Origin of the sequence: Nucisporomicrobium flavum, assembly GCF_016464385.1 — a bacterium.
In the GTDB taxonomy this organism is placed as follows: domain Bacteria; phylum Actinomycetota; class Actinomycetes; order Mycobacteriales; family Micromonosporaceae; genus Actinoplanes; species Actinoplanes flavus_A.
In genome coordinates this window covers 56,128-113,135 of the sequence record NZ_JADMLH010000018.1, presented here as the reverse complement: position 1 = coordinate 113,135, position 57,008 = coordinate 56,128, and the positions used below count along the sequence as shown (strand labels likewise).

Here is a 57,008-nt window from a genome sequence, read left to right as displayed (position 1 = left end):
CGTAGGCGGCGACCTCACGGGCTCGACGGGTCCGCTCGGCGTGTCCGGCTGTGCCGAGGGACGTGGTCGCGTGCCACAGCATCGCTGCGGCGAGGCCGTTGCGGGACCCGCTGATGGTGGTGTCGTGGGTGTTGAGGGGCGGCACGGTGGGGCTGAGCTGGTCGGGCTGGCGGCGGGTGAGGACGATCCCGCAGACCACCGGGGTTCCGAAGAACGTGTGGCCGGACAGGCTGATGCTGTCGGCGCCGTCGGCCAAGTCGAAAGCGGGCCGGTTGGCGTGGTCGCGAGCGGGATGCCGGCGAGGGCGGCGTCGCTGTGCACGTGGCGGTGACGGATACCGGCGCTGTCCAGGGCGTTGTGGACGTGGGTGACGTCGTCGACGGCCTCGGTCATGGTGGTGCCGATGGTGGCCACGACGATCGCCGGTCGGCTGCGGTGCCGCGCGGCTTGGCGGGTCAGGTCGGTGTAGTCGATCTGGCCGGTGGCCGTCGTGGTGACTTCGACGGCGGGTAGGCCGAGCAGGTGGCAGGCCTTGGGCACGCTGTGGTGCGCGGCGCTGGAGTAGTAGGCGACGGCGTTCGGGAGTTTCGCGCGGCCGAGCCACAGACCATGCAGGTTGCCTTCGGTGCTGCCGCTGGTGAGGTGACCGCTCCAGCCGGGCGGAGCGCGGAACAACTCGGCAGTGAAGTAGAGAGCTTCGCGTTCCAGATCGTGCACATGGTCCGGGTACCGCGGGCCGATGTTGGGGGCGCCGAGGTTGTTGAGCAGATGACCCAGTAGGGGCGCCAGCGGCCGGTAGTCGATGTCCCGGGCGGCGGGAAACCCGAGGTTCGTGGAGACGTTAGCGGCCAGCCGCGCCTCAATAGCGTGCAGGTGCGCGCTCATCGCCTTTGCGGCGCCCCGGGGGCGGATGACGGAGCCGGCCGGGCGGGTGTCGCTCATGCCGTGCCCGGTCATGGCCGCGGCGCCGCGGAGGTGCCGTGCGCGACGGGGCACCGAACGGCCGGGTGCTGCTGAACGGGCAAGCTGGTGAGCTGCCGCAGGGCCGCGCTGGCCTTGAACTGCTGCCGGAACCCGGCGGCCAAGCCGAGATCCGGCAGCCGGCGGGCCAAGGCGCGCAGCGCGGTGGTGAGTTCGAGACGGGCCAGGGCGGCGCCGATGCAGTAGTGCGGGCCGGCGCCGAAGGCGAGGTGCTGCCCGCCGCGGCTGCGGCGGGGATCGAAGACTTCCGGTTCGGAGTACACCGAGGGGTCGTGGTTCGCCGCGCCGATCAGAACCAGGCAGCGGCTGCCGGCGGGGATGGTGACCCCGTCGAGGGTGACGTCGGTGGTGGTCAGTCGCAGCCAGCCGTCGATGGCGGGGCTGTGCCTCAGGGTTTCCTCGACGTGCAGGTTGAGGTAGTGCTCGTCGTCGGCCAGCAGCGCCCACCGGCTGGGATCGGCCAGGGCCTGGGCGAGGGCGTTGCCGAGGGCGCCAGCGGTGGTGGTCCAGCCTGCGCCGACGATGTTGAGGGCGAGGGCGGCGACCTCGGCGATGGTGAGGTTGGTGTCGTCGTTGTTACGGTAGCGCAGGAGCTCACCGATCAGACCGGGACCGTTGTGGCCGCTGTCGGCGCGGCTGGCGACGATGTCGGCGCAGTGCCTCCACAGCGCGACGCTGGAGTATGCGTGCGCGATCTGAGCGTCGGCGGTGGGCTTGCCCCAGACGAGGTCGGCGAAGTCGCCGGTCCAGGCGCGGACCTGCTGCGCGGCCGTGGTCGGCAGGCCGAGGACATCGTGGATGACCATCAGCGGCAGCTGCACCGCGAAGTGCATGAGGTCGGTCGGCTCGCCTGCCTTCATGCCGGTGATGAGTTCGTCGGTACGGGCCGCGACGAGCGGCCCCCACTGCTGTTCGGCGCGGACCGCGGTGGTGGGCATCAACGCCCGCAGGATCGCGCGGGTGCGCAGGTGGTGCGGGCGATCGGCGGTAACGGCCACGGCCGGGGCGTCGAGACCGGCCAGGATGTCGCCGGCGTCGGCGGTGAGTGCGGTGATCGGCAGCATGGTGGCGGCGTTACTGAAGCGGGTGGTGTCGGACAGCACGGCGTGTACGTTGTCGTGTCCGGCGATCAGCCACATCTCGAGGTCGTCGTCGTAACTGATGGACGTGGGGGTGGCGTTGATGCGCCGCCAGGTGATGGCGGGGTCGCGGCTGTAGGGACCGCTGAACGGGTCGAGTCTCATCGCATGCTCCTACAAGTCGAATTCGGAGGGGTCGGGGTTTGGTCATGTGAGTGAGATGTGGTGGCGCTGCAACCAGGCGTTGACGTCGACGAGGTAGGCGATGGTGGCCGCATGGCGGTCGCTGATCGGACCGGCAGCTCGGGCGAGCAGCTCGGCGACGCGGTCCCGGTCCAGCAGCGGGCGCAGCGGTGCATCAGGGTCGTCAAGCAGGTCGTGCAGCTGCGCCGTGCGGCTCTGCTGCCATCCGTCGAGCAGGTCGGCGCTGGGGAACTGGCGTGGCCGAAGCCACGTGGTCTCGGCCGGCAGGTAGTCGGTGACGGCGTGGCGGAGCAGTCCGTTCGGGATGCCGAGCAGGTGCCGCAGGCCCGTCGGGGTGTTGAACAGGTAGGCCGCGAGCAGCCAGTCGGCGAATGGGATGCGCAGGGTGACTCCCGCGGCGTCGGCGAGCTGGCCCAGGCGGGTCAGCAGGTGCGGTAGATACCGGGTGAGGGTCAGATACGCCATCGTGCGTCGGCGTCGACCGAGTGCGTCGGCGCCGGTCAGATGCGGCACGCCGAGGGTGGCTTCCTCGTAGCGGTGCCGGCGATGCACCTCGGGCATGAGATGGCGGCGCGCGTCCGCGTTCAGCATGTCTGCGGGGTCGCCGGCGCCGGGCCAGGGGAAGTCGTCGGTGTCCAGGGTGAGCGGGTCGTGCAGCCACCGATAGCCACCGAACACTACGTTGGCGGCGTCACCGGTCACGACGCTGGTGCTACCCGCGGCCGCGATCCGCCGAAGGCCCGCGAGCAGTACGGCATCCACGCCGGCCTCACCAGGAAAGTCGAGGGCCTCGTGCGCGGCGTACGCGGTTTCGAGGAGCGTGTCCGTGCCGAAGGTGAGCACGCTGTGCCGCAGGCGTAGGTGCTCCGCGGTGCGCGCGGCCAGGTCCAGATCGGCGCCGACATCGGATGGCGGGTTCTGCGGGTCGGTCAGGGCGAGGGTCCAGGCAGCGGGCCGGTGACCGCGGGTTCCGGCGGCGTAGACGGCCGCGGCGGCCGACGCGACGCCCCCGGACAGCAGCACCGCGCTCGCCGGGTGCGTGCGGGTCGCTGCGGTGGTCTCGGCCAGCGCACGACGGACGACCTGCACGGCGGTGGCGGCGTCGTGGCGGGGGTCGTCGGCCTCGAGGTACCAGTAACGGCGCCGTCGCAGCCCGCTCGGATCCGCCTGGACGAGTTCGGCGGGCAGGACCTCGGCCACCCCGTTTACAACGCCGTGGCCCGGGGTTCGGACTGGACCCAGGGTGAGCAGTTCGTTGAGGCCGTCGGCGTCGACGAGGGGTTTGACCGCCGGATGGGCCAGCAGCGCGGTGGCCCGCGTTGCGAACACGGTCCCGCCGTCGACCTGCGTGAAGAACAGGGTTTTCGCGCCGAGCGGGTCACGGATGAGCAGCAGCTGCCGGGCGAGGTTGTCCCAGATGGCGATGGCGTAAGCGCCGTCGATCCGGTCGACCAGGCCGGCTCCCCACGCCCGGTAGGCGTGCAGGATCACTTCGGCGTCACCCGACAACGGCCGCGGCCGGCCGTACAGCTGTTCGTCGAGATGACCGCGGTTGGTCAGCTGCCCGTCGATGGCCACGGCCAGGTCCGGGTCGGGGCGTTCGGGATGCCGCCAGTCGGCGTAGCCGCCAGTCAACCCGAGGTGAGCGAACGCGGCGCGCCGGGCCAGCCGGACGACATCGCGGCGCAACGCCCCGGCCGTGAGCGCGATGGCCATCGTGTTGACGACGGACCGCTCGTCGCGCAGATCCCGTGTGGGATGGATCCACCCGGTGATCGCCATGCTGTGTCCCCCATGAAGTAGTGATCGGATGCAGAAGTAGGTGCGAGAAGGTGGTGGCTCAGCGCGCCTCGAGGTGCACGAGGCATCCCGGTGGCACCACGTGCAGAGCGGCCATCGCCTCGTCGGGAACGCCGATACCGCCGCTCGCAGCCGCTGCACCTGCGGGGCTGGATCGGGGGTGGATGGTGAGCAGGCCGGCGTCGCGGTCGTGCAGGTGCACGGCCAGACGTAGCAGCATCGGTGGTGTTGCCGGCCCGCGACGCACGCTCGCCAGGACGAAGGTCCGCCCGGCAGCGACGGTGTCGTGCTTGGCGTGCTGGTTGGCCGGCCAGGCGCCGACGCGTTGCTCGCCGCGCAGCAGGCTGAGCGTGCCGCCGCTCAGCGACAGTTGGATGCGGTAGCGGGTGCGGGCGGTGGTGACTCGGCTGGCGTCGAGCCAGCCGGTCGCGCCGTTCGGCCGCGTCGGGAGCAGCACTCGCACCCAGCCTGGTTGCCAGTCAATGACCGGTAGCCATGCTTCGGTGCCGGCCCAGACCGGTCGGATGCGCGCGATGGGGCTTCCCCCGGCGGCGTCGAAGACCGCGAGTGGGGCCCGGGGAACAACGATGTGACCGGTGCCGGGTTGATCCTGGCTATCGTCGCGGGGCGCGCCGGTCAGCTCGGTCTGCGCCGTGATTTCGACGAGCTCCTGCATCGTCGCCGCCGAAAGACGCGGGATCGGCACGCGGAGGTGACGCAGGCGCATGGTCGGGAACCTTTCGTGGGCCGAACTAGGAAGGGCTGAGCGCGAAGCCCAATCGGATGAGTCAGCGCGCGATGAGTTGGGCTTCGGCTTCCGCGCGTCGGCAGGCCAGGATGAGCAGGCGGCGCAGGAGGACGCCGCGGTGCCGACGCGGAACGCGGGCCAACAGCGAACCGGCGGGCTGCGACGCGGTCCGCCTCGCCTCGAGTGCGTGAACGAATGCACCCGTGACGGGGGGTGCCCCCCATCTGTGCGGGTGCGCGTCTACAGTCGGACCAACGTTTGCCACGAGTTCGACCCTGGGCGACATCGTGCGTTCGGGGTAGCTAACTGGGGCTGTCCGGGGCTGTCCTTCTGGCTGCACATTCGGTCTTCTTGACACGGTGCCGCGCAGCTGGACCAGCACCGTGCAATAGCTGGTAGGTCTGCTGTGGACGCGCACTCGCAGGTCCTGAGAGAGGGGAGACAGCTACAGATGGTGCTGGCAACGCACCAGCTGTTGCAGCCCGAGATGGGCTTACGGCTGCCGATGGACGTGCGTATGTCGCTGCTGGAGATGGGTACGGCCTGCAACCATGCCGCCGTTCACCTGCACCAGGCGCTGACCTTCGCCCTGCAGGTCGAGTCCGCGTTGGAGACGCAGCGGGCTGATTGTCGGGTCGGCGCCCCACTCCAACAGGTCACCGCGGATCTCCAGCGCCTCGCCGATCAGAACTTCGAGCAGGCGATCATCGTCTTGGCCAGGGCCAGTACGGTCTATGCCGTGTACGCGTCGCAAGTGGCGGTCGCGGTCGCGGCTGGGGGCCCGCCGCCGCTTCCGGGGTCGGAGCGTATTGCGCCGTCGGATCTCATAACTGCGGCTGGGATGTATTTGCCAGACGTGCGTTTCACCGAGGGTGACGTCGAGTCGCGAGTTGTCGCGGAGCAGAACGCGGTGATCACTCACGCTCGGCGGCATCTACTCGACCTGATCACGAACCAGATGCAGGGCGCCTCGTCCGAGGCATATGACGACATCGCCACCGTCGCTGTGGGCAACGACGGTGGCGAGAGCCGGCTCGCGGAGTTTCCGGACGCGTTACATACATATGCAAGCGTGCTGGTCTGGGCGTTAGGTGTCTTCAGCGGTGTCAAGCAGGACGGCTAGCACGACAACCTGTCGACAGGTGCTGCCTGCTGGCGAACACCCGATGCCAATGGCCGCGCCTTGTGCGGGTCTGCGCGCAGCTAGAAGACGAAGTCGCGATCGACGGGCAGACCAAGGCTGGTGACGTCGATCTCGAGCGCGGCAGCGATCAGGTGCAGGCTGTACTGGTTGGGGTGCTTGCGATCGTTTTCCCACTTACTGATCATGATCAGCAGAGAGTGCAGCGTCGCGGCGCCGCGATGTTGGCCGCCGATCGCGCGCATGCGATGCGCCAGTTGCAGCTGAGACCACTGCTTGGCCAGCCGCGCCCGCCGCAGCCGTCGACCGTAGGTAAAATCGTCCTCTGATTCGTTGTCGGCCGCTCTGGCCGGGACCATTCCTGCTTCGTCCCCTTCCCTTTCTGACGTCAGAGCGCAACCGATTGACCTCGATGCCGCGTGCTCGGCCTGTGTCGCCGCCGGTTCGTCGCAGGTGCTCAGCACATCGTCCCCCATGGTGGTGTCGGTCTTTCCGTGATGTGGCCGATCGCCAGTGGACGATTCAGTGGCCCATGCCGGCTCCTCCATCGACAGGGATGATGGCCCCGGAGACGTAGCCGGCTCTGTCGCTGGCCACGTAGGACACTGCTGCGGCGATCTCCTCTGGCTGAGCGGCTCGGCCGAGCGGGACCTGCGAACGCATATGCTCGCGCTGATCTTCGGTCAACGACGCGGTCATGTCCGTTTCGGTATAGCCAGGAGCGACCACGTTGGCGGTGATGTTGCGACTGCCGAGCTCACGCGTCAGCGACCGAGCGAATCCGATGAGGCCCGCTTTGGAGGCCGCATAGTTGGCCTGGCCGGCTTCTCCTCGAAGCGCAACTGCCGACGAGATGAAGATCAACCTTCCCCACCGAGCGCGCACCATCGCCCGACTGGCGCGTTTGGCCACACGGAACGCCCCGGTCAGATTGGTGTCGAGAACATCGGCGAAGTCTTCGTCGTTCATGCGCATCAGCAGCTTGTCACGCGTAACCCCGGCCGCCACCACGACGATCTCCACGGCACTCAGTTCCCGTTCAACGCGGGCGAAGGCTTCATCGACCGATGCAGTGTCGGCTACGTCACATCGAACGGCGAAGATGTCTGGAGGCGGCGCCGAGTCACGGTAAGTGACAGCAACGCGGTGTCCGTCCTTGACCAGCTCGTGCGCCGTCGCGAGCCCGATGCCTCGCGCGCCACCGACAACTAGAGCGGTTCGACCCATGATTCCCCTTCCGCCATGCGTGGCGGCCGAACCTTGGATCCGCTGGTCACAGTGCCTTTGACCATCGAGGACGCCCGCAACGCCGTGATGAAGCCAATATCGTGCACCGTGCGGCGGCGTTTGCCCACACACTGTGAAATCCACAGTGACACTGCCGAAATTAGGAATGACGGCTTGTCACGCAGTGGAGCGGGCGTAACACCGTCCATGCCAACCTGCAGTGATCATTTTCGGAAAGGGCTCCTTACCGATAGATCAACGCTGCTAGGTTCGATCTTTCCATGAAGGACATTCACACTTTGGCATCCATGCGACCACGCCCGAGGAAGCGCGATGACCGCTCAGCCACCGACCGACACAACAACCTCCCGCCAGACTCCTCCGGAACTCAGTGATGACCTCGCACGCCACGTCAACGCCTGGAGGATGCGTCTCAACCCTGACGAGATTCCCGGCCTGCACGCGGCGCTACCTCGCTCGCGCCGTCACCGGCGAGTAAGCAAAGAGACCGTCGCGGCGCTGACCGGCTACAGCGTCGGCTGGTACAGCGCCCTCGAGCGGGGGGTGCTGCAGAACTACTCCGACGACTTCCTCACCCGCGTGGCCTACACACTCCGCCTAGACGAGGCAGAGAAGAGCATGCTGTTCTTCCTCGCCACCGGACACGCGTTGACCATCACGATCCATCAATCGAGGATGCGATCCACCCCGACGATCCAACGCCTCGTCGACGCACAACCCTGGCCGGCCTACGTCAACGACGAAGCCTGGGACCTCGTCGCCTACAACAAGCACATGAGCCGCTGGTTCCCCTGGGTCGAAGGCCACGAGAACAACATCATGCGCTGGGTATTCACCTACCCCGAAGCCCGTACGCAGTGTCACAGGTGGGACACCGACTGGGGGCCGCAGATGTTCGCCCAGATGCAGTTCGCTCAGGCCCGGCAACCGGAGAACAAGCGGCTCGCCGCAGTAATCGAAGAGATCCTGGACGTCAACCCCGACGCCCGGCGCTTCCAGCAGAACCCGATCACCTACCCGCACCCCGACGGCGACCACCGCTACCTGCACCTGCCCCTGCACAACGGACTGCAGCCGATCGAGCTAATCGCCTTCGCGCCGATGCGTGCACAAGCGAGCCGGCTGATGATGCTCGTGCCGATCGAGCCGGACGAGGCCGAGCGGGCCCAGTGACTATGCCGGTTCGGCGGCAGCGACCTTCGCGAGCACATCCAGCAACTCGTGCGGAGCGTCACCCAGCTCCCGGTAGGCGGCAGCCATGGTGATAACCAGCCGTTCCGGGTTACCCCACCTCGCATACGCAGCGGGCACCCTCTCCGGGGCGCCAGCCTCCCAGTACGGCATGCCCGCCGCGTAAGCCTCCTGCGCCCAGCCGGCGACCCACTCAAGGTAACCGCGGAACACGGAAACTCCAGCCTGATCGGTGATAGGCCCGTGCCCCGGAACGATCAGGTCCGCGCCGGTCTCAGCGATCCGATCACAGGCAATGATCCAGTTCCTGATAGGCCCGGTCCACATAATCGGGTGCCCGCCGATGAACAAGATGTCCCCGGCGAATACGACACCCACGTCCGGCACGTGCACGATCACATCGCCGTCGGTGTGCGCAGGCCCGACTTCTATGACCTCGACCCGCCGGTTTCCCAAGGTCAGGTCTAGTTGACCACTGAACGTGCGCGTCGGGGGTGTCACCGTGATGCCCTCGAAGTCGAAGGCGCCGAAGTGCCTGCGCATGTAATCGCCGAGCGGTGTAGCCGGCGACCCGGGGCCGCTCAGCGCTGCCAACTCTGCCGGCTGCACCTCGTGCGCCATTCCGTGGCCGCAAGCCGACGAGCCGATAACCTCCGCCCGCGGAAGAAGCTCGTTGCCCCAGCAGTGATCGCCGTTCGCGTGGGTCGTAACCACCGTGCCTATCTCCACCCCTGGCGCCACCTCGGCGACGGCTGCCAGAAGTTCACGCGTTAACGGCAAATCGAACTGCGTATCCACCAGCAGCGCATCTGCGCCAGCGACGAGCAGACCGCAGTTACTCCACCCCCACGTACCTGGCGGCCTGAGGTAGGCCCACGTCCCGAGGCCGAGCGGATGCATTCCTCGCCGGTATTCCAGACCCCCCATGCCGAACATCCTGGTGCAAGATCCTCCTGAGGCACAACCCGGCGTATCGGCAACGATGACTCAGTGAGACGTCCACTTTCGGCCAAGCCCGTAACAGGTGACAGGTGACAGGTCTGCCCGACATTGCAAGCTGACCGGCATCGTGCGCGCACCACCTGTCCGCGCGCCCGCGCGCGATAGCCGTCAACCGGGAAAGTGCGGAACATCTGTCACCTGTCACCCCGACGCGGCAACGATCAGCACGGCGGATCATGAGTCCACGGCCAGAACGGTCTGGAGATCGTCGACGTCCAGGAGCGCGATGCCGGTGTAAAAGCGTTGCCCCTTGCCGCCCCGCGCATCGGCAACACCGAACCGGCTCTGCAGCTCCTGGGTAAGACGCTTCGCCGACACAGGACGCTCGCCCAGCTGCTCGCACCACTGCTCATACGCATCACGCAGTACGCTCACGGCCGTTCGTACCCCCGCCGACCCTGGCTGGCGGTGGCACTGCTCGTCGACGAATCGACCGACCGTGTCCTGATCCCTGGCGTACGCCTCAGTTGCCGACGACACCGACGCAGGCTCACGAAGTCCGCCCTGGTGATATGCCGTGGCCCCAGCGATGATCCACGCCAAGATCGCGGGCGCATCCTGCGCCAGACGCTCACCGAGCTTCTTGTCCTGCCTCTGGGGCGGCACCACCCGGTTGAACGGCAGCACCCGGATCCGCCGCCAAAACGCCGGCCCGCCGGCCCGTGCTGCCGGCAGGTGATTGCCAAGCAGCCACAAGGTGTGGCTCGGCTCGAACGTGAACCAATCCCGCCGCATGAACCGTGCCGACAACGAATCGCGGCCGGTCAACTGCTTGACCCGCGCCTCGGCGAAACGCTGCCCCTCGTCGAGCTCCGCACAGACCACCAATCGTGCGCCAGACAGCTGAGCCAGCTCCGCCGGATGCTCCGCATGCTTACGCACCATCAACATCTCCGACGACCCTGCCCGCGCATAGCCGTCATCGCCACGACCCAACGCGTGCATCGCCGCTTCCAACAGCGTCGACTTACCATTCGCTCCAGGACCCACCGCGAACGGAAGCAGCTGCTCAAGCACACTGCCGATGGCCGAAACGCCGATCAACCGCTGCACGTACCCCGCCAGCTCGTCATCCTCGCCGAAGGTGTCATGCAGAAAGGCGTCGAAAACCTCCGATCGCTGCTCGAAGTCCGGCGCGACCGCTGTTGACCGAGTGTGCAGAAGCTTCGGATCCGCGGCACCCACCTCACCGGTCCGAAGACTCACCACACCTGCCGGAGTGTTCAGCTCATAAGGACGGGCGTCCAACGTGGCCAACGACACGGTCACCGCAGGGTCCGAACGCGCCAGGCGCACCACGCCAGACACTCCGCCGGCAGACAACGCCTGAGACCGGAAACGACGCCAGGCGCCAGCGCCGGGCAACTGCCGAGCCAACTCCCTCACGTACTCCCGGTGCCGTTCCGCGTCGTCCCAGACCCACCGATGCCCCAACCACAACAGCCAAGCTCCTCGCTGAGGGCAATACCTCAGCTCGTGACCGTGGTGCGCCACCAAGGCGCGAGCCAGTCCGTCTTCCGTTGGTCCCCATGCCGCCGGCGGCGACACCGCTTCGTGTGCGACACGGGCGCGAGCCGGCGCTGCGGCCTGCGGCTGGACCCCCGGGCTGGTAGCTGAGTCATCTGGCACCGGTTGCACATCGAGGCGTCGACCGTATCCGTCATGGCGCAGTGCCCGAGCAGCAGCGCGATGGTCCCCGCCATGGTGCAGCACCGCAAAGACATGAAACTTCGTCAGCGGCGTTTCCGTCTCAAACACCGTGCTGCTGCTGAACACAAAAAGCCGATCGCGGTCATCAGCGCGACCCGTCGTTGCCGAAACTCCCGCGCTCTTGCCTGGGCGTCGCCAATACCGCGTACGTCCCACCGTGTGTACAAGCGTCCACCCAGCCGGCACCAACAAGTCGCTCCAGTCCATGCGCCGCTCGAAGTCATCACCTGGGGTGACGTCGAGTCCAGTTGACGGCGCAGGCGGACGATGCGGGGCGACAGACAGCGGGGGCGGCATTTCGTCAAGCGCTCTCACCGCATCCAACAACGCTGCCCGTTCAGTCGCGCTGATGGCGGGAATGCGCGCTGGCGTTGATCCGCTCAGGGCCACCCACGGGCGGCGTGTTTCATGCACGGTTCCGTGGGACGGAGCGACGATGGTGTAGCCACCTTCGCCTCGGGTTTCGGCAAGAGTCTTGACTTTGTCGGTCGCATCAATCGAAAGCTCGTACTCGGTCGCGGGTCGCCGCGCCAGCTTGAGATTCCTGTCGACTGCGGCATCGGTAATCCTATAGAGGATATGAACTCCTCCGGTCGGCGACCTCTCCCAATAACCGTTGGACGTTAGTTGCTTCCATAGATCGGCCAGGCCAGCTTCAGCAAGAAGCTCAATCAGCGCCTGCCCCAAGCCCTCGTCGACTGCACGGCCTTCGAGCTCAAGCATCTCAAGTCCCAAAGAGGCACTGCCGCACACTATCGCGATTCCAGGCGGGTTGCCCGTAAACCATTTATCGACTTGTCTTCGATCTGGCGGCGTGCGCATATAGCTTCGCCACGGGACGAGAGGAGCCTTGCTCCCATCTGCGCGGATGGGAATTACAGTGCAGCCGACATCGAACCATGCCATTGCTGCCGAGAGGGTATCTGGTGTGCTATTCACTTAGTCCCCATTGAGTTGCTTGCGCGCAACGACGATTCCGAGCTGTCGGGCCGCTGGCGGCGTAGTCGCCGCTGAGATAGGCTCCTTGGGAGCCAGGCCGCAGTTTTATTGCGGCCTGGGAGGGGCGACCCCCACAGAAATTCTTGTGGGAGTCAGGCGCTTCCCGATGCCAATCACTCGCGTATTAGGAGTTCTAGCGGCGCTGTCGCGCGCGTTCCCGACGCACGCGTTGCACCGCCCGCTCATGACCGCGTTCTTGCTCTCGAACCTCCGCAGGCTTGACCGTGTGGCTGTCGAGGAGCTTCCGAACCTGCGCAGGAGTGAACTTGCGCTTCCTTGCGAGGTGCACGTGCTCGACTCGGCCGTCACGGCACTGATCAGCGAGCCATCGTGCTGAGACCTTCAACTGGGCGGCCACCTGCTCTACGGAGAAGTAGAGCTCCTCGTCGGCGTCCCGGCGCTGCGGTTGCTGGGCATCCTGCTCTGGCATTCGTTCCTCCCGTCGTATGAACGCCCCGTGGTGTAGCCGTAGGCCGGCCGTAGGGCTGCGGGCCGTTACGAAGGTTTCTGCGGTTGCCAGTCGGAGCCTCGAGGAAGGTCGCTGCTGGCTCTTCCAAGCCTTGCCGACGCGAGAGGCCGGAGACAGCCACGGAGGCCCTGACTGCCGCTGTCCGAGGCTGTCTCGTTGAGGATGAGCGGCCGCCCCCTGGGCGGCTCCGCGACAGCCGGCGGGAGGCCCTTGAGGTCGAAGTTCCCGTAAGAGCTAAATGTGATTTGGGACACTGCCGCCCAAGATTCAGACAGCCCCACCTGGAGGCTCAAACGACGGCCAAGAATCCTGATTATGGGACGTTTCCGCAGCTCAGGGTCGGTTTAGGCAGTACATTCCGGCTCTGCGGCGGCAAGGCACGTACCGCACCTCAAGATCATTAGGTGTGCACATGTGTGCGCAAAAAAAATCAGCACCGTCCAACTTGGAGAGTTGGACGGTGCGTTTTTCCTGCTCAAATGGGGTGGAGCTGAGGGGACTCGAACCCCTGACCCCCACACTGCCAGTGTGGTGCGCTACCAGCTGCGCCACAGCCCCTTGCCATGTCCGGTCGCCCGGGCACGAAGGAAATAGTACACACCCCGCCGCCGCCCACCCGCAGGGACCCCGACCTTCAGTTCAGCGACACGTCGGGCGGGAAGTGGGCCACCGCGGCCAGGATGTCCCCCTGCCTGCGGAGCACCATCGCCCAGAGGTCGTCCGGACGGCTCACGAACGGATCCCCCGGCAGCGCGTCGAAGACGAACCAGGAGCCCGACGCGATCTCGTCCTCGAGCTGCCCCGGCGACCATCCCGAATATCCGGCGAACACCCTGATCCCCGCCACGCTCTCGCGCAGCCGGTCCGGGTCGGCCGACAGGTCGACCGTGCCGAGGGAGCCTGCGACCTGGTGAAAGCCGGTGACGCGCTTCTTGACCTCGGGGCGGGTACGGGCCAGGCAGATGGCGGACTCCGGCTGGACCGGTCCGCCCTCGAAGAGCACGGCCGGGTCGCCGGCGAGCGCTCCCCAGTCGCCGAGGACCTCCGCGACCGGCACCTCGGTGGCGCGGTTGAGCACCACGCCCAGCGCTCCCCCGGTTTCGTGGGCGACGAGCAGCACGACCGTACGGTCGAAGTTGGGATCTTTGAGGGTCGGTGTCGCGACCAGCAGTTGACCGGTCATCGACTCCACCGATCGACCTCCGATGCGCTGCTCTTCACTGAACACAACCGCCTCGCCTTCGCGCCATGCTTGGACATTAGCTTGCGGTTCCCGCCACCGATAAGGTCTGCGCATGAACGAGCGACCCCTTGAGGCGGAGATCGGCGTCATCGGCGGATCCGGGCTGTACGCGCTTCTCGACGGCGCGACGGAGCGCGAGGTGTCCACGCCGTACGGTGCTCCCTCGGACCGGATCACCCTCGCCGAGGTGGGCGGGCGGCGGGTGGCTTTCCTGCCGCGGCACGGCCGCGACCATCGTTTCCCGCCGCACCGGATCCCCTACCGGGCCAACCTGTGGGCGTTGCGCTCCCTGGGCGTACGCCAGATCATCGCGCCCTGCGCGGTCGGTGGCCTGCGGCCTGAGCTGGGGCCTGGCACGTTCGTCGTGCCGGACCAGCTGATCGACCGGACGAGCGGCCGCGAGCAGACGTTCTACGACACCGGCGCGGTGCACGTGTCGTTCGCGGACCCGTACTGCCCGGACGGGCGGCGGGCGGTGCTGGCGGCCGGTGAGCCGGTGGGCCCGGTGGACGGCGGCACGATGGTGGTGGTCGAAGGGCCGCGGTTCTCGACGCGGGCGGAGTCGCGCTGGTTCACGTCGATCGGCGGGACAATCGTCAACATGACGGGTCACCCGGAAGCGGTACTCGCCCGCGAGCTGGCCCTCTGCTACACGGCCATCGCGCTCGTGACGGACCTGGACGCGGGCGTCGAGGGCGACCACGGGGTGACCCACGAAGAGGTGTTCAAGGTCTTCGCGGACAACACGGCGAGGCTCCGCGAGGTGCTGCTGGACGCGGTGACCAGGCTGCCCCGGGAGCGCTCCTGCCCGTGCAGGAGCGCCCTCGACGGCATCAAGCTCCCGCTGGAGCTTCCCTAACTGCGGGCGGTCGGCCCGAGCAGGTCCTCGTAGCCCACGGCCCGGTAGAACTCGCGCCGGATCCGGTCGCCGACGCGGAAGACCTCCTCGGCGCCGTCCTGGGCCGGGTCGATGTACACCCGGAACGGCCGCCTGCCCCTCGGCAGGTCGACCACGCGGACGATCTGCCGGGCGACCTCGGCCGGGTCGGCGTCCGGTGGGGTCAGCGCCGCCTGCCGCTTCAGCAGGTCGTCCATGACGCCGGCGTAGAGCTCGTCGTATTCGCGGACGACGGCGGTGTCCTCGGGGTGCCCGGCGTGCGCGTAGTGGTTCGTACCGGTGGTGAACGAGCCCGGCACGATGATCGAGGTGTCGATGCCGAAGCGGGCCACCTCGGCGGCGATGCTCACGGCCAGCGAGTCCTCGGCGGCCTTCGCCGCGAAATACGGCCCGAGGTACGGCGGGGTGCCGCCGCGGGCGCTGCTCGAGCCCACCCAGACCAGCAGCCCGTCCCGCTGCCGGCGCAGGTGCGGCAACGCCGCCCGGTTCACGCGCTGGGTGGAGAGTACGTTGGTGTCGTAGATGCTCGCGATCTGCTCGACGGTGAACGCCTCGACGGGACCGAGCGTCATGTGCCCGGCGTTGTGCACCACGACGTCGAGGCGTCCCGCCTCGGAGACGATCCGGTCGACGGCCGCGTCTACCGAGGCCTGGTCGGCCACGTCCATCTCCAGAGCCTTCATTCGTACGCCCTCAGCACCCGCCTGTTCCTCCAGGTCGGCCGCGGCCTGAGCGTTGCGGCCGGCGATGTCCCGGATGCCGGCGTACACGGTGTGCCCGGCCCCGGCCAGCGCGCGGGCGGTCATGGCGCCGAACCCGCTGGACGCCCCGGTGACGACAACGATCTTGCTCATGGGTCTTCCCCTCTCAGATGACGCCGCCGTTGGCGTAGATGGTCTGCCCGTTGACCCAGCGCGCCGGGCCGGCGAGGAACGCGACGGTCTCCGCGATGTCCCCGGGGGTGCCGAGCCGTTCCAGCGGGGCGAGCCCGGCCAGGTGGTCGACGGTCTGCTGGTCCTTGCCGTCGAGGAACAGCGGCGTGGCGGTGGGCCCGGGAGCGACGGCGTTGACCGTGATGTCCCGGCCGCGCAGCTCCTTGGCGAGGATGGGGGTCAGCGCGTCCACGGCGGCCTTGGTGGCGGCGTACGCGGTGTACGCCGGCAACGCGAGCTTGACCACGCTCGACGAGAAGTTGATGAGCGCCCCGCCGCTCCGCAACCGCTTCGCCGCCTCCCGGCTGACCACGAACGTGCCGCGGATGTTGGTGCGGTGCATCCGGTCCAGGTCGGCGAGGTCCAGCTCGGCGAGCGGGGACAGCAGCATGATCCCCGCGGTGTTGACGACCACGTCGACGCCGCCGAACTGTTCCTCCGTACCGTCGAAAAGCGCCTGCACCTGGTCGGGCTCGGCGACGTCGGCCCGGGCGGCGGTGGCGGAGCCGCCCCGCCCGGCGATCGCCTTGACCACCTCGTCGGCGCGGTCGGCGTTGCCCGCGTAGTGCACGACGACGCTCATGCCGTCGGCCGCGAGCCGTTCCGCGACGGCGCGCCCGATCCCCCCGGATCCACCGGTGACGACCGCGACGCGCGGTGTTGGGCTGGTCATGCGTACCTCCTTGGATGTGATGCCTCCAAGGTGCCCGCGGACCGGGCCGGCGGAGCTCCCGTCGTTGCGGGATCCGCGCCGGGTATTGCGAAGATCAGCGCCGGAAGAGGTGCGGCGGCACGCCGTACTCGGCCCGGAACGCCCGCGCGAACTGCCCGCTGCTGCGATACCCGCACAGCAGGGCGATCCGCGCCACGGGATCGGCCGTACGCCGCAACATCCCGGCGGCCACCTCCAGCCGCAACCGCCGCAGATACCGGTACGGCGTAACCCCCGTCGCCGCGGCGAAGGCGCGCAGGAAGTGGAACTTGCTGACCCGGGCCACCCCGGCCAGCGCATCGAGGCTGACGTCGTCACCGAGGTGGGCCCGCATGTACTCGACGACCCGCCCCACCTCCCGATCGCTGAGGGCTGCCGGCGCCGGCTGCCGTACGGGCTTCCCGAACCGGTGCGCGAGGTGAACGGTCAGCCCCTGAGCCACCGAGTCGGCGTACAGGGCGGGCGCCTGGACGCTCAGCGCCTCCGACAACACCCGCGCCGACGCCACCACGTACGCGTCATGCAGCGTGAGCGCGTCGGGGAAGGCCGCCCCACCCGCAGCGCCGGGATCGAGGTGGAGGTGCAGTGACTCCATCGGCTCGGACGACGCCGCACGCCACCGCAGCACGCTGGCGTTGCCGGGAGCGGTGATCCCGACCGACCCGGGCCGGTACGAGGCGGCCCGCCACGAGACCCCGCGCCGGCTCTCGATCCGGTAGCGCCCGCTGGTCACGAGAACGAGCAGCAGCTTGTCGGACCGCGTGAGGAAGGGCTCGGTCTCGGCCGGGTCGGCGTACCGGGCGGCGCGGACGTGCCGCCAGCCCAGCGAGTCGCTCGCCGCCAGCAGCCGTGAGGGCAGTCGCCCGGGAACGTCCACCCCGCCAGCATGACCCACTCCGCACGGAAAGTGCGGCGGCCGACACCACCCTGCGTCACATAGAGCGAAGGCGCTGCTCCGATTCTATCCCGTTTCCGGCTTGGTGGCCCGATTTATACGACCTATACCGGCGAACCGGACCAACCGTATAGCCATATCGATTACGGAGCGCTTCCCCGCCGGACATTTCACTACTTACTGTGATGGCGTCCCGGTTCGAAGGTCCCGTCACCCGGACGTACGCACCCCCCTCCGCCCCGAGGAAGGCCCCCATGAACCCCTCGAAGAAGCGCATCGGCATCGCCGCCCTCTCGGTGTCGGCGCTGGTCCTCGGATCCGCCGCGGCAGCAGCCGCAGCCGGCACCTTCGACGCGACGCCGTCGAACACCATCTACGCCTGCGCCAACAAGAAGACCGGCGCGGTACGCGTCATCGACTACACCGCCGGCCGCCGCTGCACGTCGGCCGAAACCCTCATCACCTGGAACCGAGTGGGCCCCCAGGGCCAGACCGGAGCGACGGGCCCCCGAGGCCTCCAGGGCGTACCCGGCATCCAGGGCCTCCCCGGCGCCACCGGCGCACGGGGCGCGACCGGCGCGACTGGCGCGACCGGCGCGACTGGCGCGACCGGCGCGACCGGCGCGACCGGGGCCACTGGCGCAACCGGGGCGACTGGGGCCACTGGCGCAACCGGGGCGACCGGCGCCACCGGCGCCACCGGCATGGATGGCCTTTCCGCCTTCGAGCTGTGGCTGCAGAACGGCAACAGCGGCACGGTCGGTGACTTCCTGGCATCGCTGGTGGGCGAACGCGGGGCGGACGGCCTCTCGGCCTACCAGCTCTGGCTGGCCAACGGCCACGCCGGCACGGTCGACGACTTCCTGGCGTCCCTCGTCGGAGCCCAGGGCGAAACCGGTGCCACGGGCGCACAGGGCTTCGACGGCAAGTCCGCATACGAACTCTGGAGCCAGTCCCACACCGGCACCCTCGACGACTTCCTCCTGTCCCTGGTAGGCGCCACCGGCGCCCAGGGTGACAAGGGCGCAACCGGCGCAACCGGCGCCCAGGGCGCGAGGGGCGAGACCGGGGCCACCGGCGCCCAGGGCGAGAAGGGCGACACCGGCGCGACCGGCGCCACCGGGGCGACCGGGGCGACCGGAGCGACCGGGGTCCAGGGCGAGAAGGGCGACACCGGCGCAACCGGCGCGTCGGCCTTCGAGGTGTGGCGCTCCCTCGACGGCAACGCCGACGGCACCGTGACCGAGTTCCTGGCCGGCCTCGTCGGCGCGCAGGGTGCCGTGGGCCCGCAGGGTCCGATGGGCCCGCAAGGCCAGCAGGGTCTGCCCGGCGACAAGGGCGACACGGGAGCCCAGGGCGAGAAGGGCGCCACCGGCGCCCAGGGTGAGACCGGCCCGATGGGCCCGCAGGGCAACCCCGGCGCGATGGGCCCGCAGGGTGAGACCGGCGCCACCGGTCCCCAGGGCGAAATCGGCCCGATGGGCCCCCAGGGCGAGACCGGCCCCCTGGGTCCGCAGGGCGAGAAGGGCGACACCGGCGCCGCGGGCCCGCAAGGCGACAAGGGTGACACCGGCCCGAAGGGCGACACCGGCCCGAAGGGCGACACTGGCGCGAAGGGTGACACCGGCCCGGCCGGTCCGAAGGGCGACAACGGCTCCAAGGGCGACAACGGCACCGATGGCGTCAGTGGCTGGCAGCTCGTGACGGCCTCGGCCGGCAACAGCTCCTCCACGGCCACCTGCCCGAGCGGCAAGAAGGTGATCGGCGGCGGCGTGAACAGCTCCAACAGCGCCACGATCGGCGCCAGCTACCCCTCGTCGCCGTCCGCTTGGACCGTCACCAACCGCGCCGGTTCGGGTTCCGTGACCGCGTACGCCATCTGCGCCACGGTCAGCTGACCCTCCGAACACGACTGGCGATGCGGTACCGGCTCACTAGCCGGTACCGCATCGCCTGTTGCTACGCCGACGGGCAGACCGTTCCGGCGGCCGGCAGCGCACCGGTCATCAGGTACCGGTCCAGCAGGCCGGTCGCGCAGGCGTTGGTCCCGTACGCGACATGCCCGGTACCCCGTACGGTCAAAAGCCGCCCCGCCATCAGCGACCGCGCCGCCGAGACCGCCCATTCGTAAGGCGTGGCGGTGTCATGGGTGGTACCGACGACCAGGATGGGCGACGATCCGCGGGCGGTGATCCGGTGCGGGTGGTAGGCCGTCGGGACCGGCCACTCGGTGCACACGACGCTGCCGGCCATCATCCGGCCGAAGAGCGGGTACCGGGTAGCGGCCCGCCGCGCCTCCGCCATGATCTGCGCCGGGGCGCGGTGATCGGGCAGGTCGAGGCAGTTCACCGCGTGGGTGGCCACCTCGCTGCCGTCCGCTCCCCCGCCGGGCTGATACTCACCGGCACGGAGCTCGCCGAGCAGCTCGTCGAGCGACGGCCAGGTGGCGGGCTGGCGCAGGATGTTCGGCAGCAGACCGTTCAGCTCGGCATCCTGCCGCAACAGCGGCGCGAGCCACGCGCGCGCCTGGTTCACGGTCATGTCGCTCAGTGGGCAGCCGGCACGGCTCGAGCAGCTCGCCTGGTAGTCCGTGAACGCCTGCTCGGCGGCGCGTGCCTGCCCGGCGACGAAGTCCGCCTCGTCGCTGGTGGGATCCACCACCGAATCAAGGACCATGCGCCCGACGCGGCCCGTGAACAGGTCGGCGTAGAAAAGGCCGATGCGGCTCCCGTAAGAGAAGCCGGCGTAGTTCAGCTTCGGCTCGCCCAGCAGCTCCCGCAGGCGGTCCAGGTCCCGCGCGTCGGTGAGCGTGTCGACGTGGTCGAACAGCGGCCCCGATTGCGCGCGGCAATCCCGGGCCCAGCGCGCCGTCACGTGCTCGTACCGCACCCGCTCAGCGACCGAGTCCGGGACCCCGAGCCGGGCGAACTCGGCGTCGGCCGCGGGTGGACAGCTCAGCGGTGCCGAGTCGCCGACCCCGCGCGGATCCCAGGAGACGATGTCGTACGACTCGCGCACCTCGGCCCCGAACTTGCGGGCCATGGCGGGCAGCGACCGTACGCCGGACTTCCCCGGCCCGCCGGGGTTGGCGAACACGGCGCCCATCCGCTTTCCCGTGGCCGGCAACCGCGCGACCTTGAGAGCGACGGTGGGCCCGCCGGGCTGCCGCCAGTCCATCGGCACAGCCACAGACGCGCATTCGAGCGGCGCGCCGCCGTCCGGGCACGGCTCCCACCACAAGCTGTCGGATTGCGCGTACGCGATGCCGGTGACCGCCGCAAGTGAGACGGCGACCGCGGCCACCGCGATCAGCTTTCCTTGACGGATCATGATGCTCCTGCCGCTGGCGAAGAAGGGACCGCACCAGCATCGGGAACCGGCAACCGCGGATAAATCCGGCGAGCCACCCTGTCCAAGGTCATGCCAGCCCTACCTCGGGGCAGCGCCGTCAGCGTCCAACAGGTCGGTCGCTTCCTCGACAATGGCCAGGAATCTCTCCGGCGGGAGGCGGGCGGCGAAGACCTCGCCCAGGTCCTCCGGGACGGGGTGGTCATCGCGCCCGAACTCGAAGAGGACCACCAGGTCTTCGTCCAGGTAGGCGTAGATCGACACGTTGTCGACGATCTCGGTCCACCGCGCCTCGGGGCTTCGGGGCCCTCGGCCCCCGGCGCAGACATGACGAGGGGCCGCGGTCCGCGCTTTCCGTGGACACACGGCCCTGCCGCTCGTGGTGCTCTAGTCGAACCCGGAGGATTGGATACGACAGCTGCGAGCCCGCTCGCCGAACAACGCTCTACCTGGGACCCAGGTCGGAACAGGTTCAGCCTGCGACGGGCTTCGCCGCGGCGACTGCCTCACGTACGACCTGCGCGCTCGCCGGCGTGCCGGGAAGCTCGCCGAAAGCACCGTAGGGAGTCACGTACACCGGAGTGTCTCTCTGGGTGCGCCAGTTCTCGGCGAGCGGGCCGACGTCCACGGTGTCGAAGCCGAGGCTGTCGAGGAGGTCGGAGACCGCCTTCTTGGCCGCAGCGTCGTCCCCCGCGATCGGCAGCGCGGACCGGTCCGCGCTGCCCGCCGGTCGCGCCAGGGACTGCAGGTGCCCGAACCAGATGTTATTGAATCCCTTCACCACGTGGGCTTCCGGGAGATGTTCCTGCAGCAGCTCACCGGTGGTGCTGGAGCCGTCCTCCAGCTCGGCGAAGACGCCGTCGCGCTCCGGGTAGTAGTTATTGGTGTCGATGACAACCTTGCCCGCGAGGGGAGCCACCGGAACCTCCCGGTACGCCCGCAGCGGCACGGTCACCACCACGACGTCGCCGGACGCGGCCGCCTCCGCAGCGGTTGCGGCGCGCGCCTTCGGCCCCAGCTCGGACACCAGGTCCTGCAGGCTCTCGGGGCCCCGCGAATTGCTCAGCACCACGTCATGACCGGCGGCGACCGCCAGCCTCGCCACCGTGCTGCCGATGTTGCCACTGCCGATGAGTCCGATCGTCGTCATGCCAGCGAGAACTTCTGCACTCCCCGGCCGATTCCGATCGACAGCACACCGTGACCGGCGGCACACCACCTCAGGGCGAGCGCGACCGACGCACGCAGCGCAACCACCGCACCGCGGGGCGTCCGGGGGCTCGGCCCCGGAGCGGAATACGGAACGGCCCCCGGTTCGCGCAGTCCGCGAACAAGGGGCCGTCAGCCGTGGAGGTGCCGGGAATCGAACCCGGGTCCTTCGTTGCTTCGTCAGGGCTTCTCCGAGCGCAGCTCACTGTGCCTCTACTCGGCCCCACCAATCACGTGAGCGAGTTGGTGTGACGGGCCCAGTCGCTGATTGATCTCGCCGTGCGGTCCCCGCGACCGGGACCGGTTGGCCAACCTCCTAGCTGATGCCGGAGATCTGAGCCGGAGGTGTGCTCAGTCCGACAGACTTGCTACTTACCTCAGGCGGCAAGAGCGAAGTCAGCGCGGGAGTTATCCTTGGCGCTTATTGGTTTCCGACGACCGATTCTCGAGACGACGTCGGCTTCCTCGGCTCGCTTCCCCTGTCTCCACGTACGAAGTCGAAACCAGTCACCCCCTCGTAGGGCTGCCGCGTGTGCGCCAGCCGTACAAGACTAACGCGTCCGCGCCGGGAGTTCATTCCGGTATCAGCCGCCGGTGCACGGCGTGCCGCCGATCGAGCAGGAAGCAGGGCGGGCGGTGCCGCGGGTCTGCTTGGTGGCCTGGAAGCCGAAGCTCGCGCTCGCGCCTGGGGCGAGCGGGCCGCCGGTGAAGGTCCAGGTGTCGCCGCCGCCGCTGACCTGGGCGTTCCAGGCGTTGGTGACGCGGACGCCGGCGCGGGAGGGGTAGCTGATCGTCACGCGCCAGGTGCCGGCCGCTCGGCCCGTGTTGGTGATCTGGACGCCGGCGATCAGGCCGCGGTCCCAGGAGGCGCCGGTCTGGTAGCGAGCCGTGAACGACGCAGCCACCGGCGGGGGCGTGGTGGTGCGTACGGGCGCCGGCTTGGTGGTGACCCTGGCGGACGGCTTGGCGGACGTACGGGACGGGCTCGGCGTCGGGCTTGCTGAGGGCGTACGCGAAGGGGAAGGGCTCGCCGATGCCGAAGGCGAGGTGGGGGTCGTGGCCGGCAGCACCGCTCCGGCCTCGACCACCGGGGTCGACGGGGGCACGACCAGCACCGGCGCCTTCTGCTCCTGGCTGGGGCCGGCAGCCCGGACGGCCACCCAGGCGACCAGGATCACGAGCAGGGTCGCGGCCGCCGCGATGAAGGAGTAGCGGGGCAGGCCGAGTTGTCCTGTGGAGTGCTTGCCGGGCAACGGCGGGTCCTTCGCGCGAGACAGCAGGGGGCCCGGCGAGGCTACAGGTCAGTCCATGCCTTTGCTGCGGCGGCCCATCGCCCGCTGGATTTCCTTGCTGGCGTCGCGGGCGGCGAGGTCCTGGCGCTTGTCGTACGCCTTCTTGCCCTTGGCCAGCCCGATCTCGACCTTGGCGTACCCGTTGTGGAAGTAGACCTGCAGTGGCACCAGGGTGACGCCGTCGTCGCGCAGCTTGCCCATCAGCTTGTGGATCTCCTCGCGGCGGAGGAGGAGCTTGCGGACCCGGCGCGGCTCGTGGTTGGTCCACGTGCCCTGGGTGTACTCGGGGATGTGCATGCCGTGCAGGAAGATCTCGCCGTGGTTCTCGTGGCCGAACGCGTCGACCAGCGAGGCCCGCCCGGCGCGCAGCGACTTGACCTCGGTGCCGGTCAGCTGCATGCCCGCCTCGTAGGTGTCGAGGATGGCGTAGTCGTGCCGCGCCTTACGGTTCGAGGCCACCACTTTGCGCCCCTGTTCGCGCGGCATCTGCACTCCTCCCGGGAAAAAGACCATCCTACCGCCGGGGTCAGCAGAGGCAGCCGGGGAGATAGTTCAGCGGATTCTTCGGTACGCCGTCGAAGCGCGTCTCGAAATGCAGGTGGAATCCGGTGGAGGCACCCGTCGAGCCCACCTTGCCGATGACCTCGCCACGGCGGACGTACTCGCCCTCGTGGACCAGGATCTTGGACTGGTGGCCGTAGCAGGTGGAGAAGCTGCGGCCCTGTTTGCGGCCGTGGGCGATGCAGGTGTAGTTGCCGTACCCGCCGCCCCAGCCGGCCCGGATGACCCGGCCGCTCGCCGCCGCGTGGATCGGGGTGCCGCCGGGAGCCGCGATGTCCGTGCCGGCGTGCAACTGCCACACGTGGTAGTACGGGTCGTAGCGGGAGCCGAAGTTGCTCGTCTTCCAGCCGTGCACCGGCATCAGCAGCGTGCCGCCGGCGTAGCTGCTGCCCCCGCCGTTCTTCTGCGCCCAGCCGCGCAGCGCGTCCTGGATGCGGGCCTCCTCGGCCTTCGCCTGTTCGTACTTGGCCAGCACGGCGGCGCGCTGGGACCGGGCGAGGTGCAGGGCCGCCTTGCGGCTCTGGGCGAGCTGGATCACCGCCGCGCGGGCCCGCTGGGCTGCCGCCTGGGCGTCGCGGGCCGCCTTCAGCTTGTCCGCCGCCTCGCGCTCGGCGTTCTCGGCCGCCCGTTTCGCGACGCCGGCCCGGTCCTGTTCGACGCGGGCCTGGCGGCGGGCCACCATGAGCTCGTCGACGTCCTCCTGCTGCGAGCGCATCACCTGTTGGATGAGGCCGAGGCGGTCCATGGCGTCCTGCGGGCCGCGGGCGCCGACGAGCACGTTGACCGTGGCGAAGTTGCCGCCCTTGTACGAGGCGGCCGCGATGTCGTTGACCCGGTCGTGCGCCACCTCGACGCGGCCCTGCGCGACCCGGAAGCCGGCGGCCGTCTGCTCGTACGCGGCCCGCGCGGTGTCGGCCTTGCGGCGGGCGGTGGCGGCCTGGACGGATGCGGCGGCGACGACACCGCGGGTCGTGGCGATCTTGTGCTGGGCCGCGGGCAGCGCCGCGGTCGCGGCCTCCAGGCGCCGGGCGGCGTTGCGGGCCGTCACGGTGGCGTCCTCGAGGATCGCCTCGGCCCGGTCCACCGCCCGGCTCGCCTTCTTGGCGTCGGCGGCACTGGGGTCGGCGTAGGCGGATCCGGGGGCGGCGAGCGCCAGGCCGGCGGCGCAGAGCACGCTCAGGCCAGCGGCGAGCGCGGTACGGAACCGGCGATGTCGACGGCGATAGGACTCCACGAAGAGTCACCGTACCCTGACGTACCGTCACTAATCGCCGAAACCGCCCGAAACGGCCATCGCCGCGCCTTCCCGTACGGGAGGGCGCGGCGATGGGTGAAACGGCTTGTTCAGACCTTCAGGTAGAACCGCAGGGTGATCCACGCGGTGATCGCGCTGACCCCGGCGCCGACCCCCGCGAGCAACGGCAGCATCAACCAGACGTTGCCGTCGGGGATGGGCGTGAGCACGTTCGTCAGCGCCTGCAGGCGGCCGTCGAGCAGCACCACCTTGCTGACGAAGATGAACACGAAGCCCAGGATCGCGCCGATCAGACCGGCGACCACCGCCTCGAGCACGAATGGCGCCTGGATGAACCAGTTGGACGCGCCGACGAGCTTCATGACCGCGACCTCGCGGCGCTTGCTGTACGCGGCCACCTGGATGGTGTTGCCGACGAGCATCAACGCCGCCAGGGCCATGAAGGCCGCCACCACCAAGGCCATCACCTGGATCGCGTTGAAGATCTTGAAGACCTTCTCGAGCAGCTCGCGCTGGTCCACGATGTCCTGGATGCCCTGCTGGGCCTTGATCTGGTCGGCGAAGGCCTGGTACTGCTCCGGGTTCTTGAGCTTGACCCGGAACGACTCCGGCAGGCTGTCCGGCCCGACCGACTTCACGAAGTCCGGCGAGTCCGCCCAGAGCACCTGGAACTTCTTCCAGGCGTCCTCGCGGCTCTCGTAGGTCTTCTGCTGCACCAACGGGCTCTGGTCGATCGCCTGGTTGATCGCGCTGCGCTGAGCGTCGGTAACGTCCTCACGCAGGAAGATCGAGACCTCGATCTCCCCGTAGTAGTAGTTCTTCATCTGGTCGACCTGCATGTACATCAGCACGCTGGCGCCGAGCATGGTGAGCGACACCGACATGGTGATGATCATGGCGATGGTCATCGTGACATTGCGCCACAGGCCGACCAGCACCTCGTTGAGGACGTACTTGAAACGCATCGGGGGTTCCTTCCGGGACTCCGCGTTCGTAGATCAGGACTGCAAGATGAGCGGGCGCGGCCCGGTTCAGCCGTACACGCCGCGGGCCTGGTCGCGGACGATGCGCCCGCTCTCGATCTCGATGACCCGCCGGCGCATCTGGTTGACGATGTTGGAGTCGTGGGTGACCATCACGACCGTCGTGCCGGTCCGGTTGATCCGGTCGAGCAGGCGCATGATCTCGATGGAGGTGTCCGGGTCGAGGTTGCCCGTGGGCTCGTCGGCCAGGAGGATCAGCGGCCGGTTCACGAAGGCCCGGGCCACCGCGACGCGCTGCTGCTCACCGCCGGAGAGCTCGTGCGGGTAGCGGTGCTCCTTGCCGCCGAGGCCGACGAGCTCGAGCACCTCGGGCACGACCCGGCGGGCGACCGCCTTGGTCTTGCCGATGACCTCGAGCGCGAAGGCCACGTTCTCGTACGCGGTGCGGTTGGGCAGCAGGCGGAAGTCCTGGAACACACAGCCGATCGAGCGGCGGAAGTGCGGGATCTTCCACGAGCGCATCGTGGTGACGTCCTTGGAGTTCACCACCACCTTGCCGCGCGAGGGGGACACCTCGTGCAGCAGGAGCTTGATGATCGTCGACTTGCCGGAACCGGAGGGGCCGATGAAGAAGACGAACTCACCCTTCTCGATACCGACGCTGACATCGTCCAACGACGGCCGAGACGCCTTCGGATACGTCTTCGTCACGTTCTCGAGCTGAATCACGGGTGGAGAGTCTACGCGGTGTAACGAAAACGCCAAGCCCGGCGGTCGCCATCTTTTGCACACGGAGCGCAACGGCCGGGGTATTTCTACACGGGCGGTGAGCGCCGCCTGACTCTTCGTTCAGGCGGCGTGTCGCCGGGACCGGCCCGTCAGCCGGCCGCCATCTGGGTCTGCTTGCGCCAGCGGATGCCCGCCTCGATGAACTCGTCGATCTCGCCGTCGAAGATCGACGACGGATTGCCCGTCTCCTGCTCAGTGCGCAGGTCCTTGACCATCTGGTACGGGTGCAGGACGTACGAGCGCATCTGGTCGCCCCACGATCCGGTGGTGTCCTGCTTGAGCCCGGCCATCTTCGCCTCCTCCTCCTGGCGCTTGCGCTCGAGCAGCCGGGCCTGGAGGACGCGCATCGCGGAGGCCTTGTTCTGAAGCTGAGATTTCTCGTTCTGACACGTCACGACGATGCCCGTCGGAATGTGCGTGAGGCGCACCGCGGAGTCCGTGGTGTTAACGCTCTGTCCACCAGGACCCGACGAACGGTAGACGTCCACGCGGATCTCGTTCTCGGGGATGTCGATGTGGTCAGTCTGCTCGACGACCGGCATCACCTCGACGCCGGCGAAGCTCGTCTGGCGCCGCCCCTGGTTGTCGAACGGGCTGATCCGGACCAGGCGGTGGGTGCCGGACTCGACGCTCAGCGTGCCGAACGCGTACGGCACCTTGACGGCGAACGTGGCCGACTTGAGGCCGGCCTCCTCCGCGTACGAGGTCTCGTACACCTCGGTGGGGTAGCCGTGCCGCTCCGCCCAGCGCAGGTACATCCGGAGCAGCATCTCGGCGAAGTCGGCGGCGTCCACGCCACCGGCGCCGGCGCGGATGGCCACGACCGCCTCGCGGGAGTCGTACTCGCCGGACAGGAGGGTGCGGACCTCCATCTCCTCGATGGCCTTGTGGAGCTTCACCAGCTCCTCGCCCACCTCGGTGACGGAACCGGCGTCCCCCTCGTCCTGCGCCATCTCCAGCAGCAGGGCGGCGTCGTCGAGACGCTGCCGCAGCCTCTCCATCTTCGAGATCTCGCCGGAGACGTACGACAGCCGGGAGTTGACGTCCTGAGCGCGCGCCTGGTCGTCCCACAGGTCGGGCGCGGAGGCCTGCTCCTCGAGCTCCGCCCGGCTCCGGCGCAGCTTGTCGAGGTCGAGCACATTCTCGATGTTGCGCAGGGTGGCGTCGAGGGCCTTGAGCTGGTCAGGAAAGTCGGCTGCACTCACGACGGTCAAGAATACGCCGCCCGGCCCGCGCGCAGGCCGGGCGGCCCATGATGCGTCGTTACTCCGCCGGTGCGGTCTTGAGCCAGCTCAGGGCCGCCTTGTGGTACGCGACCGCGAACTCGAGGGCGGCGGCGCCGTACTGGTCGCCCGCCTTCTTCGCCTCCTTGGCCTGCTCGCGGGCCATGGCGAGCGCCTCGGCATGGAACTCGTTGGCACCGGTGTAGAGATTCTTGAGCTGGCCGCCGGCGTGCTGCTGACCGAAGGCCACGCGCAGCGCCACCGGATTACGGATGGCGTCGCGACCGGGCGACTCGGTGAGCCATCGGCTGAAGGCACGCTTGCCGGCGGCGGTGATGGCATAGGGCTGACTGGACCGTGGTCCCGGCTTTCCGAGGCGGACATATCCCATCTCGGCGAGAACGGGCAATTCGCGGTAGACCTGGCTCCGCGTCATCGACCAGTAAGGCCCGAGACGGCGTTCTGCGGCCGCCATGAGCTGTCCGCCGGTCATCGGCCCATCGTGGAGCAGGCCGAGCAGAGCGGCAGCCGTAGGGTTGATCTGAGAGTCGGGCATGCCTTCTAAGCTGCCACTTTGTGGCTCCGGCGTCCAGGATTTCGCCCGATCCGTCCAATTTGCGTCTCCACAAACGACTGTCCCGCACAGACAGTCCGACCACGAGGGTCGCGACCGGGCGTTTCGCCTTTGAGGACGGGTCTCGCGCGCTAAAATGGAGCGCGAAAACGGTCAGACGGCGCTCGAAGTCCGGAAGTCTCATAAACGGCGCGGATCGCCGCCCCTTCTTCGCGGAAAAGATTCGAAAGAAAAGACGACGACCCGCGAACCGGACAATCAGCCCATGTGGGGATACTGCCAGGACGTCGGCGGCTCGAACGTCTCCTTGATCGTCCGCGGCGAGACCCACCGCAGCAGGTTCAGCACCGAACCGGCCTTGTCGTTCGTGCCACTGCCGCGCGCGCCGCCGAAGGGCTGCTGGCCCACCACCGCGCCTGTCGGCTTGTCGTTGATGTAGAAGTTGCCGGCCGCGTTGCGCAGGGCGGTCGCCGCCCAGTCCACGACCGAGCGGTCGGTGGCGAAGATCGAGCCCGTGAGCGCGTACGGCGAGACGGCCTCAGCCTGAGCCACCGCGCCCTCGAAGTCGCCGTCCTCGTAGACGTGGACGCCGAGGATCGGCCCGAAGTACTCGGTCGTGAAGATCTCGTGGGCCGGGTCGCTCGACTCCACCAGCGTCGGCGCCACGAACCAGCCCTCGGCGTCGTCCGCCGTACCGCCGGCCAGCACCGTGCACGCCGCGCTGTTCTTGATCCGGTCCAGCGCCGCCGCGTGCTTCGCGAACGCGCGGCCGTCGATCACCGCGCCGCCGAAGACCGACAGGTCCGTGACGTCGCCGTAGTGGATGGACGCGACCGTCGCCGCGAGCCGGTCGCGCAGGCCGCCCTCCCAGATGCCGCGCGGCACGTACGCCCGCGAGGCCGCCGAACACTTCTGGCCCTGATATTCGTACGCGCCGCGGACCAGCGCCGTGTGCAGCGCGTCCACGTCCGCGCTGGGGTGCGCGAAGACGAAGTCCTTGCCGCCGGTCTCCCCCACCAGCCGCGGGTACGACCGGTAGCGGTCGATGTTCGAGCCGACCTCGCGCCACAGGTGCCGGAACGTGGCCGTGGAACCGGTGAAGTGGATGCCGGCGAGGTCGGGGTCGGCGAGCACCACGTCGGAGACCGCGAGCCCGTCACCGGTGACCATGTTGATGACGCCGGGCGGCAGACCGGCCGCCTCGAACAGCCGCATCGTGAAGTGCGCCGAAAGCTGCTGCGTCGGCGACGGCTTCCAGACCACCGTGTTGCCCATCAACGCGGGCGCCGAGGGCAGGTTCCCGGCGATCGCGGTGAAGTTGAACGGGGTGATCGCGTACACGAAGCCCTCGAGCGGGCGGTGGTCGAACCGGTTCCAGATGCCGGGGCTGGACTGGGGCTGCTCGGCCAGGAGCCGCTCGCCGAAGCCCACGTTGAAGCGCAGGAAGTCGATCAGCTCGCAGGCCGCGTCGATCTCCGCCTGGTACGCCGACTTCGACTGGCCCAGCACCGTGGCGGCGTTGAGCGTGTCGCGCCACCCGCCGGCCAGCATCTCCGCGGCCCGCAGGAACACGGCGGCCCGCTCGCTGTACGGCAGCGCCCGCCAGGCCGGCGCCGCGCGCTTGGCGGCTGCAACAGCGGCCGCTGCGTCCTCGTGGGTGGAGTTGCCGGTGACGCCCAGCACGTGGTGCCGTTTGTGCGGCTGCACGACGTCGATCCGCTCGCCGCCGGCCATCCGCTGCACGCCGTCGATCGTGTTGGTCAGCTCCAGCCGCTCGGCGGCCAGGGACTCCACGCGCGCCTGCAGCGAGGCCCGTTCGGGGCTGCCGGGCGCATAGGCGCGTACGGGTTCGTTCCGTGGCACCGGCACGGAAAGCTGGGCGTCCATCACGTACTCCTCGACCTCGTGGGTTCGGCTTGTGCGACATCGTGTGTCGGGTCCATCCTCGCATGCGTCCGAGGGCCTCCCGGGGCTTCGAAAACCGTCGGCGGGCCCGCGTACGCTGAGGCCCATGAGTGAGGCGGACAGCGAGGTCATGGCGGCCGGAACGGCTCAGCAGGGGCCGGAACGGGCGACCTCCCGCGGGCTCGTCCTGGCGCTCGTGGGAGTCCTCTGGGCCGCCGCGATGCTGTGGTCGGCCCGGGCCACGATCACCGGCCGCGCCGACGCCGAGATGGAGGTCACCTCCACGGCGTACGCGCTGCCCGGCGCGGTCTCCGCCAGCCTTGTCGCGGGCGCGGCGGTCGCCCTCGCCGTCATGGCGTTCCTCACCCGCGGCGGGCGCGATCCCGGCGCGACGGTCCGCTTCCTCATCGCGACCGGCACGGGCCTGGTGGTCGGCCTGCTCGGCGCGGTCGCGATCATCACGATCAACACCGAGGGCTGGATCTACGCGGTCGTCGGCGGCACGATCGCGGCGGCGGCGACGATCGGCGGCGCGCTGGCCGGCTTCCGCTACCCGCGCGTGATGACCGCCGTCTGCTGGGGCGCGGCCGCGGTGTTCCTGGTCGGTGTGCTGCTCACCTTCCTGCAGGACGACCTGCTGCCGGTCTTCGGCGCCGGCGAGAGCTCCGCGTCGCAGGCCGACGCGGCCGGCTACTTCGGCTTCGCCCAGGGCGCGCTCGGCGGTGTGGCGGCCGGGCTCGTCGGCTATCGCGTCCTGCGCCGCGCCCGCCGGCGCAGCGGCACGGACCTGCGGTGGCCGCTCTACGCCCTGGCGGGCGCCGGACCGGGGCTGCTGCTGGTGGCGGGCGAGATTCTGACGCGTACGGCGGGGTCGCGCGTGCTCGAGCTCGCCGGGCGGGTCAGCGCGCTGGAGCTGACCGTGCAGCAGATGCTCAGCGGATCCCGGCTCAACAACGGGCTGATCGTGCTGTTCGTGGGCGCGTTCACGGCCATGGTGGCTGTCGGTCGGACGCTGGGCACCCCGGCCGGCGACGCCCCCGCGCCGGCCGCCGACTCCCCCGCGCCGGCTGAGCCCCCGGCTCCGCCTGCGATGCCGGCTGATCCCGACGAGATCGAGAAGGCGGCGCGGGAGGACGACCCCGCCGTGGCGACCTCGGCGAAGGACGACTGAGCGGGCCGGATCAGGTCAGGTCGTCGAGCTCGCTGACCGCGTACCACTCGAGCTCGTGGTCTTCGGCCCCGTCGACGGTGAACTGGGCGTCCGGGTCACCGGCCAGCGCCTCCTCCACCACGTCCGCGGCGGCCGCGACCCCCTCGGCGGCGTCGGCGCCGTCCACGTGGATCGACGCGACCTCCTTCAGGGAGACCGGCTGCGGCAGCCGCACCGTGCTCGACCCGAGCTCGACGTCCTCGCGGACCAGCGCGTTCGCCGCCACGTCCGCGGAGACCACCACCCGCCGCCGCGGGGCCGCGGGGTCGTGGCGCAACAACTGCAGGGCGGCCTGGGCGGCCCGGGTGAAGGCCACGTACTCCAGTTCTTCCTCGTCGCCCTCGGCGTACCACTCCCGCAGGGCGGGCGTGACCGCGTGCGCGACCACCGGGCCGTCGCCCAGGTGCCCGGACGACTTGAGCGCCGTCAGCATCGGCACGGTGGCGGGCACGTACACCCGAACCAGATCGGTGATCGGCACTCTCAATCCCCCCGGCGACTCGACGTCCCTGTAGTACACCGCCGCGCACGCTACCGGAAGGCAATTCCGCGAGTCGTTTCCCTCCTCGGTTCAGCAGCCGCAGGCTTCGCCTGTGGGAGCGACCAGCGGGTCCGGTGGCAAAGTCACGTCGCCGTCCGCCGTACGCAACGGGAAGCCCTCCCGGATCCAGTACTCGACACCGCCCAGCATCTCCCTGACCTCATAGCCGAGCCGCGCGAACGCCAGGGCGGCCCGGGTCGCTCCGTTGCAGCCCGGCCCCCAGCAGTACGTGACGACCGGCAGCCGACGGTCGAGCAGCTCGGCGGCGCGCGACGGGATGTCGGCGGTCGGCAGGTGCACGGCGCTGGGAATGTGCCCCTGCTCCCAGGCCTGCCGGGACCGCGAGTCGACCAGGACGAAGGCGCCGGGCTCGGCAGCGCGGACGTCGGCGACGTCGGTCTGAGTGGCGAGCCGTTCGGCGAAGATTTCCTCGGGGGTACGCATGCCCAAGACGCTATGAACGATCAAGCGGCGGGGCCACGGGACAACCGCGGACGATCGCTGTTGCCGCCGTGGAATCACCGGTAGTTTGCCGGGGTGACCGTTGACAGCACCCTGGACCGTACGGATTGGCGGCTTCTCGCGGAGCTGCAGCACAACGGCCGTGCCAGTTACGCCGACCTCGCCCGCGCCGTGGCGATGTCGCCGAGCGCGGTCGCGGAGCGGGTGCGCCGGCTGGAGGAGACGGGCGTGATCGCCGGATACCGGGCGCAGGTCGACCCGGAGGCCGTCGGCCTGACCGTGATGGCCTTCGTCCGGCTGCGCTACCCCACCGGCAACTACAAGCCGTTCCACGCGCTGCTCGACAGCACGCCGGAGATCATCGAGGCGCACCACGTGACGGGCGAGGACTGCTTCGTGCTCAAGGTGCTGTGCCGGTCGATGCGCCACCTCGAAGAGGTCACCGGACGCATCTCCGGGCTGGGCTCGGTGACGACCAGCGTGGTCTACTCCAGCCCGCTGCCGGGGCGGGCCGTCTCGCCCAGTGGTCCACAGGCACAGGCCGGTGAAACCATCACGAAGCAAACGATGGCAAACTGAGGCGGTCTGCATCAGGAACGCGCGAGCGGAGGAGCCGTGGAGGCCAGGTTCATGCTGCTGTCGGACGTGGCGGCCGAGCTGAACGTGTCCGACTCGCAGGTCTACCACATGGTCCGCAGCGGAGAGCTGCCCGCGATCAAGATCGGCGGGCGGGGGCAATGGCGCGTCGAACGCGCCAAGCTCGAGGAATACATCCAGCACAAGTACGCCGAGACCGCGTCCTGGGTGCGGGAGAACCCGCTGACCGATCCCTCCTGAGCCCCGGGTTATCCACAGGATCCGAACCTGGCATTGACGGTCCCACGCCCCCTCGGAACACTCCTTGTCGTAGGCAAACGAAGGCAAACGCAAGGATCGAGGTGCGGTGTGTCGACGGCGCAGATGACTCGGCAGGACGTGAACCCCGCTATCAGGCTCCGGCGAGCGCCCCACAGCGAACCGCCGTACGACGACGAGCGCGATCCGGACGCCTGGACGTCGCCGCATCAGCTCGCCTTCGACCTGGCCCGGCTCGTGCCCGTGACGCGCCGGCCGCCTGGCCGGAGCGGGTCGGCGGGGCCTCCCGCTCCCGCCCGGCCGGCCGGTCCGGCTGAGGGCGGCGCTCGATCAGCCGGCTCGGGTGGCGGGGCGGCCGGTGCCGCCGCCGGGGCCGCCGGCTCGGCCGGTGTCGCCGCCGGCGGGGCTGGTTCAGTTGGCAGCGCTGCCGGGGCGGTCGGCTCGGCCGGTGGCGCCGCACGACCGGCTGGGGGCACCGCCCGGCCGGCGGTTCCGGCCAGAGGCGTCGCGTCCGGCGTCTCACCGGATGCGCGCCTCGCCGTCCGCAGGTTCGTCAGCTCGTGCGTCGAGGTGTTGAACGGCTACCGCCCGGCGGCGCACCTCCGCAGACTCGCCCAGCCCCGCGAGGCGGCGGCCGTGGTGGCCCAAGGCGTCACGGCCGCCCACCGCGTGGCCGAGGCGCGACGCGGCACCGGACGGCCCTCCCGTTCCCACCGCCCCGCTCCCGCGGCCGTGGTCAAGGTGAGCCTGTGCGAGCCGCGGGCGGGGGCGGTGGAGGCAGCGGCGGTGCTGGTCATCGGCGACCGGTCCTGGGCGCTGGCGCTACGCCTCGAGCTTCACGACGACGCATGGCTGGCCACGGTGCTGCGCCTGATCTGACCGGCCCACGCCGAATTCGACCCGAGCCGATCGGGGCGGCCACCACGCCGGGCACCCGGGGCGTCCGCTGAGCAGTACAGGCGGCGGCCGTCCTGGGCCTCACCACTTGCAGGGTCGGAGGCTTCGGCGCGACCGCGAGGGCCAGTTCGATGCTTGGGAAGAGCCGGAGCGGCCGTCGGGGCGCCGCGCGCGGGCCGCACGGCCGCGAGCAGCAGGGCAGGGCCGCGAGCAGCAGCGCAGAGCCGCGAGCAGCAGCGCAGAGCCGCGAGCAGCAGCGCAGAGCCGCGAGCAGCAGCGCAGAGCCGCGAGCAGCAGCGCAGAGCCGCGAGCGGTGGTCGGGCCGCGCGCGGCGCAGCTGGCGGCGCAGCGGCGGGCCGCGCCCGAGGAATCAGCTGGCAGCGAGGTCAAACGGCCGGCTCGGCCGGCAGCGCAGCGGCGGGCACGGGCCGCGGCACAGCGGCGGACTCAGCCCGCGGCACAGCGGCGGGCACGGGCCGCGGCACAGCGGCGGACTCAGCCGGCGGCACAGCGACCAGCTGGACCCACAACAGGCTCAGCCCGCGGCTCAGCTGCGGGCGCGACCGACGGCAGGCTCCGGCTCGACCCCCGAGCGCAGCGACAGGATCGACCGGGGACGCAGCGGTGGGCTTCAGCTGAAGCGGCTCGCTGCCCGTGGGCGCGGAACGGCCCGGCCCTCGCGAACCGTTCTCGCGGGGGCCGGGCCGGTTGTTCAGCGGTCGGGTCAGACTGCGCCCGGGGCGCCGTGGCAGCGCTTGTACTTCTTGCCTGAGCCGCAGTAGCAGGGGGCGTTGCGGGACGGGCCGTTGCTGGCTTCCGCCTGGCCGGAGGTGCGGGGGCCGGTGGTGCGGTGGGCTCCGGTGTGGGCCGGGCTGGCCGGGACGACCGGGGCCGCGCCGATGCCCAGGGCCGGGGCCTGCTGCTCCGGGTGCTGGATCTGCGGGGCGCCCGCGCCGGCTTCGCCGTCGATGGTGGGGGCCGTGTACTGCAGGGCCTGGGGGCGGCGGTTGCCACCGAGGCCCTTGGCGCGGACCTCGACGTGCTGCTCGGGCCCGTCGGAGGTGGGCAGCGGTACGGCCTGGGACGGGTCGACCGTGACCGTGGGGGCCTCCTCGACCTGAACCTCCAGGTTGAACAGGAAGCCGACCGCCTCCTCCTTGATGCCCTCCATCATCTGGTTGAACATGTCGAAGCCCTCGCGCTGGTACTCGACCACCGGGTCGCGCTGGGCGTACGCCCGCAGGCTGATGCCTTCCTGCAGGTAGTCCATCTCGTAGAGGTGCTCGCGCCACTTGCGGTCGATCACGGCGAGCAGGACCTGGCGCTCCAGCTCGCGGACCGCCTCCTCGCCCAGCTCGTCCTCGCGGGCCTTGTACGCCCGCCGCGCGTCCTCCTTGATCTGCGCGACGAGGAACTCCTGGTCGAGGCTGCTGCGTTCGCCGCCGGCCTCCTCGACGATGTCCTCGATCGTGAGGCTGAGCGGGAACAGGCGCTTGAGGTTGGTCCAGAGCTGCTCGAGGTCCCAGTCCTCCGCGTACCCGTCGGAGGTCGCGGCCGTCACGTAGTCGGCGACCACGTCGTCGATCATGTGCTCGGCCTGGTCGTGCATGTCCTCGCCGTCGAGCACGCGCTTACGCTCGGCGTAGATGACCATGCGCTGCTTGTTGAGGACCTCGTCGTACTTCAGGACGTTCTTGCGGATCTCGGCGTTCTGCGCCTCGATCTGGGTCTGGGCGCTACGGATCTGGCGGGTCACCATCTTCGACTCGATGGGGACGTCCTCCGGGATGTTGAAGCGCTCCATGACCGCCTCGACCGCGCCGGCGCGGAACCGCTTCATGAGGTCGTCCTGCAGCGACAGGTAGAACCGGGACTCACCCGGGTCGCCCTGGCGGCCGGAGCGGCCGCGCAGCTGGTTGTCGATGCGGCGCGAGTCGTGCCGCTCGGTGCCCAGCACGTACAGGCCGCCGGCGGCGATGACCTCGGCCGCCTCCTCCTCGCAGGCTTCCTTCCAGGCCGGCAGGACCTCCTCGAGGGCCTTCGCGTACTCCTCCGGGCTCTCGACCGGGTCCAGCCCGCGCTGGTGCAGCTCGGCGGAGGCGAGGAACTCGGGGTTGCCGCCGAGCAGGATGTCGGTGCCGCGGCCGGCCATGTTGGTGGCGACCGTGACCCCGCCCTTGCGGCCCGCCTGCGCGATGATCTGCGCCTCCTGGGCGTGGAACTTCGCGTTGAGCACGCTGTGCGGGATGCCCCGGCGGCGCAGCAGGGTGGAGAGGATCTCGGAATTCTCGACCGAGACGGTGCCGACGAGCACCGGCTGGCCGGTGGCGTGCCGCTCGGCGATGTCCTCGATGACCGCGTTGAACTTGGCCTTCTCGGTCTTGTAGATGACGTCCGGGTGGTCGATGCGGATCATCGGCCGGTGCGTCGGGATGCTCACGACGCCGACCTTGTAGACCTGATTGAACTCGCCGGCCTCGGTCTGCGCCGTACCGGTCATGCCGCCGAGCTTGTTGTAGAGGCGGAAGTAGTTCTGCAGCGTGATGGTCGCCAGGGTCTGGTTCTCCTGCTTGACCTCCACGCCCTCCTTCGCCTCGATGGCCTGGTGCATGCCCTCGTTGTAGCGGCGGCCGTGCAGGATGCGGCCGGTGAACTCGTCGACGATCAGGACCTCGCCGTTCTCGTCGACGATGTAGTCCTTGTCGCGCTTGTAGAGCTCCTTGGCCTTGATGGCGTTGTTCAGGTAACCCACGAGCGGGGTGTTCACCGACTCGTACAGGTTGTCGATGCCGAGGCGGTCCTCGACCCGGGCGACGCCGCGCTCGGTGATCGCCACCGTGCGCTTGGCCTCGTCGACCTCGTAGTCGCCCTCGCCGTCCTTGCCCTTCTGCAGGCGGCCGACCAGGGCGGCGAACTCGCCGTACCAGCGGGCGGAGTGCTCGCCCGGGCCGGAGATGATCAGCGGGGTGCGGGCCTCGTCGATGAGGATCGAGTCCACCTCGTCGACGATGGCGAAGTTGTGGCCGCGCTGCACGAGCTCGCCCTTCGACCACGCCATGTTGTCGCGCAGGTAGTCGAAGCCGAACTCGTTGTTGGTGCCGTACGTGATGTCGCACTGGTACGCGGCGCGGTGCTCGGCGGCGGGCCGGTTGGGCAGGATCACGCCGACGGTCAGGCCGAGGAAGACGTGCACCCGGCCGACCCACTCGGCGTCGCGCTGGGCCAGGTAGTCGTTCACGGTGATGATGTGCACGCCGTCGCCGCTGAGCGCGTTCAGGTACGCCGGGAAGACGCCGGTGAGCGTCTTGCCCTCACCGGTCTTCATCTCCGGGATGTTCCCGAAGTGCAGCGCCGCACCGCCCATGAGCTGGACGTCGTACGCCCGCTGCCCGAGCACCCGCCGCGCGCCCTCGCGGGCCACCGCGAACGCCTCCACCAGCAGCGAGTCGAGAGATTCGCCGTCGGCGTAGCGCTCCTTGAACTGCTGGGTCTGCTCGCGCAGCTCGTCGTCGGTGAGGTCGGTGTAATCCTCCTCGATCGAGTTGACCGCTTCGGCGATGGCCTTGAGGCGGCGCAGCATGCGGCCCTCGCCGGCACGAAGGACTTTTTCCAAAATCGACACGGGTCAACGCTCCCCTAGACGGTCTGCCGAACCATCGTAGGCGTCTTGTGGGGAAGTACGTGAGCCGAGCCCCTCAGGAATGTCGCAAAGAGGACGAAACAGGGCTGAGAGTTCGCTGACAGCGGAGCCGCACCGGTGTGGCAGGGCGGAACGGGAGCGGGGCAGGATGGCGGCGTGCCCCGTCCGGATCGCGTCCTCCCCCCGTTTCGCCCGCCGTCGTCCTCCGGCGCCGGCGCGACCCGGGCGTGTCAAGCTCCCGTGCCGCGGCGCCGGCTTCCCGGCGAGGACCCCGTTTCCCCGGTACGCCACGACGCGCGAACCTTCTGCGCCGCGCACCCGCGCCTCGAGGCGGCCCCGGTGGCCCTTCCCCGCTGGTCCGGCGTGGCGCAGCCGTGGACCCACGCCGAGGCGCTCAGGTATGTCACCGTCAGGGAGCGCGCGCGGTGGGCCGGAGGCGAAGGAGTCGTTCTTGCGGTTGTCGGCGCCGATGACCCGTACCCATCATCGTTTGATCTTCGGAATGCCCGGCCCGGACCCGGCGGCGGGCGAGATGGGTTTGATCGTCGCGCCGGCCGGACCGGGTTGCTGGTGAGGGAGGACATGGCGTGATCGCGCCGACGATTCCGGGCGAGGGGGTACGCCTGCGCGGCCTGTGCGCGGACGACCTCGACGACCTCGTGACCGGTTACAACGACCCGGAGATGCGGCGCTGGCTGAAGCAGATGCCGCACCCGTTCACCCGCGCCCAGGCCGAGGAGTACGTGACCGAGCTCGTGCCGGGCCTCTTCGCGGCGGGAGGCGGCTTCTACGCGGTCGCGGACCCGGTGACGGACCGGCTGCTCGGCGGGGTGGGCATCGACCGCGTCTCCCCGGGCCGCGGCCAGGCAGAGATCGGCTACTGGACCGGCCCGTGGGCCCGCGGACGCGGCGTGGCCACCGCGGCGGTCCGGGCGCTCACCGAGCACTCGTTCCACACCGGGCTGTCCCGGCTCGAGCTTCTCACCCACTGGGAGAACGTGCCGAGCCAGCGAGTCGCGCTCGCTGCGGGCTTCCAGCGGGAAGGCGTACGCCGCGGAGCGCTGCCCGACCGCAACGGCCGGCGCGACGACGTCCTCGCGTACGCCCGGCTCGCCGACGACCCGCCCGGTCCCACCGACCGGCTGCTGCCCGACCTCCCCGGCGGCGAACTCACCGACGGCGTGGTCACCCTGCGCCCGCTGGTCGCGGCGGACCTCGACTTCTACACGGAACTGCACACGCTCGAGGACGTCGTCGCGACCTCGGTGCCGCCGGTGCCGCCCAGCGCGGAGAAGATGCGGCACCGCTGCGCCCGCGCCCAGGGGCACTGGCTGGCCGGCGACCGCGCGGACCTGGTCATCGTCGACGCGGCCACCGGTACGAGCACCGGAAGCATCGACCTCTACTACCAGGAACCGCCGACCGGGCAGGCGATGATCGGGTACAGCATGCTGCCGGATTGGCGAGGGCGCGGGTACCCGACGCGGGCGGCGCAGCTGCTGTCGCTGTGGGCGTTCGCGGAGACGGGGATCGCCCGGTTGATCGCCGGAGCCCTGCCGACGAACCTGGGGTCGCAGCGGGTGCTGGAGAAGGCCGGGTTCAAGCGGGAGGCATACCTGCGGTCGCGGCTGCCCGGTGAGGGCGGGCGGCGGAATGACGACGTGCAGTTCGCTCTGCTGGCGGAGGATCTGCTGGTGGAGGGCGCGCGCCTGGACGGGTGAGCCTGTCCTGGCCGTCCTGGCCGTCCTGGCCGGCTTCGCCGCGCGTCTGGCTGGTTTTGCCGCGTGTCTGGCTGGTTTTGCCGCGTGTCTGGCTGGCTTTGGCCGCGCGGCCTGGGTTTGGCGTTCGGCCGCGCTGTGGCCACTCGGCCCGCTTCTGGCCGGGCAGCCTCAGCTCCCCGGTTGTGCGGCGCCGGGGACGGTGCAGGGCGATCGGCGTCGCGATCGCCCTGCTGCGAGTCGGTGACCGACCGGCGGGCGCTGTGGTGCCCGCCCGGTCGGGCGGACTGCCCGAGGACGTGGTGAGCCCGGCCGGGCAGTGACGCGTCGGCTTCCCAACGACAGCCTCCGGACCCGCCCTGTGCGGCCGGCCCTGCGCTTCTCTGCGCGGGCCGCGGCGTGGCAGGGTCCGGTGCCGCCCGTGTGCGGCCTGGCCGGGCGCCGTCCTTCGCGACGGCCGGCCGGACGCCGTCCGGTGCGGTGGTCCGCCGGCCGGTTGCCGCGGACCCGCCGCCCTGCGGTCAGGCGGTCGTCTCCAGGCTGAGGATGCCGTAGTCGTAGCCGCGGCGCCGGTACACGACGCTCGGGCGGCCGCTGTCCTTGTCGTGGAACAGGTAGAAGTCGTGACCGACGAGCTCCATCTGGAAGAGGGCGTCGTCGACGGTCATCGGGTCCGCGGGGTGTTCCTTCTCGCGCACGATGCGCCACGGCTGGGCGTCGTCGTGTTCGGCGAGGTCGGTCGCCACGGAGGAATCCTCGGTCTGCGAGGTCAGGTCCGGCAGGTCCGTCGGGAGCCCTGCGGTGGCCGCGGCCACGGATACCGGCGCGTGCCGCCCGCGGTGTACGCGGCGGCGGTCGGCGGCGCGGCGCAGACGCCCGTCCAGTTTGTTGATGGCGCTGTCCAGGGCGCCGTAGAAATCCTTCGCGCAGGCTTCGGCGCGGATCACGGGGCCCCGCGTCACGACGGTGATCTCCACTCGCTGGCAGAAGTCCGACTGACGGGGGTTCCGCTCGTGGAAGAGCTCCACGTCGACTCTGATCAGCTTCTGGTCGTACCGTTCAACCTTTGCCAGCTTGTCGGCGACATGTTCCCGGTAGTGATCAGGAACCTCTACGTTGCGGCCCTTGACGACAATGTCCACTCGTGACCTCCCCCAACGTTGCACTTCGACGCGGTGTGCTGGTGTCGGCGACGACGGGGATCCCGGAGCCATCCCACGTACGTGACCGAATCGGCTTACGAGGACGCTCCTTTCCGGTGCGGCGGGTCAGACGATCGACTTCGCTCCGGCGGCTACGGGTAGGCGGCTCGCTTACCCTCGTCACCAGAACGCTAACCTGCCGACGGCCGCCCGTCACCCCTCGTTCGGGGAACGTGTGCGAGGACTTCCGGCCCTGGCGGCACCCGGAGATCACTTTCCCGCCCGGCGCGCCCATGGTGCCCGCGCAGCCGCGTGGCCGCCAGCACCGCAGCACCCGTGACCTGCATGTCCACCTCCCGGAGCCGTACCGTCACAGCGGCGAGCGTAGCCCCCGTCGTGACGATGTCGTCCACGACTATCAGAGTGCCCCTCATCGTCGGCCGCCGCCGCGAAACGCGGATCCGACACTCCCGGATTCGCAGCGAACTCTCAGCCGCCGCTGCCCGTTCGGCCACGTTCAGTGACGAAGAGTCCGGACGCGGCAACGCCCGCAAAGGCTGCCGGACGGCAGCCTCCCACCCGGCGGCCCGCAACCGCCGCACGGCATGTCCGGCCAACCGCGCCATATGATCACCACCCCGCTCCCGCGCCGCGCTCACGGTCGACGGCACGGGCACCACAATCAGCGGTACGCGCAAAGCCGAGGTATCACCGGATCGGGTGACGCCACCGCCGCTCCCCCGAACGGCCGCCTCGGCGACGGCCCGGGCAAGCAGCCCGCCGAGCGGCCCAGCCAGCCGATGCCGCCCCCGCTCCTTGTACGCCAGCAACGCCCCCCGAAGCGCCCCCGCGTAGGGCCCGACAGCGGTGCACGCCGGCATCCCGGGCGGAGGCGGATCGGGAACGGTCGCGTACGGACGCAGCGCCTCCAGATCGGCAACACAGGCCGCACAAACGCCGAACCGCAACGGAACCCGTTCGGCGCCACAGCCGGCGCAGGCGGCAGGGAGCACGAGGTCGGCCAGGTCGGCGCCCAACGCGGCCAATCGGGCCGTGAGAGGGCGGCTTGGCGGTGCTGAAGCGGCTTGGGAACGCTCGGTCATGGGGTTCACCTCCGGTACGCCACCTCAGTGGCCCAAAGTTCGGCTTGGCGCAGTGGTGCCAATGGGCGCGCGGGGGCGGCGGAGGCTCAGCCACGCGCAAGCCCAGCCGGGCGCGCCTGCCGCAAGCCGGGCCGGGCGCGCCTGCCGCAAACCCGGGCACGCCCGCCGCAAGCCCAGCAGGGCGCGCCGCGGAGCACAGCGCGGGCCAGCCCGCGCACCCCGGGCTCAGCAGGCACGGTCCAGCCCAGCGGGCCCAACCGAGCCGCCCCAAACGAGCCAGCAAAGCCCAGCCCAGCAGGCGCGGCGAGCCCAGCGGGCCCAGCCAGCCCAGCAGGCGCAGCCAGCCCAGCAGGCGCAGCCAGCCCAGCAAGCGCGGGCCCGGCAAGCGCAGCCAGCCCAGCAAGCGCTGGCCCAGCAAGCGCGAGCCCAGCAAGCGCGAGCCCAGCAAGCGCGAGCCCAGCAAGCGCGAGCCCAGCAGGCGCGAGCCCAGCAGGCGCGAGCCCAGCAGGCGCGAGCCCAGCAGGCGCGAGCCCAGCAGGCGCGAGCCCAGCAGGCGCGAGCCCAGCAGGCGCGAGCCCAGCAGGCGCGAGCTCAACCCAGCGAGTGCCGGCGTAGTCGGCACCGCCCAACGGCCGTCGGCCCCGACGATGCCGGCCCAGCGGGCGCCCGCCACCCGACGCTGGCCGAGCGGACGCCGGCGCAGCGCGGACGCCGGCGCAGCGGACGCCAGCGCAGCCAGGCGGAGACCGTAAAGGACAGCACCCCACCCCAACCCCGGCCAACCCGGCACTCGACCGCACCCCCGAGAGGCCGGTTGCGGCCCTCAGATCAGCGCAGGAAGGACGGCGCGGTGGGGACCACCCCCGTCGGCGGATTGGTCACGGGTTCGGCGAGGTCTCCCACGCCGATGCGGACCGGACCCGACAGCACGTCGAACGTCGCCCCGTTGGCCATGTACTCGATGACGTCCGGGGTGACTTTTCCGCTGCTGGGGCTCACCGGGTACGCCGCCAGGTAGGTCACCTTCTCCACGCCGATGTCGGCGAGGGATTCGATCCACTGGGTGCCGTCGATCGCGGTGTCGATGACGGCGACGCGGTCGCGGTCCGCTCGGGTGCCCGCGACGATGACCGAGGTTTCCGTGCCCCAGTCGACGGCCGACACCTCGCGCAGGACGGGCAGTTGCACCTGCCGTGGCGGGGACAGCTGGGGTCCGTCGCCGTCGGCCGTCAGCGCTGCCAGGTACAGCTTGCCGCCGACCGCCAGCGCGACCCGGCGACCGTCCGGTGCGACCGCCACGGCCGTGATCGGGCCGGGCGGTCCGGGCCAGGCGACCGCGCGCAGTGGCGAGCCGTCGGCGGAGAAGCTGAACAGTTTGCCGCCGATGGTGAGGAGGCCGACCGCGCCGGTCTGTGGGTCGTCGGAGGTGATGGCCCAGACCGGCTGGCCGGTCGAGCCGCCCCGGAGGGTGACGCGCCGCAGGTCGCTCTGCTCCCCGATCCCCGCACTGCCCACCCGCAGCACCTGGTGGTTGCCCTCGGTGGTGACGAGGGCCGCGTACCGGCGGTCGCTGGGGCTGCGGGCGAAGGCTGCCGCCCGTACGTTGCGGTTGGCCTCCGGCTTGATGACCGGGAGCGGGTCGGCGGCGCCCGGCGTGCGGGACATGCGGCGGATCTGGTTGTTGAAGATCAGGAAGCGCTCGGGCGAGTCGGCCAGCCGGTACGTCGGGTTGCTGGTGAGGTAGTCGTTGCCGTCGTAGCTCGTCTGCTCCTGGTTGCCGATCTTCAGCTCCAGCACCCGGGACAGGTTGGGTCGCAGCGACCACATCAGCTGTCGGCGGAGCCGATCCAGCGCCTTCGGGTCGTCCGGCGGCCGTACGGACTGGGCGCTCAAACTGATCTGCAGCTTGTCGTTGCTGACGGCGGGCACGTTGCCGAGCAGCGCCGTCCCCTCGGGCAGCGGCTCCACGGCGTCGTGGACCGTGTCGGACGGGCCCTCGATGAGCCACTTGATGATCCGCTGCGGCTCCTGCTCGGGCGGCATGTCGGCCGGCAGGTAGCGAACGTCGGGGACCAGGGCGGTGTACTCGTGGTTCCAGAAGTAGATCGTCCGGCGCACGAACCAGGTCGTGAAGGCCGTGTCGCTGAGCAGCAGCACGGGCGGCGCCTTGGTGACGAACAGCCCCGTCTTGCCGCTGACCGGCGCGACCGACAGCTGGTACGTGGTGATGCCGGTGTCCTGCACCGGGTCCAGCCGGCCGTTCGGGCCCAGCACGCCCAGCGTCCGCACCCGGAGCTCGACCTGGTCACTGCCCGGGTTGACCAGCGGATCCTCGGTCAGATACACGATCTTGACGCCCTCGGGCGGCTTGAAGGAGGCGGCGGCCGACGGCGACAGGAACTGCTTGACCCGGTCGACGGCGCCGTCCGGGTCCCCGCCCGCGGCCTGCAGGTAATACTCGACGAACTTGGCCGTGTCGAGCGTCGCCTCGCGCCCGTACCGCGGGGGCGCGCCGTCGTCGTTGGACGAGAAGCCGGTGGAGGGCCCCGGGCCGACCGTCACGACGTCGGTGTTGTCGGGGATGCCGCAGCCGCCGAGCAGCAGGGCGCCGGTCAGGGCACCGGCGAGGAGCGTGCGGACGAGCGTCCTCATCGGCCCACCTCCGCGGGCTCATCCAGGTCGAAATCGCCGGGGCCGGACGCGGCGGACCCACCGGCGGCCGGGGAAGAGGCGTCGCGCACGGACGGTGCGGGGCGCCCGCCCGCCGGTGGAGCGGCCGCGGAGTCGACGGTGGACGAGGCGTCCGTGGCCGAGCCGGTCGGGCCCTCGGCGGCGTTGTTCGCCGGGTCATCGATGGCCCGGTCCCGCGGGATCAGCGGGAGGGGCGCGGAGACCAGGCGGTCGCCGGAGCGGACCGGGAGCGTGAGGCGGAACTGGGCGCCGCCGCCCGGCTCACCCCAGGCCTCGAGCCAGCCGCCGTGGAGGCGGGCGTCCTCGACCGAGATGGACAGGCCGAGGCCGGTGCCGCCGGTCTGGCGGGCGCGGGACGGGTCGGCGCGCCAGAAGCGGTTGAAGACGAGGCGTTCCTCGCCCGGCTTGAGCCCCACGCCGTGGTCCCGGACCGTGATGGCGACCGCGGCCTCGTCGGTGGCCATGGTGACCTCGACCGGTTTGCGCTCGCCGTGCTCCACCGCGTTGCCCACCAGGTTGCGCAGGATGCGCTCGACGCGACGGGGGTCGACCTCCGCGATGACCGGGGTGTCGGGCAGCCGCAGCTCGATCGTCACGCCGACGCGCTCGGCGAGGCCGGAGAGGCGGTCGGCGACGCGCTCGACGATCGGCACCAGGTCGGTGTGCTCGGCGTCGAGGGCCGCGAAGCCCGCGTCGAAGCGGCTGATCTCGAGGAGGTCGGTCAGCAGGCTCTCGAAGCGGTCCAGCTCGGCCTGGAGCAGCTCGGCACTGCGGGCCACCGCGGGGTCGAACTCGTCGCGCTCGGCGAAGATCAGGTCGGCGGCCATGCGCACGGTGGTGAGCGGCGTCCGCAGCTCGTGCGACACGTCGGAGGTGAAGCGCCGCTGCAGGCGGGACATCTCCTCGAGGCGCACGATCTGGCGCTGCAGGTTGGCCGCCATCTGGTTGAAGGAGGCGGCGAGCAGGGCCAGGTCGTCCTCGCCGTCGACCTTCATGCGCTGGTCGAGCAGGCCGGCGGAGAGGCGCTGGGCGGTGCGGGCCGCGACCCGCACCGGGGTCACCACCATGCGGGTGACCAGGCCGGCGACGACGCCGAGGAGGATGACCAGCGCGAGGCCGGTGACCAGGACCGTGGTGCGGATCTGGTTGGCCGCCCGGTCCTCGGTGGTCAGCGGGACGACGTAGTAGAGCTCGACGTGCCCGAAGCTGGTCGGCACGGGTGACCCGTACACAAGGTATTTGGATCGGACGCCGCCGACCTCGGCCGTGCGGATCTGCTGGGCGACATGGCCCTCGCGCGAGACGTCGTGGACCATCTCCGGGGTGATCAGCGAGGTCGTGTCGACCTTGGTCGACGTGACCGGCTTGAGGTCCGGGAAGTTGTCGGCGCGCAGCGCGACGATGGCCCCGCCGCTCTCGGCGGGGTCACCGTCCGCCAGCCGGGTGACGGTGTTGTTGATCGTCGTGGGCAGCTCCGGGTCGCGGACCTGCCGGTGCACGGTGAGCTGCTGCAGCGCGTAGTCGACCTTGCTCTGCATCTGCGAGCGGACCTCGTCCTCGGCGCGGTCGAGCAGGATCTTGGTGCTGCGGTCGGCGATGAACCAGCCGAAGCCGCCCACCAGGAGGCTGGATGCGACGAGGGTCAGCGTGACGACGCGCAGGTGCAGCGAGCGGCGCCAGGCCCGGCGGCCGGGAGCGGAGAGCTGCAGACCGCGGCGAACGGCCACGCGCCAGTATCGCCGCACGAACCGGAGGATTCGGCGGACGGGCATCGGGAGCCAGGCGGGAGCACGCATCTCGGGGGCAAGGTTAGCCGCTCGGGCCTCCGCACCCGTCCCGCTGGTCTTACCAACCAGCCACAATTTCGGCGATCGGCGGACGAGGCCTACCCGGTGCCCGCCTTGTACCCGACCCCGCGCACCGTCAGGATGATCTCCGGCCGCTCCGGGTCCGGTTCGATCTTGGCGCGCAGCCGCTGGACGTGGACGTTGACCAGGCGGGTGTCGGCCGCGTGGCGGTAGCCCCAGACCTGTTCGAGCAGGACCTCGCGGGTGAAGACCTGGCGGGGCTTGCGGGCCAGCGCGACCAGCAGGTCGAACTCGAGCGGCGTCAGCTTGACCTCTTCGCCGTCGCGCGAGACCGTGTGCGCCGGTACGTCGATCGTGATCTGGTTGCCGGGCGGCCCGATGGTGAGCATCTCGGGTGCGGCGTCCTCGCCACGGCGCAGGCGGGCGCGCATGCGGGCGACCAGTTCCTTGGGCTTGAACGGCTTGACCACGTAGTCGTCGGCGCCGCTCTCGAGGCCGAGCACGACGTCGACCGTGTCGCTCTTGGCCGTGAGCATGACGATCGGGATGCCGGACTCGGCGCGGATGGCGCGGGCCACGTCGATGCCGCTCATGCCGGGCAGCATGAGGTCGAGCAGGACGATGTCGGGCCTGTTCTCCCGGAACGCGGCGAGGGCCCGCTCACCGTCCGCCACGAACGAGGGCAGGAAGCCTTCGCTGCGCAGGACGATGCCGAGCATCTCCGCCAGCGCGGGGTCGTCGTCGACGACGAGTACGCGGGCTCTCATGCGATCCAATATTGCACTGTCCCCTTTCGGCCCGTGTGACCGCCCGGCCGATCATCGACGGGCGGCGCTGCCGATCATGGCCCGGCAGCGCCCGAAAAGCCAGGGACCACCAGCTAGGAGAAGAGGGCCCGGCCCCAGAAGTCGTCGGGACCGCTCACCCCGGGCGGGCAGGCGAACAACCCGATCGAGACGTACTTCAGGTACTCGTTCATCTCGTCGTGCCGGGAGAGGTTCAGCTGCACCGGTACGAACTGCTTCCGCGGATCCCTCTGGTACGCCATGAAGAACAGTCCCGCGTTCAGCCGCCCTAGCCCGTCGGAGCCGTCGACGAAGTTGTAGCCACGCCGCAGCAGCCGGGCGCCCCCGTTGAGGTCCGGGTGGGCGAGGCGGACGTGCGAGGTCGGCGGCAGCGCCTTGACGTCCGGCTCGTCGAACTCGCGGGCCATGCCGAGCGGGGCGCCCGTGCCCTTGTGCCGGCCGACGATGCTCTCCTGCTCGGCGAGCGACGACCGGTCCCAGGTCTCGACGATCATGCGGATCTTGCGGGTGACCAGGTAGGAGCCGCCGGTCATCCAGTCCGGGCCGTCGCCGGGCTGCACCCAGAGGTGCTGCTTGAGCAGGTCGGTCTCCTCGAGCTTCAGGTTGGCCGTGCCGTCCTTGAAGCCGAAGAGGTTGCGTGGCGTCGCCTGGGCCTGCGACGTGGACGACGTACGCCCGAAGCCCAGCTGCGACCACCGCACGCTGACCACGCCCATGCCGATGCGCGCGAGGTTGCGGATGGCGTGCACCGCCACCTGCGGGTCGTTGGCGCAGGCCTGGACGCACAGATCGCCGCCGGAGATGGAGGCGTCGAGGACGTCGCCCGGGAAGTGCGGGAGGTCGTCGAGGGCCGCGGGGCGTTTCCCGGCGATGCCGAAGCGGTCGCGGCCGTCGGCGTCGCGGAACAGCGAGGGGCCGAAGCCGACCGTCACGGTGAGCCCCGACGGCGGCAGGCCCAGCGCCTCGCCGGTGTCGTCCGGCGGTGCCTCCGGGATGCCGCCGACCGCACCGATCTCGCCGGCGTCGCGGCCGGCCGTCATCCGGGCGGCGGCCGCCGTCCAGTCCTTGAGCAGCGTGATGAGGCGGTCGCGGTCCTTGGTGATGACGTCGAACGCGACGAAGTGCAGCCGGTCCTGCGCCGGGGTCACGATGCCGGCCTGGTGCTCGCCGGTGAACGGGAAGGAACCGTCGACCGCCGCGGCCTGTTCGTCCGCGCCGCCCTTGACCAGGGCGCCGCCGACCGCCGCGGCGCCGGCTATCCCGGCCACGCCGACGCCGGCGAGCGCGATGGCCCGCCGGCGGGAGACCGTGCTGTCAGTCATCGGGACCCCTACTTCTTCGAGACGACCGCGGCGACCTTGGAGATCGGCTCGGCGAGCGCGTTGATCGCGTCCGAGAGGCTCTTCAGGTCGGCCTGGCTCAGCTGGTTGTGCAGCTTCCAGCCGTCGCCGGCGCGGTACTTGCCCAGCGCGGCGTCGACGTTGGCGAACTCGGCGTCGAGGGTCTTGACCAGCGCGGGGTCACGCTCCTCGAGGACCGGGCGGAGGGCGGCGATCGCGGCCTTGGAACCCTCGACGTTGGCGTTGAAGTCCCACAGGTCGGTGTGCGAGTAGCGGTCCTCCTCGCCGGTGATCTTGCCGGTGGCGACCTCGTCGAGCAGGCCCTTCGCGCCGTTGGCGAGCTGCAGCGGGGACAGCTTCTCGGCGTTGGCCTTGGCGACGATCTCCTTCACGTCGGCGAGCAGCTTGTCGGCGATCGGCCCGTCCTTGGAGACGTCCGGCTTCGCGGCCCACAGGTCCTTCTCGAGGCGGTGGAAGCCGGTGAACTCCATGCCCTCCTCGATGACCTCCTCGCGGCCGTCGATCTTCGGGTCGAGGTCGCCGAAGATCTCGGCGACGGGCTCGATGCGCTCCCAGTACGTACGGGTGACGGGGAACAGCGCGCGGGCCTTCTTGACGTCCTTGGCCTTGACCGCGGCGACGAACTCCTCGGTCTTGGGCAGCAGCGCGGCGGTCTGGCTCCGCACGTACCGCGAGTAGCTGTCGGTGGCCTGCGCCAGCTTGGCGTCGTCGGTGAGCGGCGCGGACGAGCCGGAGACGGTGAACGCGGCGCGGATGCCCTTGCCGATCATCCCGGGCTTGCAGGCGGTCTCGTACGTCCCGGCCGGCAGCTCCACGTGCAGTTCCCGGGAGAGCCCGGGCGCGATGTTCTCGACCTCGCCCATGACGCGGTCGCCGGGGGCGTACACGTAGAACTCGGTGACCTTGTTGCCGCCGTTGGTGATGGTGAAGACGCTGGTCCCGGCGTCGGCCGTGCTCTTGCCGATCTCGCAGGCGGTGTCGGAGGCCTTGACCGTGATCGGCCCGCCGGCCGCGGCGGCGGTGGTGCTGTCGCCGCCGTCGTTGCTGCAGGCGGCCAGGCTTCCGCCGAGAAGACCGGCAGCGGCCAGCGCGAGCAAGGGGGTCGTACGCATGGAACGGTTCTCCTACTGCTGAGGCGCGGGCGCCGGGGCGGGGGTCTCGGAAACAGGCGCGGACGCCGGAGCGGGGGTCTTCGAAACGGGCTTGGCGGCGCGGGCCGGCCACAGGAAGATCGCGAGGACGGGAGCCCCGTACGCGACCCAGGCGATGGTCTCCAGCACCGACGCGGTCGGCGTGAGGTTGAACATGCCGCTGAGCAGCGCCGTGTACCAGGCGTCGGGGTTGAGCACGCCGCTGATGTCGTACGCCAGGGTGTTGAGCCCGGGCAGCACGTTGGCTTCCTGGAAGTCGTGCACGCCGTACTTGAGGATCCCGGCCGCGACCAGGATGAGCAGCGCGCCGGTCCAGGTGAAGAAGACCGACAGGTTGATCCGTACGGCCGTCGCGAACATCAGCCAGCCGATGACGACGGCCGAGGCGATGCCGGCGAGCAGCGAGAGCAGCGGCCCGGTGTTGGACGACGCGCCCTGCACGGCGGAGTAGAAGATCAGCGAGGTCTCGAGGCCCTCGCGGACCACGGCGAGGAAGGCCATGACGGCGACGGCGATCGAGCCGACGGCCAGCGCGTCCTGCAGCTTGCTGCGCAGCTCACCGGCGATGGAGCGGGCGGCCTGGCGCATCCAGAAGATCATCCAGGTGACGAAGGCGACGGCGAGGATCGAGGTGATCGCCTCGAAGAGCTCGCGGTGCTCGTACTTCTGCAGCAGCGTCGTGCTGGTGTAGCTGAGCAGCCATCCGAAGAACACGGACAGCGCCACGGCGAGGCCGACACCGGACCAGACCTGGACGAGGCGGTCCTTGCGACCGGCCTTGACCAGGAACGCGATGAGGATGCTCACCACCAGGGTGGCTTCCAACCCCTCACGCAGGCCGATGAGGTAGGTGGCGAGCATGGCACTCCGTTTGCTAAGGCATCCCTAAGTAAGGCTCGGCATACCTTAGCCACGAGAGAGGTCATGGAGTCAAGCGGGACGGCTATATCCCTGCTCACACGACGGTTCGGCGCGACCGGTGGCGCGGGCGACCTGGGAGGCCGCCCGCGCGGTGCGGTCAGCGGTCGAACTCGCCGGCCCGTACGCCGGTGACGAACTCGGCCCATCCCTCGGCGCCGAACTCCAGGACGGGCCCCCGCACGTCCTTCGAGTCCCTGACGAAGACGGCGGAGGCCGTCGACGCGACCTCCACACAGTGCCCGGCCGCGGCGCTACGGGTGCTCTTCCGCCAGGTCAACGCGTTCTGCTGCAATGTCATGCCCCTTCGCGAATGGTCAAACCATCCGCTCAACGACTGTCTAAACACGCAGGTCTTCGCCTGTTCGAGCGATGAGCTCCCGGCTGGCCGGCACCGGAAGCGCCCGGGACCGCAAATCGGCGAAGGCGTCCCGGTACACCTGCACGTCCTCCGGCCTGGTCCGCAGCCGGCCGCCCACCAGGTCCTCGCTGTGCACGACGGGCGGGCGCTTGTCGAACTCGAGAACGACGAACGTCTCCCCCAGCGCGGCGTGCGCCCCGGCGGCGAAGGGCAGGATCCGCAGCTCGACACCGGGACGGTCGGCGGCGGCGTACAGATGCTGGAGCTGGCGGCGCAGGACGCCGCGGCCGCCCACCTCGCGCCGCAGGGCCGACTCGTCGAGGACCACGCAGAGGCGCGGCGACGGCACCCGGGCGAGGAGGCTCTGCCGGGCCATCCGCAGGGCGGTACGCCGTTGCGCCGTGTCGGCGTCCTGGACGTCCGCGCCGACCTCGATGACCGCGTGGGCGTACTCGTCGGTCTGGAGCAGGCCGGGGATCACCTGGGCCTCCCACTCGCAGATCGCGGTGGCCTCCGCCTCCAGGGCCACGTACTCGTCGTAGCGGTCCGGGACCGACGACCGGTACGGCGCCCACCAGACCCGCGGCCGCCCACGCCCGGCCATGCCCCGCAGTCGCGGCCGGTCGCGCGCCGGCACGCCGAGGACGCTGAGCAACCGTTCGAGGTCGGCCTCGCTGATCCCGGTACGGGCGGTCTCGATGCGGCTCAGCTTCGACTCGGACCAGCCCAGCTCGCCGGCCACCTCGGCGCCACGGCGGTTTCCGCGCAGGCGGCGGAGCTCGTCGCCGAGCTCGCGGCGTGCGGCCATCGATGTCGGCGCCACGCGTGCCACCGTACCGGTGACTCTGTGCAAGTTGCACGACACTTTATGCACTTGCAGATCGGCCGTGACCGTGTGCTAATGGGATGAGAGGTACGAAACTTGGTGCCGGCCGCCGGGCGGGAGGTCGAGCACCGGCGCGTCGCCTGCGGGGGCGGAGCGCGAAACAGGAAAGCGGACCGGCGGCGGCAACCACCGGTTCGCTTTTCCATGTCAGGGATGCGCTCAGTATCGGTAGTGATCGGGCTTGTACGGGCCTGACCGCCATCCCCAGGTACGACGCCTGCTGCTTGGTCAGCTCGGTGAGCTTCACCCCGAGCGCACCCAGGTGCAGCCGCGCGACCTTCTCGTCCAGGTACTTCGGCAGCACGTACACGCCGACCGGGTACGGCCGAACGCGGCGAGCGAGAGATCGGCGACCTTGCAGTCGCCCTCGGCCACGGACGCGGGGCGCTTCGTGGTCATCAGGCTCCTGAAAGTCGGGGGATTCCGGTACCCGGACAGCGAACGGGGCGACGGGTCAAAGACCCGCCGCCCCGTTCATCCCCCCGGTTTGGTACCGCGCGCGTCGTGGGACCCCCCGATCACCTTGACGCTGCGTGTTGATAGCTTCACACTCCGCACACAGTCATGTCAAGCAAATCCGCACATTTCCGTTTTTATCCTTAAGTGGGCCGTGAGCCCGAGGCGGGCTGGGCAGCCGTTCGCGCCGTCGGCGGCCGGTGGCCGACCGCGGTGCCCGGAGGCCGGCCGCGGTGGCGGTGGCCGATGGCGGAGGTGGTGGCCGATGGCGGAGGTGGTGGCCGGAGGTGGCTTCAGGAAGCGACCGCCGCCACGAACACCTGCCCGACCCCCGCCGCCGTCGCCGGCCCCGTCTCCGCCGGGATGTACGCCGCCTTCCCCGCGGCCACCTCCACCGGCGTGCCGTCCACCGCTTCGGCCACGTACACGTCGCCTCGCACGCCGAGGACGATGCGGGGGCCCTCCCCCGGCAGGCGCAGCGGCGGGGCTGCCGGGGTGAGGTCGAGGCGGTACAGGGCGAACTCGCGTACCGGAACCTGCCAGGTCACGACGCCCGGTGCGAGCTCCGTCGCGGGCAGGACCGGGTCGGACAGGACCTCGAAGCGCAGCACCCGGAGCAGTTCGTCCACGTCGACGTGTTTCGGGGTGAGGCCGCCGCGCAGCACGTTGTCGCTCGCCGCCATGATTTCGACGCCGGTGCCGGTCAGGTACGCGTGGAGGTTGCCCGCCGGCATCCAGATGGCCTCGCCGGGCTGGAGGTGCACGTGGTTGAGCAGCAGCGCCGCCAGCACGCCCGGGTCGGCCGGGTAGTGGGCCGCGAGCGCGTTCACCAGCGGGGCCGTGCCGGCCTCGACCGCCTCCCCGATGAGCGGCGCGCGGTCGGCCGTGGGCCAGCTCAGCAGGGTGCGTACGGCCGTGCCGATGCCCTCCACCCCGGTGCGCAGCGCGTCCACCACCGGGCCCAGCCGTTCGATCTTCAGATCCTCGAGCGCGGCGGCCGAGGCGGACGGGTCACGGAACCCGCACAGCGCCTCGAACGGCGTGAGCGCGACCAGCATCTCCGGCTTGTGGTACGCGTCCGTGTAGAGGCGCGGGGCGTCCGGGTCGGCCTCCTGCGCGGCGAACGCCTGGCGGGCGTACTCGGCGTCGGGGTGTGCCTGCAGGGACAGCGGGGCCTCCGCCGCGAGGACCTTCACCAGGTACGGCAGGCGGGCGCCGAACTCGCGGGCGACCTCGGCGCCGAGCTGCGCTTCCGGGTTCGCGGCGATCAGCTCGGCGAGGCTGACCGGGCCGTCGGCGCCGGTGACCGTCGACGGGTCGCCGGGATGGGCGCCGAGCCACCACTCCGCCTCGGGGCCCTCGGTGGGCGCCGGCCGGCCCTGCAGCTCGGCGAGGGAGCTGCGCGAACCCCAGGCGTACGGCCGGATCACGCCGGTGAGCGGAAGAACAGCAGCCACCGGGCCGCCCCCATTCGGTGTCCAGGATCAGTGCGGGTGCGAGCCGCGCCCGCGTGGAAAGTAACCGGCCGGGGCCCGCGAAGGACACCCGGCCGGTCAGCCGTCCCTCGATCAGGGCGTGACGACCGCGTCCGCCGAAGCGGTCGACGCCGCCTTCGCCGCGCTGTAGATGTCCGGCTCGAGGTAGATGACCCGGGCGATCGGTACGGCCTCGCGGATGCGGGCCTCGGTCTCGTTGATGTGCCGGGCCACGTCCTCCGCGCGCTCGGTCGGCGGGACCGCGATCTTCGCCGCCACGAGCAGCTCCTCGGGGCCGAGGTGCAGCGTCTTCATGTGGATGATGCACTCGACGCCCCGGGTGCCGGCGATGGCCTGTTCGATCTTGGCCACCTCCTCCGGGTTGGCGCCCTCGCCCAGCAGCAGGCTCTTGGTCTCCAGCGCCAGGATCGCCGCGATCGCGACCAGCAGGAGGCCGATCGCCGCCGTACCGATGCCGTCCCAGACGCCGTTGCCGGTGATCAGGGTGAGCACCACGCCGAAGAGCGCGAAGACCAGGCCGAGGAGCGCGCCGGCGTCCTCGAGCAGCACCACCGGCAGCTCCGGCGCCTTCGCGCGGCGCACGAAGTTGACCCACGAGGTGTTGCCGCGGGTGTGGTTCGACTCCTGGATCGCGGTACGGAACGAGAAGCCTTCGAGGCCGATCGCGATCACCAGCACGACCACCGGCACCCACTGCCACTCGGTGATCGCCTCGGGGTGCTGGATCTTGTGCCAGGCCTCGTACAGCGCGAACAGGCCACCGACGCTGAACAGCACGATCGCCACGATGAACGCGTAGATGTAGCGCTCACGCCCGTACCCGAAGGGGTGTTGCGGGGTGGCCTTGCGGGCGGCCCGCTTGCCGCCGAGCAGGAGCAGGGCCTGGTTGCCGGAGTCGGCGACCGAGTGGATGCTCTCGGCGAGCATGGACGACGAGCCGGTCAGGATCCAGGCCACGAACTTCGTCGCGGCGATGCCGAGGTTCGCGGCCAGGGCCGCGATGATCGCCTTGGTTCCTCCGCCGGCGCTCACTGCAGTGCCTCGGGCATGGGGTTCGACAGTTCCTTCATCTCGTTGATCGCGGGTACGGCCATCGGGTCGAGGCCGTGCGCGAGGGCAAGGTAGATCGATGCGAAGTCCGGTACGGCGGTGAGCGACGCGAGCCGCTCCAGCGCGGAACCACCCTCGGCGGTGAGCACGTCGCAGCGCACGCCGCGGCGCTCGGCGAGGGTCTGCACGGCGTCCGCCCGGCGCTCCTCGACGGCGACCGGCTCGTCCGCCTCCTCCTCCGGGTTCAGGCCACCGTCGCGCAGCACGACCAGGCGCAGCCGGGTGGTGGCCTGCTCCTCCTCGTCCGGGTCGGCGAAGATGTCCCGCGAGGATTCGGCCAGCCCGCCGAACGGGCCGTCGAGCAGCCCGACCCGGCCGCGGCCCGCCTCACCGAGGGCCCCGGCCATCACCGGGTAGCGCGCGTTCGCGGCGAGCGTGTCGGCGAAGCGCCGGGCGGCGACCGTGGCCAGCGGCGACGAACCCCAGACGATGGGTACGGACCCCGCGAGGTCCAGCGCCAGCGACTTCGCCGGGTTGACGAAGGACTCCGCGCCCGGCCGGCACCGCTCGGCGTCGGCGTCGAGGCGGGCGGCGGTCTCGGCGAGATCGGCCTCGTTGACCTTCACCAGCCCGAGGCTGCGCGCGGCCAGCAGGACCGGCACGGCGAGACCCCACAGGCTGGCCCGGGCGGGCGCTCGCCGCGGCACCGGGATGAACGGCGCGCGAGCCCGCTCAGCCATCGCCTGCAGCTCGGAATCCGGGTTGCCGATGGCCACCAGCCGGGCACCCCGGCGCGCGGCGGCATCCGCGGCGGCCAGCGCCTCCGGGCTGCGGCCGCTCGCGGAGACGGCGATGACCACGTCGGCCGCGCCCACCCAGCCCGGCACGCCGGCGCTGCGGTGCCCGATCACCGGAACGGGGCAGCGCGGGCCGGCCACCGTGGCCAGGATGTTGCCGGTCAGGCCGGCGGTGCCGATGCCCGCCACGACGACCGCGCGGGGACGGCCCTCGTCGGCCAGCAGGCTGAGGTTGGCCTCGGCCGCCAGCGCGGCGGACTCGCGCACCTGGGCGCCCGCGGACGCCGTGGCCCGCAACATGCCGCCCGGGTCGTTGGCGAGCATCGCCTTCTCGTCCTCGAGCAGGGACTCGTCGGCGACGCGGCGCCCGGTCAGGCCGGCCGTACCGTCGTCGGGACTCGCCATCACGCCACCTCCCCGGCGGCGACGGAACCGAGCGGCGCCTGCCGCGGATCCGGTCGGGCCGGTAACTCCGGGGACTGCGGGTCGAGCGCCACCGAGCGGCTCCTTCACGTACGCGAATTCGTTCGGACCAGGTGATCCTAACCGTGTACGCCCCGGCGCACCGCGCACGGCGGACCGCAGCGCCGCGCCCGCCCCCGGGTGCTCAGGCCGGGTCGGCGGCGGCGCCCGGTCCGGGCCGGGCCTCGTCGAGGAGCAGCACCGGGATGTCGTCGCGGACCTCGAAGATCCGGCCGCACTCGGTGCAGGTCAGCGTCTGGCCGTCCGCGTCGTAGTCGAGCGGCGCGTGGTGGACGTCCGGGCACGCGAGGATGTCCAGCAACTGCGGGTCGAGGGCCACGGGAACGCTCCTTGCGGTACGGGACTGCCGGACGAGGCGATCCTAGCCCCGCACGATGGCGAGGACCTCGTCGCGCAGGGCCGCCATCCGGTCCGGCTTGGGCGCCTCCACGTTGAGGCGCAGCAGCGGCTCGGTGTTGGAGGCCCGCAGGTTGAACCAGGAGCCGTCGCCGAGGTGGACCGTCATGCCGTCCAGGTCGTCGAAGGTGGCGTCCGGGTACGCCGCGCGCACCTGGGCGATCTTCGCCGCGGCGTCCGGCACGGTGGAGTTGATCTCGCCGGAGGCGCTGTAGCGCTCGAACTCGGCGGCGAAGTGGGACAGCGGCTCGTCCTGCCCGCCCAGCGCGGCCAGGACGTGCATCGCGGCGAGCATGCCGGTGTCGGCGAACCAGAAGTCGCGGAAGTAGTAGTGCGCCGAGTGCTCGCCGCCGAAGATGGCGTTGGTCCGGGCCATCTCCGCCTTGATG

Annotated in this window: 51 protein-coding genes, 1 tRNA gene, 1 other RNA gene and 2 pseudogenes (2 of these 55 only partly in view); 9 read left to right on the top strand and 46 right to left on the bottom strand. The window is 70.4% G+C overall.

The annotated features are described in order from the left end of the window. From IT780_RS42300 to IT780_RS32750, 5 genes and pseudogenes are all read right to left on the bottom strand, one after another. A protein-coding gene (locus IT780_RS42300) for a PLP-dependent aminotransferase family protein (protein ID WP_233413884.1) crosses the window boundary here: on the bottom strand, positions 1-256 show its 5' portion. It extends 215 nt beyond the left edge of the window; only the first 256 of its 471 coding nucleotides appear in the window; its start codon is at positions 254-256; its stop codon lies off the left edge, out of view. A gap of 50 nt (positions 257-306) precedes the next feature. Then, positions 307-885: pseudogene (locus tag IT780_RS43545) on the bottom strand (pyridoxal-dependent decarboxylase); the annotation flags it as partial. A gap of 68 nt (positions 886-953) precedes the next feature. Continuing rightward, positions 954-2,225, bottom strand: a complete 1,272-nt coding sequence (locus IT780_RS32760) for a cytochrome P450 (RefSeq protein ID WP_199515702.1) — start codon at positions 2,223-2,225, stop codon at positions 954-956. 42 nt (positions 2,226-2,267) lie between these two features. Then, the gene (locus tag IT780_RS32755; RefSeq protein ID WP_199515701.1) at positions 2,268-4,046 is read right to left on the bottom strand and encodes an asparagine synthetase B family protein; all 1,779 of its coding nucleotides are present in this window, start codon (positions 4,044-4,046) and stop codon (positions 2,268-2,270) included. 58 nt (positions 4,047-4,104) lie between these two features. Further along, positions 4,105-4,791: a hypothetical protein gene (locus IT780_RS32750; RefSeq protein WP_199515700.1), complete on the bottom strand. Its 687-nt coding sequence runs from the start codon at positions 4,789-4,791 to the stop codon at positions 4,105-4,107. Between the two features lie 472 nt (positions 4,792-5,263). Between IT780_RS32750 and IT780_RS32745 the strand changes: the two genes are divergently transcribed. Beyond that, positions 5,264-5,935, top strand: a complete 672-nt coding sequence (locus IT780_RS32745; protein ID WP_199515699.1) for a hypothetical protein — start codon at positions 5,264-5,266, stop codon at positions 5,933-5,935. 80 nt (positions 5,936-6,015) lie between these two features. Here IT780_RS32745 and IT780_RS32740 read toward each other — a convergent pair whose 3' ends face one another. Next, a complete protein-coding gene (locus IT780_RS32740) occupies positions 6,016-6,501 on the bottom strand; it encodes a helix-turn-helix domain-containing protein (protein WP_199515698.1) in 486 nt (161 codons plus the stop codon). Further along, the gene (gene fabG / locus IT780_RS32735; protein WP_199515697.1) at positions 6,476-7,180 is read right to left on the bottom strand and encodes a 3-oxoacyl-ACP reductase FabG; all 705 of its coding nucleotides are present in this window, start codon (positions 7,178-7,180) and stop codon (positions 6,476-6,478) included. Before fabG ends, IT780_RS32740 begins: the two co-directional genes overlap by 26 nt. 333 nt (positions 7,181-7,513) lie before the next feature. On the opposite strand from fabG, the gene IT780_RS32730 reads away from it, so the two are divergent. Then, positions 7,514-8,374, top strand: coding sequence for a helix-turn-helix transcriptional regulator (locus IT780_RS32730; protein ID WP_199515696.1), 861 nt, complete (start codon positions 7,514-7,516; stop codon positions 8,372-8,374). Here the strand turns inward: IT780_RS32730 and IT780_RS32725 are convergent, their stop codons facing one another. The 5 genes from IT780_RS32725 to IT780_RS32705 form a co-directional block, all read right to left on the bottom strand. Further along, a complete protein-coding gene (locus IT780_RS32725; RefSeq protein ID WP_199515695.1) occupies positions 8,375-9,319 on the bottom strand; it encodes an MBL fold metallo-hydrolase in 945 nt (314 codons plus the stop codon). It abuts the gene before it with no gap. 249 nt (positions 9,320-9,568) lie between these two features. Continuing rightward, positions 9,569-12,010, bottom strand: a complete 2,442-nt coding sequence (locus IT780_RS32720; RefSeq protein WP_233413906.1) for a phage/plasmid primase, P4 family — start codon at positions 12,008-12,010, stop codon at positions 9,569-9,571. A gap of 226 nt (positions 12,011-12,236) precedes the next feature. Beyond that, positions 12,237-12,533, bottom strand: a complete 297-nt coding sequence (locus tag IT780_RS32715; protein ID WP_199515693.1) for a helix-turn-helix domain-containing protein — start codon at positions 12,531-12,533, stop codon at positions 12,237-12,239. A 524-nt stretch (positions 12,534-13,057) separates the two neighbouring features. Then, positions 13,058-13,130, bottom strand: a tRNA-Ala gene (locus IT780_RS32710). A 76-nt stretch (positions 13,131-13,206) separates the two neighbouring features. Further along, positions 13,207-13,755, bottom strand: a complete 549-nt coding sequence (locus IT780_RS32705; RefSeq protein WP_199515692.1) for a YqgE/AlgH family protein — start codon at positions 13,753-13,755, stop codon at positions 13,207-13,209. 112 nt (positions 13,756-13,867) lie between these two features. Here IT780_RS32705 and IT780_RS32700 point away from each other — a divergent pair, with 112 nt between their 5' ends. Next, on the top strand, positions 13,868-14,674 hold the full coding sequence (locus IT780_RS32700) for an S-methyl-5'-thioadenosine phosphorylase (protein WP_199515691.1): 807 nt from the start codon (positions 13,868-13,870) through the stop codon (positions 14,672-14,674). Here the strand turns inward: IT780_RS32700 and IT780_RS32695 are convergent. From IT780_RS32695 to IT780_RS43290, 3 genes are all read right to left on the bottom strand, one after another. Beyond that, positions 14,671-15,567 carry an SDR family oxidoreductase gene (locus IT780_RS32695; RefSeq protein WP_199515690.1) on the bottom strand — a complete coding sequence of 299 codons (897 nt, stop codon included), beginning with the start codon at positions 15,565-15,567 and terminating at the stop codon, positions 14,671-14,673. The two genes, IT780_RS32700 and IT780_RS32695, sit on opposite strands and share 4 nt — an antisense overlap. A 13-nt stretch (positions 15,568-15,580) precedes the next feature. After that, positions 15,581-16,318: an SDR family oxidoreductase gene (locus IT780_RS32690; RefSeq protein ID WP_199515689.1), complete on the bottom strand. Its 738-nt coding sequence runs from the start codon at positions 16,316-16,318 to the stop codon at positions 15,581-15,583. Positions 16,319-16,412: 94 nt separating this feature from the next. Beyond that, on the bottom strand, positions 16,413-17,234 hold the full coding sequence (locus tag IT780_RS43290) for a helix-turn-helix domain-containing protein (protein WP_199515688.1): 822 nt from the start codon (positions 17,232-17,234) through the stop codon (positions 16,413-16,415). 272 nt (positions 17,235-17,506) lie between these two features. On the opposite strand from IT780_RS43290, the gene IT780_RS43285 reads away from it, so the two are divergent. Beyond that, a complete protein-coding gene (locus IT780_RS43285) occupies positions 17,507-19,150 on the top strand; it encodes a collagen-like domain-containing protein (protein ID WP_199515687.1) in 1,644 nt (547 codons plus the stop codon). Between the two features lie 61 nt (positions 19,151-19,211). Here the strand turns inward: IT780_RS43285 and IT780_RS32675 are convergent, their stop codons facing one another. The 12 genes from IT780_RS32675 to pruA form a co-directional block, all read right to left on the bottom strand. Continuing rightward, on the bottom strand, positions 19,212-20,582 hold the full coding sequence (locus IT780_RS32675; RefSeq protein WP_199515686.1) for an alpha/beta hydrolase: 1,371 nt from the start codon (positions 20,580-20,582) through the stop codon (positions 19,212-19,214). A 99-nt stretch (positions 20,583-20,681) separates the two neighbouring features. Beyond that, positions 20,682-20,864, bottom strand: a complete 183-nt coding sequence (locus tag IT780_RS32670) for a hypothetical protein (RefSeq protein ID WP_199515685.1) — start codon at positions 20,862-20,864, stop codon at positions 20,682-20,684. A gap of 208 nt (positions 20,865-21,072) precedes the next feature. Continuing rightward, a complete protein-coding gene (locus tag IT780_RS32665) occupies positions 21,073-21,750 on the bottom strand; it encodes an NADPH-dependent F420 reductase (protein ID WP_199515684.1) in 678 nt (225 codons plus the stop codon). Between the two features lie 195 nt (positions 21,751-21,945). Continuing rightward, positions 21,946-22,324, bottom strand: a transfer-messenger RNA (tmRNA) gene (ssrA, locus tag IT780_RS32660). Between the two features lie 69 nt (positions 22,325-22,393). Next, positions 22,394-23,062 (bottom strand): cellulose binding domain-containing protein, encoded by a 669-nt coding sequence (locus IT780_RS32655; protein ID WP_199515683.1) that lies wholly within the window; start codon positions 23,060-23,062, stop codon positions 22,394-22,396. Positions 23,063-23,110: 48 nt separating this feature from the next. Further along, a complete protein-coding gene (smpB, locus tag IT780_RS32650; RefSeq protein WP_199515682.1) occupies positions 23,111-23,587 on the bottom strand; it encodes an SsrA-binding protein SmpB in 477 nt (158 codons plus the stop codon). Positions 23,588-23,627: 40 nt separating this feature from the next. After that, positions 23,628-24,896 (bottom strand): peptidoglycan DD-metalloendopeptidase family protein, encoded by a 1,269-nt coding sequence (locus IT780_RS32645; RefSeq protein ID WP_307831505.1) that lies wholly within the window; start codon positions 24,894-24,896, stop codon positions 23,628-23,630. A gap of 110 nt (positions 24,897-25,006) precedes the next feature. Next, positions 25,007-25,882 (bottom strand): permease-like cell division protein FtsX, encoded by an 876-nt coding sequence (gene ftsX, locus IT780_RS32640; protein ID WP_199515681.1) that lies wholly within the window; start codon positions 25,880-25,882, stop codon positions 25,007-25,009. A 66-nt stretch (positions 25,883-25,948) separates the two neighbouring features. Next, positions 25,949-26,629, bottom strand: coding sequence for a cell division ATP-binding protein FtsE (gene ftsE / locus IT780_RS32635; RefSeq protein ID WP_199515680.1), 681 nt, complete (start codon positions 26,627-26,629; stop codon positions 25,949-25,951). A 149-nt stretch (positions 26,630-26,778) separates the two neighbouring features. Next, a complete protein-coding gene (prfB, locus tag IT780_RS32630; protein ID WP_199515679.1) occupies positions 26,779-27,894 on the bottom strand; it encodes a peptide chain release factor 2 in 1,116 nt (371 codons plus the stop codon). A gap of 58 nt (positions 27,895-27,952) precedes the next feature. Continuing rightward, entirely contained in the window at positions 27,953-28,468 is a 516-nt protein-coding gene (locus IT780_RS32625; protein WP_199515678.1) for a PadR family transcriptional regulator, read from the bottom strand. Between the two features lie 276 nt (positions 28,469-28,744). Further along, positions 28,745-30,373, bottom strand: coding sequence for an L-glutamate gamma-semialdehyde dehydrogenase (gene pruA, locus IT780_RS32620; RefSeq protein WP_199515677.1), 1,629 nt, complete (start codon positions 30,371-30,373; stop codon positions 28,745-28,747). Positions 30,374-30,497: 124 nt separating this feature from the next. Here pruA and IT780_RS32615 point away from each other — a divergent pair, with 124 nt between their 5' ends. Next, the gene (locus IT780_RS32615) at positions 30,498-31,562 is read left to right on the top strand and encodes a hypothetical protein (RefSeq protein WP_233413882.1); all 1,065 of its coding nucleotides are present in this window, start codon (positions 30,498-30,500) and stop codon (positions 31,560-31,562) included. Positions 31,563-31,572: 10 nt separating this feature from the next. Here the strand turns inward: IT780_RS32615 and IT780_RS32610 are convergent, their stop codons facing one another. Both IT780_RS32610 and IT780_RS32605 read right to left on the bottom strand, forming a co-directional pair. Further along, on the bottom strand, positions 31,573-32,076 hold the full coding sequence (locus IT780_RS32610; protein WP_372443856.1) for a DUF6912 family protein: 504 nt from the start codon (positions 32,074-32,076) through the stop codon (positions 31,573-31,575). 96 nt (positions 32,077-32,172) lie between these two features. Then, complete coding sequence (locus IT780_RS32605) at positions 32,173-32,586, bottom strand: rhodanese-like domain-containing protein (RefSeq protein ID WP_199515676.1); 414 nt, start codon at positions 32,584-32,586, stop codon at positions 32,173-32,175. A 93-nt stretch (positions 32,587-32,679) separates the two neighbouring features. Here IT780_RS32605 and IT780_RS32600 point away from each other — a divergent pair, with 93 nt between their 5' ends. From IT780_RS32600 to IT780_RS42285, 3 genes are all read left to right on the top strand, one after another. Beyond that, positions 32,680-33,183 (top strand): Lrp/AsnC family transcriptional regulator, encoded by a 504-nt coding sequence (locus tag IT780_RS32600; RefSeq protein WP_199515675.1) that lies wholly within the window; start codon positions 32,680-32,682, stop codon positions 33,181-33,183. 51 nt (positions 33,184-33,234) lie between these two features. Continuing rightward, complete coding sequence (locus tag IT780_RS32595; protein WP_199515752.1) at positions 33,235-33,441, top strand: helix-turn-helix domain-containing protein; 207 nt, start codon at positions 33,235-33,237, stop codon at positions 33,439-33,441. A gap of 123 nt (positions 33,442-33,564) precedes the next feature. Beyond that, on the top strand, positions 33,565-34,338 hold the full coding sequence (locus tag IT780_RS42285; RefSeq protein WP_233413881.1) for an Rv3235 family protein: 774 nt from the start codon (positions 33,565-33,567) through the stop codon (positions 34,336-34,338). A gap of 742 nt (positions 34,339-35,080) precedes the next feature. Here the strand turns inward: IT780_RS42285 and secA are convergent. Next, a complete protein-coding gene (gene secA, locus IT780_RS32585; protein WP_199515673.1) occupies positions 35,081-37,978 on the bottom strand; it encodes a preprotein translocase subunit SecA in 2,898 nt (965 codons plus the stop codon). Between the two features lie 605 nt (positions 37,979-38,583). Here secA and IT780_RS32580 point away from each other — a divergent pair. Then, complete coding sequence (locus IT780_RS32580) at positions 38,584-39,717, top strand: GNAT family N-acetyltransferase (protein WP_199515672.1); 1,134 nt, start codon at positions 38,584-38,586, stop codon at positions 39,715-39,717. A 518-nt stretch (positions 39,718-40,235) separates the two neighbouring features. Here the strand turns inward: IT780_RS32580 and hpf are convergent. From hpf to IT780_RS32500, 16 genes and pseudogenes are all read right to left on the bottom strand, one after another. After that, on the bottom strand, positions 40,236-40,856 hold the full coding sequence (gene hpf, locus IT780_RS32575; protein WP_199515671.1) for a ribosome hibernation-promoting factor, HPF/YfiA family: 621 nt from the start codon (positions 40,854-40,856) through the stop codon (positions 40,236-40,238). A 191-nt stretch (positions 40,857-41,047) separates the two neighbouring features. Further along, positions 41,048-41,959 (bottom strand): ComF family protein, encoded by a 912-nt coding sequence (locus IT780_RS43540; RefSeq protein ID WP_199515670.1) that lies wholly within the window; start codon positions 41,957-41,959, stop codon positions 41,048-41,050. An 828-nt stretch (positions 41,960-42,787) separates the two neighbouring features. Next, a complete protein-coding gene (locus IT780_RS32565; RefSeq protein WP_199515669.1) occupies positions 42,788-44,611 on the bottom strand; it encodes an LpqB family beta-propeller domain-containing protein in 1,824 nt (607 codons plus the stop codon). Then, complete coding sequence (mtrB, locus tag IT780_RS32560; protein ID WP_199515751.1) at positions 44,608-46,422, bottom strand: MtrAB system histidine kinase MtrB; 1,815 nt, start codon at positions 46,420-46,422, stop codon at positions 44,608-44,610. The genes IT780_RS32565 and mtrB overlap by 4 nt, the downstream gene beginning before the upstream one ends. Positions 46,423-46,535: 113 nt before the next feature. After that, a complete protein-coding gene (gene mtrA, locus IT780_RS32555) occupies positions 46,536-47,225 on the bottom strand; it encodes an MtrAB system response regulator MtrA (RefSeq protein WP_014688036.1) in 690 nt (229 codons plus the stop codon). 113 nt (positions 47,226-47,338) lie between these two features. Further along, positions 47,339-48,586 (bottom strand): iron uptake transporter deferrochelatase/peroxidase subunit, encoded by a 1,248-nt coding sequence (efeB, locus tag IT780_RS32550; protein WP_199515668.1) that lies wholly within the window; start codon positions 48,584-48,586, stop codon positions 47,339-47,341. Positions 48,587-48,594: 8 nt separating this feature from the next. Further along, positions 48,595-49,737, bottom strand: a complete 1,143-nt coding sequence (efeO, locus tag IT780_RS32545) for an iron uptake system protein EfeO (RefSeq protein WP_199515667.1) — start codon at positions 49,735-49,737, stop codon at positions 48,595-48,597. Between the two features lie 12 nt (positions 49,738-49,749). Then, positions 49,750-50,637: an iron uptake transporter permease EfeU gene (efeU, locus tag IT780_RS32540; protein WP_199515666.1), complete on the bottom strand. Its 888-nt coding sequence runs from the start codon at positions 50,635-50,637 to the stop codon at positions 49,750-49,752. A gap of 157 nt (positions 50,638-50,794) precedes the next feature. Next, positions 50,795-50,995, bottom strand: coding sequence for a DUF397 domain-containing protein (locus IT780_RS32535; protein WP_199515665.1), 201 nt, complete (start codon positions 50,993-50,995; stop codon positions 50,795-50,797). Between the two features lie 40 nt (positions 50,996-51,035). Beyond that, positions 51,036-51,878, bottom strand: coding sequence for a helix-turn-helix domain-containing protein (locus IT780_RS32530; RefSeq protein WP_307831504.1), 843 nt, complete (start codon positions 51,876-51,878; stop codon positions 51,036-51,038). A 222-nt stretch (positions 51,879-52,100) separates the two neighbouring features. After that, positions 52,101-52,263 (bottom strand): annotated as a pseudogene (locus IT780_RS32525) (adenosylhomocysteinase); the annotation flags it as partial. A 427-nt stretch (positions 52,264-52,690) separates the two neighbouring features. Then, positions 52,691-53,854, bottom strand: a complete 1,164-nt coding sequence (gene manA / locus IT780_RS32520; RefSeq protein WP_199515664.1) for a mannose-6-phosphate isomerase, class I — start codon at positions 53,852-53,854, stop codon at positions 52,691-52,693. Between the two features lie 111 nt (positions 53,855-53,965). Next, positions 53,966-54,925 (bottom strand): cation diffusion facilitator family transporter, encoded by a 960-nt coding sequence (locus IT780_RS32515; RefSeq protein WP_199515663.1) that lies wholly within the window; start codon positions 54,923-54,925, stop codon positions 53,966-53,968. Beyond that, positions 54,922-56,145, bottom strand: a complete 1,224-nt coding sequence (locus IT780_RS32510; RefSeq protein WP_199515662.1) for an SIS domain-containing protein — start codon at positions 56,143-56,145, stop codon at positions 54,922-54,924. Before IT780_RS32510 ends, IT780_RS32515 begins: the two co-directional genes overlap by 4 nt. Positions 56,146-56,347: 202 nt before the next feature. After that, positions 56,348-56,542 (bottom strand): Trm112 family protein, encoded by a 195-nt coding sequence (locus IT780_RS32505; RefSeq protein WP_199515661.1) that lies wholly within the window; start codon positions 56,540-56,542, stop codon positions 56,348-56,350. 42 nt (positions 56,543-56,584) lie between these two features. After that, on the bottom strand, positions 56,585-57,008 hold the 3' portion of the coding sequence (locus IT780_RS32500; RefSeq protein WP_199515660.1) for a phosphomannomutase/phosphoglucomutase. It continues 956 nt past the right edge of the window; only the last 424 of its 1,380 coding nucleotides appear in the window; its start codon lies off the right edge, out of view; it ends in the stop codon at positions 56,585-56,587.

Bases quoted from the DNA above. Each gene is read 5' to 3' on its own strand.
- IT780_RS32745 (WP_199515699.1), top strand. From the start codon at position 5,264: ATGGTGCTGGCAACGCACCAGCTGTTGCAGCCCGAGATGGGCTTACGG.
- efeB (WP_199515668.1), bottom strand. From the start codon at position 48,586: ATGACTGACAGCACGGTCTCCCGCCGGCGGGCCATCGCGCTCGCCGGC.
- IT780_RS42285 (WP_233413881.1), top strand. From the start codon at position 33,565: ATGACTCGGCAGGACGTGAACCCCGCTATCAGGCTCCGGCGAGCGCCC.
- IT780_RS32695 (WP_199515690.1), bottom strand. From the start codon at position 15,567: ATGAGCAAGATCGTTGTCGTCACCGGGGCGTCCAGCGGGTTCGGCGCC.
- IT780_RS32760 (WP_199515702.1), bottom strand. From the start codon at position 2,225: ATGAGACTCGACCCGTTCAGCGGTCCCTACAGCCGCGACCCCGCCATC.
- fabG (WP_199515697.1), bottom strand. From the start codon at position 7,180: ATGGGTCGAACCGCTCTAGTTGTCGGTGGCGCGCGAGGCATCGGGCTC.
- IT780_RS32510 (WP_199515662.1), bottom strand. From the start codon at position 56,145: ATGGCGAGTCCCGACGACGGTACGGCCGGCCTGACCGGGCGCCGCGTC.
- IT780_RS32740 (WP_199515698.1), bottom strand. From the start codon at position 6,501: ATGGAGGAGCCGGCATGGGCCACTGAATCGTCCACTGGCGATCGGCCA.
- IT780_RS32720 (WP_233413906.1), bottom strand. From the start codon at position 12,010: ATGGCATGGTTCGATGTCGGCTGCACTGTAATTCCCATCCGCGCAGAT.
- IT780_RS32755 (WP_199515701.1), bottom strand. From the start codon at position 4,046: ATGGCGATCACCGGGTGGATCCATCCCACACGGGATCTGCGCGACGAG.
- IT780_RS32730 (WP_199515696.1), top strand. From the start codon at position 7,514: ATGACCGCTCAGCCACCGACCGACACAACAACCTCCCGCCAGACTCCT.
- IT780_RS32700 (WP_199515691.1), top strand. From the start codon at position 13,868: ATGAACGAGCGACCCCTTGAGGCGGAGATCGGCGTCATCGGCGGATCC.
- IT780_RS43285 (WP_199515687.1), top strand. From the start codon at position 17,507: ATGAACCCCTCGAAGAAGCGCATCGGCATCGCCGCCCTCTCGGTGTCG.
- IT780_RS32605 (WP_199515676.1), bottom strand. From the start codon at position 32,586: ATGCGTACCCCCGAGGAAATCTTCGCCGAACGGCTCGCCACTCAGACC.
- IT780_RS43540 (WP_199515670.1), bottom strand. From the start codon at position 41,959: ATGACCGAGCGTTCCCAAGCCGCTTCAGCACCGCCAAGCCGCCCTCTC.
- IT780_RS32675 (WP_199515686.1), bottom strand. From the start codon at position 20,582: ATGATCCGTCAAGGAAAGCTGATCGCGGTGGCCGCGGTCGCCGTCTCA.
- efeU (WP_199515666.1), bottom strand. From the start codon at position 50,637: ATGCTCGCCACCTACCTCATCGGCCTGCGTGAGGGGTTGGAAGCCACC.
- smpB (WP_199515682.1), bottom strand. From the start codon at position 23,587: ATGCCGCGCGAACAGGGGCGCAAAGTGGTGGCCTCGAACCGTAAGGCG.
- IT780_RS32715 (WP_199515693.1), bottom strand. From the start codon at position 12,533: ATGCCAGAGCAGGATGCCCAGCAACCGCAGCGCCGGGACGCCGACGAG.
- IT780_RS32750 (WP_199515700.1), bottom strand. From the start codon at position 4,791: ATGCGCCTGCGTCACCTCCGCGTGCCGATCCCGCGTCTTTCGGCGGCG.
- mtrA (WP_014688036.1), bottom strand. From the start codon at position 47,225: ATGAGAGCCCGCGTACTCGTCGTCGACGACGACCCCGCGCTGGCGGAG.
- IT780_RS32595 (WP_199515752.1), top strand. From the start codon at position 33,235: ATGCTGCTGTCGGACGTGGCGGCCGAGCTGAACGTGTCCGACTCGCAG.
- mtrB (WP_199515751.1), bottom strand. From the start codon at position 46,422: ATGCCCGTCCGCCGAATCCTCCGGTTCGTGCGGCGATACTGGCGCGTG.
- IT780_RS32615 (WP_233413882.1), top strand. From the start codon at position 30,498: ATGAGTGAGGCGGACAGCGAGGTCATGGCGGCCGGAACGGCTCAGCAG.
- IT780_RS32535 (WP_199515665.1), bottom strand. From the start codon at position 50,995: ATGACATTGCAGCAGAACGCGTTGACCTGGCGGAAGAGCACCCGTAGC.
- IT780_RS32725 (WP_199515695.1), bottom strand. From the start codon at position 9,319: ATGGGGGGTCTGGAATACCGGCGAGGAATGCATCCGCTCGGCCTCGGG.
- pruA (WP_199515677.1), bottom strand. From the start codon at position 30,373: ATGGACGCCCAGCTTTCCGTGCCGGTGCCACGGAACGAACCCGTACGC.
- IT780_RS32705 (WP_199515692.1), bottom strand. From the start codon at position 13,755: ATGACCGGTCAACTGCTGGTCGCGACACCGACCCTCAAAGATCCCAAC.
- efeO (WP_199515667.1), bottom strand. From the start codon at position 49,737: ATGCGTACGACCCCCTTGCTCGCGCTGGCCGCTGCCGGTCTTCTCGGC.
- IT780_RS32625 (WP_199515678.1), bottom strand. From the start codon at position 28,468: ATGCCCGACTCTCAGATCAACCCTACGGCTGCCGCTCTGCTCGGCCTG.
- ftsX (WP_199515681.1), bottom strand. From the start codon at position 25,882: ATGCGTTTCAAGTACGTCCTCAACGAGGTGCTGGTCGGCCTGTGGCGC.
- IT780_RS32665 (WP_199515684.1), bottom strand. From the start codon at position 21,750: ATGACGACGATCGGACTCATCGGCAGTGGCAACATCGGCAGCACGGTG.
- IT780_RS32565 (WP_199515669.1), bottom strand. From the start codon at position 44,611: ATGAGGACGCTCGTCCGCACGCTCCTCGCCGGTGCCCTGACCGGCGCC.
- IT780_RS32690 (WP_199515689.1), bottom strand. From the start codon at position 16,318: ATGACCAGCCCAACACCGCGCGTCGCGGTCGTCACCGGTGGATCCGGG.